Genomic DNA, 56,969 nt, shown 5'->3' on the forward strand with positions numbered 1-56,969 from the left:
GGCACCTGTAGCCCCCGTCCCACTTTAGCCAGGCCAGATGCGACAGGCAGCTGTCCGTGTCCGGGAATTTCTCCATAAAGTCGAAAAGGGACATGCTCTTGAATCTTTGCTCCATGTTCTTGATGTTTGTTTCCCCGAATTTACTACTTCTATCGTTATTGATTAAGTACCTAAGTCAATAGAATTATTTATGATTTTGAAATCAATGCCATTCTCTCTTTGTAAAAAGCAAGAGCATAGAAGAAAGCTTGTCAGAATTACGGGCAATTTTCCCATGTTACTTTTTGGTGATCTTTAAAGTTATCTCATTTTTAAGAATTAAAACTTTCAAAATCAGAAAATTCATCCAATTAAATGATAATCATTGAAAAAATCGAAAGTGACAAAACCATCCATTTAATAATTCACTACCTTTTAACTGCTAATTCAATAATCGACCAAAATGACTAAAAAACTATGTACGTTCATCATGTGCCTTTCATGTGCCATGGTGACATTTGCCCAGAAAAAGTATTCCAAGAAACAAATCGAGAAATTAAAATCGGAAGCCAATGCCTTGATCGAAACCGATAAAAAGTTGGCCCAGGTGATGGTGGACAAAATTTTCAGTTTTGCCGAATTGGGCTTTCAAGAGGAAGAGTCCTCAAAGTACCTAACAGGGGTATTGCAGGAAAATGGTTTTGAAATAGAGCATTCCCTCTCTGGAATACCAACCTCGTGGTTTGCCAAATGGAGCAACGGTGATGGCCCTGTGATCGCATTGGGAAGTGATGTGGACTGTATTCCAAAGGCATCGCAATACCCTGGAGTGGCCTTTCATAAACCTATCGTGGAAGGAGCACCCGGACATGGGGAAGGTCACAATGCTGGGATACCCCTTAATATCATGTCCGCTTTGGCCGTAAAGGAAATTATGGAAAAGGAGAATATTGGAGGAACCTTAATTCTTTGGCCCGGCATCGCAGAGGAACTCGTGGCCGCCAAGGCATGGTATGTTCGTGATGGTCTTTTTGACGATATAGACATGTGTATTTTCACCCATGTTGGTAATAATCTGGGAGTTTCCTACGGACCCACAAGGGGCACCGGACTCATATCAGTGGAGTATTCCTTTGATGGGGAGGCCGCACATTCCGCGGGATCGCCATGGCGGGGCAAAAGTGCCTTGGATGCCGCTGAATTGATGAATATTGCCTGGAACTATAAAAGAGAACATTTACACCCTCTTAAACGTTCCCATTCCATTTTTACGGATGCTGGCGACCAACCCAATGTAGTGCCTTCCAAAGCGGCGATTTGGTTTTACCTTAGGGATATAAAATATGAAGGTATCATGGAAATGTACGCGTTGGCCAACGATATGGCCAAAGGAGCTGCCTTGATGACGGGTACCACCATGACCTCCAAGGTATTGGGAACTGCATGGCCAAGACATTACAACAAGGTCATTGCGGAAACTATGTACGACAATATTACCAAGGTAGGACTTCCGGTATGGTCCGAAGCCGACCAGACCTTGGCCAAGGCCGTACAGACCGAAGTAGGTTCCGAAAAAATCGAGGGCTTACCTACAGAATTGTCCCCATTAGGTCTACCCGTTGAAGAGCCTGTTAGTGGGGGTTCCGACGATATCGGAGATATTTCCTGGAAGGTGCCTACGGTAACCATGCGTTTTCCTTCCAATATTCCCGGATTGCAGGGACACCACTGGAGCAATGCCATTGCTATGGCAACACCTATAGCACACAAAGGGGTTGTGGCCGGTGCCAAGGCCGAAGCCATGACCATATTGGATTTCTTAACGAAACCGGAACTTTTAGAGGGCGCATGGGACTATTTCAAAAATGTTCAGCAGAAGGAGACCACATATAAACCGATGATTTCGGATACGGATATGCCCCCCATCTATTTGAACACGGACAAGCAAGGTCAATTTAGGGAGGAATTGCAAAAGTATTATTACGATGAAACCAAATACGATAGCTATTTGGAGCAATTAGGGGTCGAATATCCCACTGTAAAGGAATAAGGAATTATAATTAAAATTTTTAAAACATCGGTCTGTAATTTAGACCGATGTTTTATATTTGGGGCATATCAAAGAATTGCCTATTTCTTAAATTTTAAAGTTTTGAACAAATCACCAGATAGTTGTCCCGTTACCTTGTGTATGGAGGAAATAGGTAGTAAATGGAAACCGATACTACTCTTTAAGGTCTCACAGGGCATCAACCGTTTTTCCATACTCCTAAAAAGCATAGAAGGTATTAACAAACAAATGTTGAGCAAGCAATTAAAGGAATTGGAAAGGTCCCAAATACTCGAACGCAAAACGTTCGCTGAAATTCCACCGCGTGTTGAATATTCCATAACGGCAAAGGGCAAATCCTTAATGCCCGTTGTACAAGCTATGAAAAAGTGGGGGCAAAATCCGGCGGAGAAACCCACGGTTAAAAAACCCGAAAGTAAGGGAGATCAACAGTTGCCCTTGTTCGGCTAGGCCTTGGGTTCATTTTGCAATAGGGCCATATAAAAGCCGTCAAATCCGCTTTTTGAAGCGTATATTTTCTTTTCGGTAACCATCGTGAATTTGCTTCCTTCTTCAGATGCTAAAAAGGATTTTATTTGATCTTTATTTTCTTGAGGCAGTATAGAACAAGTGGCATAGACCATTTTCCCACCTGGTTTAACCATCTTACTATAACTTCTAAGGATTTCCTGCTGGGTTTTGGTGATTTTATCCAAAAAGTCTGGCTGTAGTTTCCATTTGGTATCCGGGTTTCTACGGATAACCCCAAGCCCGGTGCAGGGGGCATCGATTAGAACCCTGTCCGCACTATCGTATAATTTCTTGAACACCTTGGTCGATGTTATCTCCCTTAGTTCAATATTATGCGCCCCGTTTCTTCTGGCGCGTCTTTTTAGTTCCTTTAATTTGCTTCCATAGATATCCATGGAGATAAGCTGGCCCTTGTTTTCCATTAAAGCGGCCAAATGAAGCGACTTGCCGCCTGCACCGGCGCAGGTGTCTACCACACGCTGACCAGGTTTCACATCCAAAAGTTCCGCTACCAATTGGGAGGAGGCATCCTGAACCTCAAAAAGTCCGTCCTTAAAGCTTTGGGTAACAAATACATTGGCCCGCTCGGGGAGTCTAAGAGCCAATGGATATCCTTTAATGGGTTCGGTAACGATACCTTCATCCAAAAGGGCTTTTCGAAGCTTTTCCTTGGTGGTTTTCAAGGTGTTCGTTCTTAGGATGACATCGGCAGGTTCATTGAGTTTGGCAATCTCCGCGGTCCATAACTTTTCGCCCAAGGCTTTTTCACAAAGGGTATCCATCCAATCTGGAATGGCTTCCCTATATTTTCTAATCTTGGATAACTCGTCAAAACGTCCCTTGATGCGTCTTTCCGGGGTGGGTTCAATTTGTTTCCAATCCGGCAGTTTAATTCCGCTCAGTACGGCCCAAACCGCCCACATTCGGAATAAATCGGGCCGACTAAAAGGGGCCTTTACTTCAGCAATTTCGGCATATAACCTTTTGTAACGAACCATTTCATAAGTGGTTTCGGCAATAAAACCGCGATCACGTGATCCCCAACGCTTGTCAAACTTTAGGACCTTTTGTACGACCTTGTCCGCATATTCACCTTCATTGAAAATCAAGTTCAAAGCATCAATCACCGCGAATACCAAGTTTCTATGCAACTTCATGAGAAAAAATTAAGGCTGCAAAGGTATTGTTTTAGAGTGGATTCCATTTATTTTTGAGAAACTTTGTACGTATGCGCCCATTATCATCTTTTTTATTCTTCCTTATAATTTTAGCTTCTTGTTCCAATAAAAATGAATTCAGGAAATTCTCAACAGTGGAAGTGGAGGATGTTCTTGTGGATTCCGTGAGTATTAGGGCCATTGAATTTTTGGATCAGAATACGCTGGCTTTTGCAGGTAGTAACGGCATGTATGGGACAGTGGATGTTCCATCCGGTAGGATTCGTACCAATATTATGATGTTTGACAGTTTAACCCCTTCCTTTAGGGCCGCAGGACATACGGCCACGGATTTTTTCATGCTCTCCATTGGAAGTCCGGCCTTGTTATATAAAACGGGGGAAAGTGGGAAAATGGAATTGGTATATACCGAAGTAGGTGAAACTGTTTTTTATGATGCCATGATGTTTTGGAACGACCGGGAAGGTTTGGCGGTGGGGGATACCGTAGACGGGTGTATGAGTATTATTATAACCAGGGATGGCGGACAGACTTGGAACAAGATTCCCTGTTCCCAACTTCCGGAGGGTATCGATGGAGAAGGTGCCTTTGCCGCGAGTAATACCAACATTGAAGTTATAGGGGAGCAGGCTTGGATAGCAACAACCACTGGTAAAATCTATCATACAATGGACAAAGGAAAAACATGGGAATCCACTGCTACCCCAATGAAAAATGATGTGGACACCCAAGGTATTTACTCCATTGATTTTGATGATGAAAATTTGGGAATAGCGATTGGTGGTGATTACACCCAACCCGAAGTAAATAGAGGAAATAAAATGAAAACTTTGGATGGTGGGGCCACTTGGAGCCTAATAGCAGATGGCCAGAATCCCGGGTATAAAAGTTGTATCCAATTTGTTCCAAATTCTGATGGAATGGGTATTATTGCTATTGGATTTACCGGTATTTCCTACTCGCCGGACGGGGGTGACCATTGGCGCCAACTAGGTGATGAGGGGTTTTACACTTTTCGTTTTTTAAATGATAGTACGGCCTACGCTGCGGGTAAAAATCGCATTTCCAAACTAACTTTTAAGAACTAAAAAAAGGAGCTATATAGCTCCTCTTTTTAAGTCATTTTTTAGGCATCAATTAGCGACCTCCCTTATTTTGACGGTACTGTTTGATCAACTGCCGTTTAAAATCCTCTTCTGAGCGCATCAATACCAAGGTCTTTTTCGCAGATATTACTTTACTTATCTCATTAAGGAAATTCTTTTCAAGTTCTTCTTCCTCTTCCTCTATTTTAAGATAGACGGACAAGAGATTTTGTGCTTCTTGCTCGTTTAGACTTCCTACGTCCTTTAATTTGCTTTTGATTTCGACCCATTGTCTATGTCTTAGTTCTTGCCTTTCTTTTTCGTACTCATTGTAAACGGGCCAAAAATCCTGTGCTTCCTCACTGCTAAGTTCAAGGTGCTCTGTTAAATAAGCTACCTTGAGAGCCTTAATCTTTTCCCTCGATTTGTCTTGGGCAAAAGTTACTGTCGTAAACAATATCAATACGGCTATGAGTAGTCTATTCATTGTCTTCTAAATTTAGTTCTTCAAAATTCTCTACATTCTCATTGAGATAATCCAGAAGGTTTTCCTCGGTCATCTCAGGTTTTACAAAATCATTGATTTCGTATCCGTCAATGGGCAAAACCTCGGCAATCTCGTCACTGGACAAGTCTATTTCAGTATCATTAAAATAGGCTTCAATTTCAGAATTGGCCAAATCCGTAAAACTCAAGGTATCGTCATTGTTCCAATTAATGCCAACGGCCAAAACCAAAAGGGCTGCAATCGAGGCGGCTATAACCAAAAACTTCTTAAAAGGATACAATGGGATAACTTTGGGAGACGATTTATCTTCTTCTACCATGGCCATCAATTGTGTCTGCAATTGCTCAAAATAAGAATCCGGAACACTGAAACCGTCGTTTTTAGGAATAGGTGATTCCTCCTTAAAGATTCTATCTTTAAGTTTGTCCTCAAAGCTATTAAAATAGCCTTTTGGGATATGGAACGGATTTTTATCTGAATTCTTCCTTTTCATCGTATTACTATGACTCCCAATTGTTTAAATGGTTTAATCTTCTTTGAGAAAACTTTCAATCTTTTTTACAGCCAAATGGTAGGAAGCTTTAAGTCCGCCCACCGATGTATCCAAGATTTCCGATATTTCTGCATACTTTAATTCTTCAAAATACTTCATATTGAAAATCAGTTTCTGTTTTTCTGGTAAGGTAGCAATGGCCTTTTGTAACTTTAACTGTATCTCGTCCCCTTCAAAATAAACATCGGACTGCAAGTTTTGTACCATGCGTTCTTGATACTCCCCATCCGTAACCCCCAGTTTGAGACTTTTTTGTTTTAGAAAACTTAGGGCTTCATTGGTCGCTATTCTGAACATCCAGGAAAACAACTTACTCTCGCCTTTAAATCCGTCAATATTGCGATATACCTTAATGAAGGTATTTTGCAACACATCGTCGGCATCATCATGGTTTAAGACTATTCTTCGGATGTGCCAATATAAACGCTCCTTGTAGTTGCTTACAAGCGTTTCAAAGGCGGTGGACTGCGTCTCCTTTGCCTTTAATTCCTTTATTAAGGTTTCTTCTGCAATCAACCGAATTTGTTTTGTTTGGTAATTGGACTACTAATTTATGAAAAGGTTTAGTTTGTTAGGAGTTAGGAGTTAGGGGTTAGGAGTTAGGGGTTAAGTGAAATAGAGAAATAGTGGGATAGTGTTTAATTGAAAAATGAAAAGTTAAAAATGTAGATTTTACCAACACCCAACACCCAACACCCCACAATTAACAGCCATTAACCCAGCGACTGCATTTCGACCAACTTATTATACGTCCCTTTTTTGCTTAATAACTGCTCATGGGTACCTTGCTCCACGATTTCTCCTTTGTTCAATACCACAATAGTGTTAGCATTCTGGATGGTTGAAAGTCGGTGTGCGATTACAATGGAAGTTCTGTTCTTCATCATTTTTTCCAAAGCGTCCTGTACCAAGCGTTCGCTCTCGGTATCCAAGGCGGATGTTGCCTCGTCCAAAATCATAATGGGCGGATTCTTCAATACGGCCCTGGCAATGGAAAGGCGTTGCTTTTGTCCACCACTCAATTTGTTACCACTGTCACCAATGTTTGTTTCGTATCCTTGGGGCAATTCCATGATAAAATCGTGGGCATTGGCGATTTTAGCCGCTTCCATAATTTCTTCCTCCGATGCATTTTCCTTTCCCAAGCCAATGTTATTTTTCACCGTATCATTAAATAGAATGGAATCTTGTGTAACGAGTCCCATCAACCCCCTCAACGATTTTTTGGACAAGTCCTTTATGTTGATGCCATCGATGGTAATATCCCCTTCGTTTACATCATAAAACCTGGTCACTAAATTGGCAATGGTACTTTTCCCACTTCCGGATTGTCCCACTAGGGCGACCGTGGAACCTTTGGGTACGGTAAGGTCAAAATTCTTCAATATATATTCGTCTTCGTATTTGAAGGATATATTTTTTAGTTCGATTTCTTGATTAAAATCGGTCTTAACAACCGGGTTTTCTATTTCAGAAATTGGATTCTCGGTTTCCAAAATTTCCAAGACACGCTCAGCTGCGGCATTACCTTTTTTGACGCCATAGGAAGCTTTGCTAATGGCTTTTGCTGGAGTAAGAATTTGATATGCAAGCCCCATATACGTAATAAACAGCTCTGGCTGCAATGATTGCTCAACTAATACCATCTGTCCGCCATACCAAAGTATTACCCCTATAGCGGCAATTCCAAAAAATTCACTGGTAGGAGAGGCCAAGTTTTGTCTGTTTAATAGGCTATTGGAAAAGGTGTAAAATCTTTTGGTGGAATTCTTGAATATAGAAATAAAACGAGTTTCGGCATTAAAGGCCTTTATGACACGTAAACCTCCAAGAGTTTCCTCTAATATTGAAAGAAATTGCCCTTGCTCCTTTTGGACCTTATCTGATTTTCGTTTTAAGGATTTACCAATTAATGAAATTAAAAAGCCCGAAAGCGGTAGGAATATAAAAACAAAAAGGGTCAGTTTTGGACTTATTGAGACCATTGCCAAGATTGTAAAAAGAATCGTTAGAGGTTCCCGAACGATTAGCTCCAATATGGACAAAAAGGAATGTTGAATTTCGAGTACATCCGTGGTAATTCTTGCTATAGTATCTCCTTTTCGCTTTTCCGAGTAATATGAAATGGGAAGTTCCACGGTCTTTTTATAAAGAGCATTTCTTAAATCCTTTAAGACTCCGTTTCGCAGAAAAGTTATGAAGTACATGGCCAGGTATCCAAAAACGTTTTTTAAGAAAAACATGGTAATCACCAAAACGACCATTAACATTAGTGCATTACCTTCACCGGCATCCTCACTTCTTAGTGTCACAAAGTAATTAAGATACTCCATTAGGTAATCCTTTGCTTGTGAAAATCCTTTCCAAATTGGTTTTTGGTAAACCGGTTCTGTTTGTTTAAAAAGAACGGCTAGCATTGGAAACAAAGAAATCATTGCCAATGTTGAAAAAAGCGCATAAAAGATATTCGAAAAAATGTTAAAATAAGCAAATAGTCTATAGGGCCTCGCAAAGCGAAGAATCTTTTTAAAATAATCCATTAACCTAAATTAAGCTCGCTTACAATGCTTTTGATTTTTGCATCCAACTGAGCGGAAACAGCTTTAAAGTTTTCTACTTTGTCCAACCTTGTATTCGTGCTGATATAAAATTTCACCTTGGGTTCCGTGCCACTGGGTCTTGCAGCGATGCGGGTACCATCTTCCGTTTCATATATCAATACGTTGGATTTAGGAATATCTATCGCTTTTTCCTCCCCGGTCAAAACATTTTTAGCAACGGATGTGTTATAGTCCTCTATCCATTTGACCTTGGATCCTGCAACGGATTCCACCGGATTTTCCTTAAAGTCTTTCAACATTTGCTTAATTTCCTCCGCGCCACTCATTCCTTTTTTGGTAAGGGATATTAGGTGTTCCTTGTAAAAACCATAATCTACGTAGCAATCGATCAGGTCCTTAAAAAAAGAACTGCCATTGGCTTTTGCTTGGGTTGCAATTTCACAGGCCAATAGGGTGGAAGTAACGGCATCCTTATCCCGCACAAAATCGCCCACCATGTAGCCAAAACTTTCTTCCCCACCGCCAAGAAATTCGGATTCTGGAAAATCCTTTATCATCTTACCGATCCATTTAAATCCGGTCAAGGAGGTCTTATATTCAACGCCATAGGCATCTGCCATGGCCTTTACCATGGGAGTGGAAACAATGGTTGTGGCCGTGAACTCATTTCCTTTAAAGCCTTGTTTCTTTCTATTCTCCAAGAGAAACTTGGTCATCATGACCATGGCCTGGTTTCCGTTAACGATTTGCATCTCACCGTCCAAATTACGAACCGCTATGCCCAATCTATCACTATCAGGGTCGGTACCTACCACCATGTCCGCACCAATTTCCTCAGCCTTTTTTATGGCCATGGATAATGCTTCAGGTTCTTCAGGGTTGGGTGATTTTACAGTAGGAAAGGAACCATCCGGTTTCGCTTGTTCCTCAATTATGGTTACGTTTTCATACCCAGCTCTTTTCAATACTTCCGGAATCGCTGTTATGGAAGTTCCATGAAGTGAGGTGAAGACAATTTTAAAATCATTTTTGCCTTTTGCGTTAACACTTCCATTTTTGACCGATGCTTCAAAAAAAGCTTCGTCCACTTCCTTGTCAATGACCTTGATAAGACTGTCGTTGGCCTTAAAGTTGATATCCTCAAAACTGAGACTGTTGATTTCAGCAATGATTTCACCATCCTGAGGGGGGACAATTTGTCCCCCGTCCGTCCAATATACCTTGTACCCATTGTATTCCGGGGGATTATGGGAAGCGGTGAGTACGATTCCTGCATGGCATTTTAGATGCCTTACTGCAAACGATAGTTCTGGCGTAGTGCGTAGTTCTGAAAATAGATTCACATGGATTCCGTTCGCGGAAAATACTTCGGCAACCGTTCTGGCCAATGTATCGCTGTTGTGTCGGCAGTCATACGCAATGACCACTTTAATGTCTTCACCGGCATAAACTTTTTTCAAATAATTACTAAGTCCCTGCGTGCTTTTCCCAAGTGTGTAATTATTGATGCGATTGGTTCCAACGCCCATTACGCCTCGCATACCTCCGGTTCCGAATTCCATATTTTTATAAAAACGGTCCTTTAGCTCCTCGGTGTCATTATCGATTAGGTGCTGTATTTCTTCCTTCACTTTGGGGTCAAAAAAGTCGGTCAGCCAACTTTTGGCGGTATCAAGGATTTTATCCATGTAGAATATTTTTAATTGTGATATCTAAATTTACAAAGAATATTGTGTTTGTTCCGTGTTCAAATTCAATTCTTCGGAAATATGGTAACGCGGTTCATTTCTTTTGGATCGTGTGATGATTTCCCCTATAAATCCGGCAAGGAACAACTGTGTGCCGATGACCATGGATACCAATGAAATATAGAATTCCGGCCTATCCGTAATCAATCGACCAAAGGGATTTAAAAAAAGTTTATCGATTCCTAAATACAGGGCGAAGCCAAAACCTATAATGAACATTAGAACCCCCAAGGCACCGAAGAGATGCATGGGGCGTTTGCCAAAACGTGAAACGAACCAAATGGTGATCAAATCCAAAAAGCCATTGATAAAACGTTCCATGCCAAATTTGGTCTTTCCGTATTTTCTGGCCTGGTGCTTTACTACTTTTTCGCCGATTTTATTGAACCCTGCATTTTTTGCCAAGACTGGGATGTATCGGTGCATTTCGCCCGATACTTCAATGTTTTTTATCACCGATTTGTTATAGGCCTTCAATCCGCAATTGAAATCATGTAGTTTTACCCCTGAAGTTTTTTTTGCGGCCCAGTTAAAAAGTTTCGAAGGCAGGTTTTTAAATATAAGGGAGTCGTATCGTTTCTTTTTCCATCCAGAGATTAAATCGTATTCCTTGGATTGAATAAGTTGGTATAATTCTGGAATTTCCTCTGGATTGTCCTGCAAATCTGCGTCCATGGTGATGACGACATCTCCTTTAGCCGCTTTAAATCCGGCATGCAAAGCTTGGGATTTTCCGAAATTCTTAAGGAAGCGAATTCCTTTTACATGGGGGTTGAGTTCTGAAAGCTTCGAAATGGTTTTCCAGGAATCGTCCGTGCTACCGTCGTCAACAAATAAAATTTCATAAGAAAAATGATTGGATTGCATTACAGATGCAATCCAATCATGAAGTTCTTTGAGGGATTCTTCCTCGTTCAGTAAGGGAATAACTATGGATAATTGCATTGATTACTTCAGGAATTCCCTTCAAAAATACAAATTAGTTCAGATCTTCCTGTTTTTTTAGAATGAGTCCGGAAATAAGGGAGATTATAAAACCAAAAAAGAGACTAAATACGAGTCCAAATACTATTTGCATGGTTGGCGTCGAGAATTTTTTCCCCATTTCGATTTGAGCGTCTATCTGTTCTGGAGTCATTGCTGTGGTCTCCATTAGTTGATTTTTTTGGAATTCCATGGCCTTGTTCATCATATCGGGATCAATTACATTGGCCATTAATTGATTAAAGATAATACCAATAATTCCGGCTATGAGGCTAACCCCAACACCTACTTTAAGGGCTTGAGCAAAGGACATAAAACCACCGTTTGCCTTTTTAAATTGAATCATGGCCAAGACTATTCCGGCAATTGAAAGGGCTAAGCTGATTAACATAACCGCGATCCCTCCTTGGTAATGCATATCCGCAGAATAAAGCATTATAGCAAAAACTATGCTTATTCCTCCGAGTATAGCACCATAAGTTAAAGCAAACTTCCCAGTTTTAGGTTTATTTTCTTCCATTGTTTTTAAGTTTTAAAAGTTGATTATTCTATTTGTGTATAGGAACTAGAAAATGTTACATAAAAGCTACAATTTATTTTCTGTTTTTTCTAATTAATAAATTGGCATTTCTAATAAATTGACTAAATTTGCACCCTTAAAATAAGTGCCCGTTGGAATGGGTACGGTAAAGATTTTAAAAATGAGAAAAGGAATACACCCAGAAAATTATAGATTGGTAGCCTTCAAGGACATGTCCAACGAAGATGTTTTCATTACCAAGTCTACAGCGGATACAAAAGAAACTTTAGAGGTTGATGGAGTAGAATATCCATTGATAAAATTGGAGATTTCAAGAACGTCGCATCCATTCTATACAGGAAAGGCCAAATTTTTGGATACGGCTGGTAGAATTGATAAGTTCAAGAACAAATACAAGAAATTCTCTAAATCTGAAACGAAAGAAGAGGAATAGGATTGCTGTTATTCTCAAGATAATCGACGCCTCCCAATTTTGGAGGCGTTTTTCGTTGGATACTATCTATTTTTTTGGCGTTTAGACCGGAATGGGATAGCTTGTCCTGGTCTATTGATTAATTTTGAAAAAAAATATCCATGAACTATATTCTTTTTGATGGTCCGGTCAGGGAACATCTTCTTCCTTTCACATTTACAAGACCTGTGGCCGAGGTGCGTTTGGGAATCATGACCATAAAGGAAAAATGGGAAGCGTATTTAAAAACCTCCGTTAGTTATAAAACAGAAGATTATCTAAGCGTGAAGTTTCCGATGGTCTTGAAGTCTGATAACGTGTTCCTCAATGGAAGTGTACTGCCAGATGCTTTTCTCCTTGATCAAGTTAAAGCACTTAAGGAGTCGGAAGTATTGCAAAAGGAAGACCTCATAATTGCGTACAGGTCCAATAAAGTGAATGAAAATAAAGACTGGGGTCAGTTCAATGTGGTGGAATATGAAAAGAACCTCTTTCAGATTAAGAACACCTGGGATATTTTTTCCCAAAATGAAAGGGCACTTCAAGAGGATTTTGACTTTTTGACCAAGGGAAGGGAAAGTCAGCCCATTTCAAAAACCAATAGTTTAATCTGTCCGGAACGGATATTTTTGGAAGAAGGGGCCAAGGTGGAGTATAGCATTTTAAACGCCACGGATGGACCCATTTATATTGGTAGGCATGCGGAAATCTGGGAAGGTAGCCTTATCCGTGGAGGATTAGCCCTCTGCGATCATGCTATTGTAAAGATGGGCGGCAAAATGTACGGGGCAACTACCATAGGACCTTATTCCAAGGTTTGTGGCGAGGTAAGCAATTCGGTTATTTTTGGATACTCGAGCAAAGGCCACGAAGGATATCTAGGAAATGCGGTACTTGGGGAATGGTGTAATATTGGGGCAGATTCCAATAACTCCAACCTTAAAAATAATTATGCCAAGGTTCGCTTATGGAACTATGCCACTGAAAAGTTTGAGCAGACCGGATTGCAGTTTTGCGGATTGATGATGGGGGACCACAGTAAAACGGCGATAAACACTATGTTTAATACGGGTACGGTCATCGGTGTGAATTCCAATATTTATGTTCCTGGTTTTCCAAGAAATTTTGTACCTAGTTTTAGTTGGGGAGGTGCATCGGGGTTTTCCTCCTATTTGCCCGCAAAGGCGTTTGAAGCTGCCAAGGTTATGATGGCCAGAAGAGGGGTGGCGTTTACCGATGCGGATGCCGATATTTTGAACCATGTCTTTGAAATCACCAAAAAGTGGCGCAATTATTAATTTTGAACTCGCAGGGATTGGAATTCTGATGTTATGAACAAAAAAGTCGCATTTTATACGTTGGGCTGTAAGCTTAATTTTTCCGAAACTTCTACTATTGCCAGAAGCTTGGTGAAAGAGGGTTTTGACAGGGTCGGTTTTGATGAAATGGCCGATATGTATGTTATCAACACCTGTTCCGTGACTGAAAATGCCGATAAAAAATTTAAAACCATCGTAAAGCAGGCGCAAAAATCCAACCCGCAGGCCTTCATTGCGGCCATTGGCTGTTATGCCCAATTAAAACCTGAAGAACTTATCGCCGTTGATGGTGTGGACCTGGTTCTAGGTGCCACTGAAAAATTCAATATAGCCGATTATGTAAATGACCTGACCAAGAACGACATGGGAGAAGTACATTCCTGTGAAATTCAAGAAGCCGACTTTTATGTGGGAAGTTATGCGATAGGGGACAGGACTAGGGCATTTTTAAAGGTACAGGATGGATGTGATTATAAATGTACCTATTGTACCATTCCCTTGGCCAGGGGAATTTCCAGAAGCGATTCGCTGGAAAATGTTTTGAAGAATGCCGAGGAAATTGCAGCACAGGATATTAAGGAAATCGTTTTGACGGGAGTTAATATTGGCGACTACGGTAAAGGGGAGTTCGGTAATAAAAGGCACGAACATACTTTCTTGGATCTGGTAAAGGCCTTGGATGCCGTAGACGGTATTCACAGGTTACGGATTTCTTCCATCGAACCGAATCTCTTGAAAAACGAAACGATTGATTTTGTAGCCCAAAGTGAGTGTTTCGTACCCCATTTTCATATTCCATTACAAAGTGGTAGCGATGCTTTGTTGAAGTTGATGAAGCGAAGGTATCTTACTGATTTGTACCTGGACCGCGTTCGGAAAATCAGGGAGGTGATTCCAAATTGTTGTATCGGTGTGGATGTGATTGTAGGTTTTCCTGGTGAAACCGACGAGCATTTTCTAGAAACCTATCATTTTTTGAATGAATTGGATATTTCCTATTTACATGTCTTCACCTATTCGGAGAGGGATAATACGGAGGCAGCAAATATGGATGGGGTTGTACCCAAAAAGGTCAGGAACAAACGCAGCAAAATGCTCAGGGCCTTATCGGTTAAAAAAAGAAGGGCCTTTTATGAAAGTCAATTGGGGTCAGAATTGGAGGTATTGTTCGAAGGGGAGAACAAGGAGGGCTATATCCATGGATTTACAGAAAACTATGTAAAAGTAAAAACCCCCTGGAATCCAACCTTGGTAAATACGTTACATAAAATAAAACTTAAGGAAATAGCAGAGGACGGAATTGTAACCATGGAATTTGTAAATACGCCCGTAATAGTATAAAAAAAGCTCCCGAAAGGAGCTTTTTAATTAGATTCTGATGCCAACCGGCAACATTTCCTTGTACTGTCTGTTCTTTCGTAAGAATCCCGCTATTTGGGGACTTGTAGGAACCACCCTTAAGTTTTGTTCTTGAATGTGGTGGAGAACGGATTTAATAAAGTCTTCCTTGAAACCTTCTAGGTCTATCTCTTCAGGAACTACTAGCTTTGTTAAAAAAACTTTTCTTTCTTGGGATGAGTACTCAATTTTAGCAAGTTGGCCGTTTACTGTTGCTTCAAATTGGCGCAAGAAAGCATTGTCCTTAATGATAACATTGTTCATATAGTTGAATTTAGTGTTTGGTTTGGGCAAAAAAATTACGACGTTCCCCAATCGTAATTCTATCATACTTGTTTATCTGTTGATGTCTTAAGTTATCAACAACAATTGTTCAAAACTAGCTAAAAATTCCCTAAATTCCTATTTTTATGCCATTTGCTTTTATGCAGGATACAAAGACCCATGTCTATTTTATGCCAGGAATGGCCGCAAGCCATTCCATTTTTGAATATATCAAACTACCGGAAGAAAAATTCCAAATGCATTTTCTGGATTGGTTTGTTCCTGAAAAAGGGCAGTCGCTGGAATCATATGCTAAGGAGGTGCTGCAGCGAATTGAGCATGTAAATCCCATCCTTTTAGGGGTTTCATTGGGCGGTATTCTAGTACAGGAGATGGCCAAGCACCTATCCGTAAAAAAAATAATCATCATTTCCAGTGTAAAATTGAAAAGTGAATTGCCCAAACGGATGCTATTTGCGAGATATACCCAGATACATAAACTACTGCCCACTGGTTTGGTGAACAATGTGGAACTTTTGGCAAAATATGCCTTTGGTGAAACCGTAGTGAAAAGATTGGAGCTTTATGAAAAATATCTCTCGATAAGGGACAAACAGTATATCGATTGGTGTATTCATCAAATGGTACATTGGAATCAAACGGAATACCCGGCTAATCTGGTGCATATCCATGGGGACAAAGATGCTGTTTTTCCAATAGCCAATATTAGTGATTGTAAAATAGTAAAAAACGGTACACATACTATAATTATCCATAGGGCAAAATGGTTTAATGAGCACCTGCCCACAATTATTTTGGATTAACCTAGTTGTATTAATACCTTTGATTACACATAAACGTTTTTTACATATGAAACTCTTAAAGAATATTTTGATGTTTTGCGGTGTCCTTTTTATTGTTGGCACCTTGATTTTTGCAACTACATCCACGGAACTGGTCAGCACGGATAATAAAACCACCATTGCCAACGATACCATTGAAAAAAATGTGGCTGCCGAGTATCGTATCTCATCCATTGATATTCCTTCTGATTTAAATTTTGCCGGAGAAGTGGTCCCACAAGAGGACCCAGAAATTATGGAGCGTGTAGACCGTGAATTTTTGGTAAATACATACTGGCAGTCCAATGCATTGCTTTTAATGAAAAGGGCCCATAAATATTTCCCGGTTATCGAGCCTATTTTGGCTAAAAATGGTATTCCCGATGATTTTAAATATTTGGCGGTTGCAGAAAGCGGACTTACCAACGTCGTTTCCCCTGCAGGTGCTACAGGATTCTGGCAGATTATGAGGGAAACCGGGCGGGAATATGGTCTTGAAGTCAACTCCAATGTAGATGAAAGATATCATTTGGAAAAGTCGACGGAAGTTGCCTGTAGATATCTTAACAAGTGGAAGGAAAAATATGGGAGTTGGTCTTTGACAGCTGCCGCTTACAACGCAGGACCTGGTTCCATTAATAAATTTATGGGGATTCAGCAAGTAGACAATTATTGGGACTTATTATTAGGGGATGAAACTGGGAGATATGTCTTCAGGATTTTAGCCATTAAAGAAATCCTGTCAAACCCTGAAAAATATGGATTCCACTTAGACGAGGAGGATTACTATACCGCTGTACCGACCTTTACCGTTGAAATTGATGAACCCGTTACAAGTTTTGCAGATTTTGCGCAGCAATACGAAATCAATTACAAAATCTTGAAACGCCACAATCCATGGCTTCGTGAACCGCACTTGAACAATAGCTCGGGTAAAAAGTATGCCATTGAAATTCCAAACAAAGGATATTATAGGGAAACCAAGTAACGAAGAAACTTTTTAGATTTTCTTCATTTGCTGCTGCATCATTTTTATCTGCTCCGTCAGCATATTGTTCTTATCTAGTTTTTTGGCTTCATTCAATAAGGTGGTGGCCTCCCTTTTTCTTCGCTTCTGCATGGATATTCCGGCCAAACTCAATTTGGCCATGGCCACATCGTAATCCATCGTCAATCCCAACTTAAGAGCTTTTCGAAAGTACTTTTCGGCCTGTGTAAGGTTGGTCTGCGAATATATGATACCGTGAAGATAATTATAGTAGCCCTGCTGTTTGGTTGTCAAGGCACTTTTTGGATTTTTGATTTTGGAGAGCCATTTTTCGGTTCCTGCCAAATCCTGTTTTCTCATTCTAAGAAAGGCCAGTAGGATAATTTCATTTCTAAAATATAGAAAGACGAAGATGAGGGACAAAAGGATTAGAAATATACCATTGCCTATATTTCCCTCTATGAACTGGTATATGGCATACGCTATGATAAGACCTGCAATGACGAGTTTTATGTTTTTGTTGAACATTGTTATTTTGATTAAAGTACGTTTAGGTTGCCTGTAAAATAAAATTTTTAAAGGCGGTTAACCCTTGGAATTTGGTTCGGGCAAAATTAGGGAAAACCTAGCTTTCGGAAAGAATGGATTTATTAAAATATTTTTTTGTTACTACTTGCCAAAGAAAAAACTCTTTGTATATTTGCACCCGGTTTTACCGATGCCTTAAACGGTACTTCAAAAAAGAAATTCATATAGATTTAAAATATAGGCGATGAGCAAGAGAACATTTCAACCATCTAAGAGAAAGAGAAAAAACAAACACGGTTTCCGTGAGCGTATGGCTTCGGTTAATGGAAGAAAGGTTCTTGCCAGAAGAAGGGCAAAAGGTAGAAAAAAGCTAACCGTTTCCTCTGAACCACGTCACAAAAAGTAATGACTTGTAGATAACTTTTAAAAAAAGGTGCTGCTTCTTTAAGTTCAGCACCTTTTTTTTGACCTAATTTTGAAATTTTAGATAACGAGAAACTAGTATTGGAATGCCTAAAAGAAAAGATTTAAATTCAATTTTGATTATTGGTTCCGGACCTATTATTATAGGTCAGGCTTGTGAATTCGATTATGCGGGAAGTCAGTCACTTCGTTCTTTGAGGGAGGACGGCATAGAGACTATTTTGATCAATAGTAACCCCGCCACGATTATGACAGACCCTTCCATGGCCGATCATGTCTACTTGAAGCCCCTCACTACGAAATCAATTATTGAAATCCTTAAGGCACATCCACAAATAGACGCCGTATTACCTACTATGGGCGGACAGACAGCTTTGAACCTTTGTATCGAAGCGGATAAAAAGGGCATATGGGAAGATTTTGGCGTAGAGCTTATCGGTGTGGATATCGATGCTATTAATATTACGGAAGACCGGGAGCAATTCCGTGAGCTGATGCTAAAAATAGGTATTGGGATGGCACCCCAGGCAACGGCCACTTCTTTTCTTAAGGGAAAGGAAATTGCACAGGAATTTGGTTTCCCCTTGGTAATAAGGGCTTCCTACACCTTAGGTGGGGCAGGGGCCTCCATTGTTTATAGACCAGAGGATTTTGATGCCTTATTAAGTCATGGACTCGAAATTTCTCCTATCCACGAGGTGATGATAGACAAGGCCTTAATGGGATGGAAGGAATACGAGTTGGAGCTGCTACGCGACAAAAATGATAACGTTGTAATAATCTGTACCATTGAAAATATGGACCCCATGGGCATCCATACCGGTGATTCCATTACCGTGGCACCTGCACTGACCCTTTCGGATAGAACTTTCCAAAGAATGCGGGACATGGCAATAAAAATGATGCGCAGTATCGGGGATTTCGAAGGAGGATGTAATGTACAGTTTGCAGTAAGTCCGGACGAAAAGGAAGATATTATTGCCATCGAAATCAATCCTAGGGTTTCTAGGTCTTCTGCCTTAGCTTCCAAAGCAACGGGATATCCCATTGCAAAGGTCGCCACGAAATTGGCCATTGGGTATAGTCTGGACGAGTTGGAAAATCAGATTACCAAATCAACATCGGCATTGTTCGAACCAACCTTGGATTATGTTATCGTGAAAATTCCAAGATGGAACTTTGATAAGTTCGAGGGGTCTGACCGCACCTTGGGGCTACAAATGAAATCGGTTGGTGAGGTCATGGGTATCGGTCGGTCGTTCCAAGAAGCGCTTCACAAGGCAACCCAATCTCTTGAAATCAAGAGAAATGGCTTAGGTGCAGATGGAAAGGGATATAAGGATTATGACCAGATTATCAGTAAATTGACCATTCCAAGTTGGGACAGGGTCTTTGTTATTTACGATGCTATACAAATGGGGATTCCTTTGAGCAGGATTCATGAAATCACCAAAATAGACATGTGGTTCCTGAAGCAATACGAGGAATTATATCAATTGGAAAAGGAAATTTCCAAATATACCATCGCCACCTTATCCAAGGAATTGTTATTGGAAGCCAAGCAAAAAGGTTTTGCCGATAGACAAATTGCCCATATGTTGGATTGTTATGAAAGTGAGGTTTACAATAAGCGGACCGAACTGAATGTAAACCGCGTCTATAAGTTGGTAGATACCTGTGCCGCGGAGTTTAAGGCGATGACACCTTATTATTATTCAACCTTTGAGGAAGAGATAGAAAAGCCGGATGGAACCAGATATGTGGAGAATGATAGTGTAGTTACCGATAGGAAAAAGATTGTTGTTTTGGGGTCTGGTCCTAACCGGATAGGGCAGGGGATAGAGTTCGATTATTGCTGCGTACATGGAGTTTTGGCCGCTGCCGAATGTGGCTATGAAACCATTATGATCAACTGTAACCCTGAGACAGTTTCAACCGATTTCGATACAGCTGATAAACTCTATTTTGAACCCGTATTCTGGGAACATATTTATGATATTATTCGACATGAAAACCCGGAAGGAGTTATTGTACAGTTGGGCGGACAGACCGCTTTAAAACTGGCTGAAAAATTATCCAAATACGGAATCAAGATTCTGGGAACGAGTTTCGAATCGCTGGATTTGGCAGAGGATCGTGGTAGTTTCTCAGACCTTCTAAAAAAGAACGGTATTCCATATCCAAGGTTCGGGGTTGCAGAAACAGCGGAAGAAGCCTTGACCTTGGCAGATGAATTGGATTTTCCTTTGTTGGTAAGGCCTTCTTATGTATTGGGCGGACAGGGAATGAAGATTGTCATTAACAAAGAGGAATTGGAAGCCCATGTGGTAGACCTCTTAAGAAAAATCCCGAACAACAAATTATTGTTGGACCATTATTTGGATGGAGCTATTGAGGCTGAAGCAGATGCTATCTGTGATGGTAAGGATGTATATATCATCGGTATTATGGAGCATATTGAACCTTGCGGAATTCACTCTGGGGATTCCAATGCTACCTTACCGCCGTTCAACCTTGGGGAATTTGTGATGCAGCAGATTAAGGACCACACCAAAAAGATTGCTTTGGCACTGAATACGGTTGGTCTTATAAACATACAATTTGCCATCAAGGACGATATCGTATATATCATCGAAGCGAATCCACGTGCTTCCAGAACGGTGCCGTTTATCGCAAAAGCCTACAAGGAACCGTATGTGAATTATGCAACCAAAGTGATGTTGGGTGAAAAGAAAATCAAGGATTTTGATTTTAAACCTCATTTGGAAGGTTACGCCATCAAACAACCCGTATTCTCTTTTAACAAGTTCCCGAATGTAAACAAAAACCTAGGACCGGAAATGAAAAGTACCGGGGAGAGCATTCTATTTATAGATAGTTTGAAGGATGACGAGTTCTATAATCTTTATGCACGTAGAAAAATGTACTTGAGTAAATAGAAAAACATTTCTATAAAAAGTAAAAAGCACCCGAATAGGGTGCTTTTTTGTTGGATATTAATTAAACCAAACCGCGTACTTCTTACGTCTAAGTTCCAAGGCAAGTGAGCGTTCCATTTTTAAGGCTTCTTGCCTGGTAACCAAAGGTTTTATATGATTATATAAACTACCTCGAAGATATAGGCCGTACTTTTTCACAATGCGGGAAGAAATGTCAACGCCTTTGTTACTTAAGACACCATTTTTGTGCTGTTCAAAGCGCTCTTTGGGTGTCTTGCTGGTCATACCTACATACAGACATTCCAAAACCCCATTGAACTGGGGGTTTGCTTCCCGAAACTTTCTGTTTTCCGTAAAAACCTTTTTATGAAGTTCAACTACGTAGATGCTGTAAGGCATATTCCACAAAGTGAATTACTCTTTTTCCCACTCCGTATGAAAAATACCCTCCCTATCCAAACGCTCATAGGTATGCGACCCAAAATAATCCCGTTGCGCCTGTATCAAGTTTAGGGGCAACCTGCTGGAGGTATAGGCATCAAAATAGGTAAGGGAATTTGAAAGTCCGGGCAAAGGAATGCCATTTTTTGCACCAAATGCGACCAACTCCCTCGCCGAATCCACGGTACCCTGTACCTTTTTAACGAAGGTTGGCGACACTAAAAGGTTGGGCAGGGATGCATCGGTTTCAAAAGCTTCCGTAATGTCGGCCAATAACCCGGCCCTTATAATACAGCCTGCTCGCCAAATTTTGGCAATTTCCGCGATATTCAAATCGTAACCGTACTCTTTGGAGGCATCCGCCAGTTGATGTAATCCCTGGGCATAGGTGATGATGAATGAAAAATACAATGCTTCTTCGGTCAACTTCTCCATAGCCGTCTTGTCCGTTTGCTGAACCGTTGGGCGGTCGTAAAGTTTATCGGCCTCGATACGCTCCTCCTTTAACGCGGAAATTTCGCGCATACTTACCGCAATATCTATCGAAGGCACAGGAATCCCCAAATCCATCGCATTCTGACTGGTCCATTTACCGGTGCCCTTCTGTTTTGCCTTGTCCAAAATTTTATCCACCAGTCTACCATCACTCAAATTGTCCTCCTGCAAGAAAATTTCGGAGGTGATTTCCACCAAAAAGGATTGTAGGCGCCCTTTGTTCCAGGAATCAAAGGTTTTGTAAAGTTCATCGTTGTTATAATCAGCACCTTTTTTCAGCACATCATATATTTCGGAAGTCAACTGCATCAATCCGTATTCAATACCGTTATGGACCATTTTCACGTAGTTTCCGGCCGATTTCGGTCCTAAGTAGGCCACACAGGGTTCGCCTTGATATTTTGCCGCAACGGCCTCAAAAATCGGTCTTACATGCTGATAAGCTTCCCTGTTTCCACCTGGCATGATGCTTGGTCCTTTTCTGGCCCCCTTGGCACCACCTGAAACGCCCGCACCAAAGAAATTAATGCCTTTTTTGGAGAGATAGGCTTCCCTTCGGTCCGTATCGGTATAAAATGAATTTCCTCCATCAATAATCAAATCACCTTCATCCAAATTGGGCAGAAGGGATTCAATGACCATATCCACGATCTTACCAGCGGGTACCAACAGCATTATTTTTCTGGGGGTTGAAAGTGCTTTCAGGAAAATTTCACTGTCCGTTGAGGCATTTACTTTTGTAGTATCACCGCCTTCTTCGATAAGGGCCTTTACTTTTTCTGGGTCCAAATCATTACCAAATGCCGTAAATCCATTATCAGCAACGTTCAAAATAAAATTACGTCCCATAACGCCTAGCCCCACCATTCCAAAATCATATTTCATATCCATAAAAATATTATTTCCTGATAACTCCTTTCTTTCAAAAGTAAGCGAAAAATATCTATAATTCCCTGCATCTTCCCATCAACTCATTGGTATTGGCCATAGTTTTCGATACTTTTAGGGAAACTAATTTTTGAGGAACATTTATGAGAAAAACTGAAAATCAAATGCTGGTCATTTTTGGGGCTTCGGGGGACTTAACCTCGAGAAAATTGGTTCCTGCACTTTATAATCTTTACAAAGCGGGTCAATTACCGAAGCATTTTGTAGTCCTTGGTACGAGCAGAAGTGATATGACCGATGCTGATTTTCGAAACCGTATAGTACTGGAAAGCGAGTATTTAAAGGATAAATTTAAAAATGCGAAGGACGATGAAATAACGGATTTCGCCAATAAGTTCTTTTATCAGGACCTAGGGGACTCCTACGATGTGGACTACGCTTCCTTACGAAAAAGGGTAGAGCAACTAAACAGTGATTATAAAACTGAGGGCAATATCATGTATTACCTTTCCACCCCTCCAAGACTTTACGAAACCATTGCCAAAAATTTAGCCGATGCTGGCCTTAATACCCAGAACAACGGTTGGAAGCGTTTGATCGTAGAAAAGCCCTTTGGCTATAGTTTAGAGACCGCCAAGGCCCTTAATGAGGGACTTCAACAACACTTTAAGGAATCCCAGATTTATCGGATAGACCATTACCTTGGCAAGGAAACGGTACAAAACTTGCTCGTGACCCGTTTTTCCAACAGTATCTTCGAACCCTTGTGGAACAGAAATTATATTAAACATATTGAGATTACGAATGCTGAAAGTGTAGGGGTCGAAAAACGCGGTGGATATTACGATAAGTCCGGGGCATTGAGGGATATGTTCCAAAATCATTTGCTACAAATAGTATCCCTAATCGTCATGGAACCTCCCATTGGCGACAAGGCGGAGGAAATTAGGGACGAGAAGGTAAAGGCCTTGAAATCACTACGGATCATGAGGGAAGAAAAGACTTTGCATGATCATACGATCCGTGCCCAATACATGGCTTCCGATATACAGGGAAAAAAGGTAAAGGGCTACAGGGAAGAAGGAGGTGTAGATCCTGAATCGACCACCGAAACCTATGCCGCCATTAAATTTTATGTAGATAATTGGCGTTGGAAGGATACCCCTTTTTACGTACGAACGGCCAAAAGAATGCCTACAAAGGTTACGGAAGTGGTCATACATTTTAAGTCACCACACCATGAAATATTTAAAGAATCGGGTATACATAATAAGGATAATAAGCTGATTATTAGGATTCAGCCCGATGAGGGAATCCTTTTAAAGTTTGGGGTAAAGGTCCCGGGCCAAGGCTTTAAAGTGGAACGCGCCAATATGGATTTCTACTATTCCAGTTTGATGGAAACCCAAGTAATGGAGGCCTACGAACGCTTGCTTCTGGATGCCATGCAAGGCGATGCTACCTTGTATGCCAGAGCCGATGAGGTGGAGGCCGCATGGGAATTCGTTGACCCTATTTTGGACTATTGGCAGCACGGTAAAGACGTACGTATGTATGGCTACCCTTCCGGTACTTGGGGACCAAAAAACTCCGATGACTTGATAGAAGGGGAAGGCTACTGGCGCAATCCAGGCGAAAACCTTACGGACGATGAAAATTATTGTGTGCTTTGCTAATCGATTGAAGTATGGAAATGAAGATTTATACCGACAAAAATGAAGTTGCCCTGGAATTCTCAAAATATTTGGCCAATTTCATCGGGCAACAAGATAAAGTACATATCGCCTTATCCGGGGGAAGTACACCCAAAATTGTGTTCGATGTATTGGCTTCCACCTTTAATGATAAAATCGATTGGGTGAAGGTTCATTTCTATTGGGGCGACGAACGTTGTTTGCCGCCAACGGATGCCGAGAGTAATTATAAGATGACCGAGGAGCATCTTTTGTCCAAAATTGATATCCCTGAGGGAAATATACATAGGATAAGGGGCGAGGACGATCCCAATACGGAAGCCCATCGCTACGCAGATTTGCTGGAAAAGAAACTCCCTTACATGGATGGGGTGCCGCAGTTTGATCTGGTTATTTTGGGCATGGGTGATGACGGACATACGGCCTCCATTTTTCCACATGAAATTCATCTTTGGGATTCAGATAGATTATGTGAGGTTGCGGTGCATCCGGATACCGGGCAGCGGCGTGTGACTATTACCGGAAGGATTATTAATCACGCAAAAGTAGTGGCCTTTTTGGTAACGGGCGGTGGAAAATCGGAAAAAGTCCGGATTATAACACAAAGGGAACCGGGGTTTGAAAAATATCCTGCATCGCTCGTAAGTCCAATTTCCAAAGAATTGGTATGGTTTTTAGACAGGGAAGCGGCCTCTGAAATTTCTTAGGAACCCAACACTACTTTACAGTTCTCGTTTTCCAGTTCCGCCAAGTATTTGTCCGCATTGAATTTATGGGATTCAAATTTGGTGTCGCGCTCTTTCGCTTCTAATTTTCGGTATTTGCTTCGGGCGAATCGTCTGACCCCTTGTTTGTCAGTAACGATCAATCCGGGCACGGGTACACTATTCCCGTTTTCGTCCTTGGCAACCATCGTAAAATAAGAGGAGTTGCAGTGCCTTTTTTCTCCAGTGGTAATATTTTCGGAATCGACCCGAACACCCACCACCATGGAGGTTTTTCCCGTATAATTGATGGAAGCCCTCAGGGTTACCAATTCCCCAACATCGATGGGATTTAAAAAATCCACCCGGTTGACCGATGCCGTCACACAATAACGTTGCGAGTGTTTGGATGCGCAGGCAAATGCAATTTGATCCATTAAATTCAGTATGTGGCCACCATGTACCTTTCCACCAAAATTGGAGTGGGAGGGCAGCATGAGCTCCGTAATGGATACCTGGGAGTCCTTTACACTTTTAAATTCTTGCATCACTTCCTAAAATGTGGAGACTGCTCCTGTTCAACATGGGTTATGAAGTATTTGGTATCGCCCAGCCAAAAGAAGGTGGCATAGCGTTCCGTATAATTAACTTTTACATACTGGCCTTGATAATCCTTCAATTTCGCTATCACTTCCTTATCCTTGTCCAATACGGAAAAAGCGAAAATCTGTGCCCCGGAAATTCCCTGACTAATTTCACCTTCCCATGTTTTTACAAGAACACCCTTATGACTTATTTTTATAAGTTCCCCGGAGCGCACACCCTCACTATATGGTACAAAGTAGATAAAGGCATAAATCATGGCGAGTAGCACCGCGCAACCACCAAGAAACAGGAATAATATTCTTTTCATGTATTACAATTTTAATTTGGGTTCTTCCTCCTCTTCGAAATCATCTTCCTGGGCCCTTTTGAGAATGGGGGCTGGAAGCGATTTTTTGGCCTTGGCGCCCATTTTTTTCAGTTTTTCAATACTGGTGATGATATTGCCACGACCCTCGAACAATTTGTTCATGGCACCCTTGTATTCAGATTTGGCCTCATCCATTTTCTTGCCCACTTTTGTAAGATCGTTCACAAATCCTTCAAACTTGTCATATAGAGCTCCTGCCTGTTTGGCAATCTCAATCGCGTTTCTTTGCTGTTTTTCATTGTTCCACATACTGTCAATGGTGCGTAAGGTAGCCAATAGGGTTGATGGGGTAACAATTACAATATTTTGTTCAAATGCCTTGTTGTACAAGGTGTTATCATTATTTATGGCAATAGCGAAGGCCGGTTCTATAGGTACGAACATCAGTACAAAATCCGGACTCTCCATTTCATATAAATCCTCATATTTCTTGGCGGACAACTGGTCCACATGCCTTCTCAACGAATTAATATGATCTTTTAGGAATTTTTCCTGAAACTCTTCATCGGCATTGATATAACGTTCATAGTCCGTTAAGGAAACCTTGGAATCGACAACCATCTTCTTGCCGTCCGGTAGGTTGATAATGACATCTGGCATGACGCGGGATCCGTCTTCTCGGGTAAAGCTCTGTTGTACACTATACTCGCGGTCCTTTTCAAGTCCGGATTTCTCCAAAACACGTTCTAGGACCAATTCGCCCCAGTTCCCTTGCATTTTACTGTCACCCTTGAGTGCTTTTGTAAGGTTCTCCGCTTCTTGGGTAATCTTTAGGTTTTGGGTCTGCAAGTTCAGCAATTGTTCTTTAAGCGCGGAATGTATGCTGATGTTCTCCTTCTGACTTTCCTCGACCTTTTTTTCGAAAAGTTGTATTTTTTCGTTCAGGGGACTTAATATGTTCCTGATGTTTTTCTCATTCCGTTCCGTAAATTTCAGGCTTTTTTCCTCTAGGATTTTATTTGCCAAATTTTCAAACTCCTTGGTGAATTTTTCCTGTAGTTTTTCTACTTCCTCCTTTTGTTCCGAATTCTTCAAACCCAGGTTTTCCAAATCAGCCTGATAGCGAACAATCTGATTGCCCAACCGCTCTTTTTCCGACCGGAGTTCCTCCCGCTCGTTCTCTAGGGTCAGGTTCTTATTTTCCAATTGCGTCCTGGCAAGCTCCAACTGTCTGTTTTCTTCCTCCATTTTGCTTTGATTGGACTTGGTCTTCAAATATTGGATATAGTGCCCTAAAAAGAACCCAATTGCCAAACAAAGCACGGATATGATGATATAAAGTAGCGTCTCGTTCATTTTAAAAACTCAGATTCTGACCAAAGGTAAATCAACTTTACTATTTAAAAACCAATAGCCTGGTTTTGTTAGGAGCTTTGGAGGATTTTATTATCCATTTTCAAGTAAAGATACAGGTTACTTCTGAATTCGAAAAGCACCTGTATTGGCATCAAATTGTACGGTATCTGAGGGAAATAATCGCTCAAACGAGGCACTTTCAATCAGTTTGCATGGCGCATTAAAAGGATTTGTGCAACCATCAAGAATTAAAATCTTATCACACATCTGTATGGCCATTTCAATCTCATGGGTGGTGAACAAAATGGTCTTTTGGGTGCTATGCGCTATCGATTTAAGGAGTTTCAAAATTGTAACCTTGTGAAAAAGATCTAAATGGGTCGTAGGTTCGTCGAGCAGAATGATATCAGTGTCCTGGGCCAAGGCCCTTGCGATCATTACCCTTTGTAATTGTCCGTCGCTCAATTCATGGCATTTTTTCCCCCTTAGGTCCTTGAGCTCGAGCAGCTCAATGGCTTCAGTTATTTTTTCCCTGTCAATGGGGTTTAAACTACCGATCCAATTGGTATAGGGTTGTCTTCCCAAGGCGACCAATTCTTGGACGGTCAAGTTTTTGGATGCTACTGTTTCGGTAAGGACAACACTGATTCTCCGGGCCAATTGATTGGGACTCATTTCCCACATGGAGGTCCCATCGATACATACGTCGCCCTCTAGTGGTGGTTGAAGATTACCAAGCGTTCTCAATAAGGTCGATTTTCCAATTCCATTTATCCCTACTATGGCCGTACATTCCCCTTTATCTACCAAGAAGGAAAGATTTTCACACACAACCTTTTTATGATAGCCTATGGACAGATCCCTCACTTCCAGAACCGGCTTCGCTTCGCTTATATTTTTCTTATCCTCCAATTCAAAAAATCATTTTTCTTTTTCGTATTAATAGCCAAATAACTACAGGTGCCCCTATAATACTGGTTATAGCATTAATAGGCAGAACCGCTGCCTGACCGGGTAATTGGGCTAGAACATCGCATAATAAGAGTATACAACTACCATAAATAAGTACGGCTGGAATCAAAATCCTGTGGTCCGTTGTATTGAAAATCTGACGGGTCAAATGCGGTACGGCCAACCCGATGAAAGCGATCGGACCCGTGAAAGCGGTAATACTTCCCGCCAATATTCCGGTGGCGACAATAATCATGTAGCGTGATGTTCTAAGGTTTATTCCTAAAGTTTGCGCGTAATTTTCGCCCAATAAATAACCGTTCAAGGATTTAATCGTACGTATGGATAAAAGTACGCCCACAAAAACCATCGTACTTAAAATGCCCAACTGTGACCATGAAAGTCCGCCCACACTCCCAAAAGTCCAAAAAACATACTGTTGCAACTTTTCTGAACTGGTGAAGTATGAAAGTACGCTTACCACAGCGGCAGTAATGCTTCCAAACATCAACCCTATGATCAACAAGGCCATAGTGTCCTTGACCCGTGATGCCATGCCAATGACCAGGAACAAGACTAAAAAACTTCCCAAGCTGGATGCAATGGCCAGGGTGATATCGTTTATAAGCGAGGCCGATAAAACTCCTCCCAACAGGGAAATTCCCATAATCAGTAGTGCGGCTCCCAGACTGGCCCCGGAACTAATCCCAAGAACAAAAGGTCCCGCCAGCGGATTTCTAAATAAGGTTTGCATGAGCAACCCGCTTAAGGCCAATCCTGCACCTGCCAAAAGAGCCGTTAGTGCCTTAGGAATCCTATAGCTCCAGATAATATACTCCCAAGAGGGATTTTTGAGTTCCATTCCAACAAGGGCTTTCAGGGTATCCCAAAAGGATATACTAACGGAACCTAGGCTTATATTCACCAAAAAACAAAGAAAAAGTATGGCAATCAATAGCGAAAAATGAAGCGTATATGTTCTTGTTTGACTCAATTTATTCCAAAGGGGTAAAGAAAAATAGTTCGTGATCTTGTAGTAAATGTGGATGAAAAATATGAATGAGGTCCTTGAGTACAAGGTCGGGTCTTTGAGGGGCCAGCTCATAATAAAGTACTCCCCCCGTGGCACCCTTGGTTTTTGAAAAGGTAAATATTTTCCGATTTTGTAGGGCATCGAACTGCGCGTAATGTTCACTGGCATTGGCTAATTCCATATAGCTTGTGTATTGGGCAGGGGCAATCCAGAAATCGGCATTTTTTCCTTTTTCCAAAACACTTTCCCAACTCAAGGAGAGGCTTCCAGTCTCCGGAGAATTAGCCCATAGATAATCGGCATTGGCATCCTGGATAAATTTTGCCGCCCAACTTTCCCCGCCAGGTAAATACCAAACATCCTTGAACATGGCCCCGCTTATAACAGAAGGAGCTGTTTCTACCGTTTTTGCAATCTTAACGGCATTATGGTAATCCTGTGCTATTTTTGAAAAAATTTGTTCGGCCTCCTGTTCCTTTCCAAAAAAGGGAGCAAAGAACTTGATCCATTCCGCTTTTCCCAACGGACTTTCTTCTGTCCAATCTCCATTGTAAACTACGGGTATATTGGCTTGTTGAAGGATATTGTAGGTTTTGTTTTGGGCATTTATACTGAAACCAACCACCAATTCAGGCCGAAGTGCCAGCACCATTTCGGTATTAAGGGATTCATTGTTGCCCAATTCCTGTATTTTCCCGGCATCTATGAGCTCTCTGGCATACTTTGATGATATATACTTCGTATCCGGAAAGCCGATAAGTCTATCTAGGACTCCCAAAGATTCCAGGGCAGGAATATGCGTGGTCGAGGTGACCACCACGTTTTCCACGGGGGTAGTAATGATGGCGTCATAAGCGTTTTTGTCCAATGTTATTGTTGAAAGCCGGTCCTTGGGAACCAAGGCGTATGTAAATCCGGATTCGGCATTTGGCCAAGGGGAGATAATTTTGAGCACTGTGATATCTCGGCCTGATTTTTCCAAGGTGAAGCCCTTCGCGTATTGAATGGAATCTACCACCGTATTCCTTGGGCCTTGCGCTGCTTTTGGAGTTTCCTTACAACCCCAAAAACATAACAGGGCAACACAATATACGATCTTAATGGATTTCAATGATAGGGTCATGACTTTTTAACCAAAATATCGCTGCAAGGTAACAAAAGTCACTTGCTATTTCTACCGAGAGTAGTAGCTTTGATGAAAAATCCACTCATGAGGGGATCTTCGAACACCATGATCTATGTAATTGCCGGTATTATTCTCTTGCATTTTATTATAGGTTTTATTTGGTTGGCGATTAAAATGGGAAAGAAAAACCGCAAATAAATAAATTAGTTTTACTTTCGTTCCGAATTTTGGTTCAATAATCCGTTTTTTGCGGATTATTGATTAAAAGGGAATCCGGTGTGAATCTGGAACTGTTCCCGCAACTGTAAGCTAGGCCGATACATTCGGTACGTTTCGAAATCTACAAACCACTGTAACAACTCGTGTTGGGACGGGAAGGTATTCAAAACGATGCAAGTCAGGAGACCTGCCAAATTCAAACAACTATTGTTAAACTTTCGGGATAAAGGTTTACGTATGGGGACAGACATACTATTCGCTCGAACAAGAGATTAAAAAATGTACAAAAATTTGGTAGGCTTTGGAGCCATGGCTTTGCTATGTTTCAAAGCGATTGCCCAAGAAGGGCATCCCCTTGGTTACAATCAAAGGGAAAAGGACTCCGTTCACATTGAGGAATTGGACGAAGTAGTGGTCAGTGACTCCCGTTTTTCACTAAAGCGGGAAAATTCCGGGAAAACGGTCATTAAAATTTCAGCAGCAGAACTGGAAAGAAATCAAGGTAGGTCAATAGCGGAAATCATCAATACAAAAAGTGGATTGGAAGTGAACGGCACCCGAAGTTTTGCCGGACAGAATCTTTCGGTTTTCGCTAGGGGCGGTAATAATAGGCAGGTGTTGGTGATCATTGATGGTATCCAGGTATCGGACCCTTCCAATGTAAATGCGGAATACGACCTGCGCTTGTTGAATCTTTCCCAGATCGAAAGTATTGAAATTGTAAAAGGTGCAGCTAGTACGCTTTACGGGAATTCAGCGGCCACGGCCGTCATCAATATTACCACAAAGCAATCGGATGAAGATGGAATGAGCCTGGAGGTCGTTTCCAATTGGGGAACGAATCAATCCCAAATGAATAGGAACAATAATCTTTCAGACATCTCCAACAATGTGGTCATTTCAGGGAAAAACATGGGACTTACGTTTTTGGCTTCTGGCGGACATCAATTTACCGATGGACTTTCGGCAGCGATTGGGGAAGAGGCCGATGCTTTATCCAGAATTGACGGAAATTTTAAGGTGGGCTACCAATTTTCAAGAAGACTAAAATCGGAGGCATCAGCTTTCTATAGCAAGCTGAAGTCCGATTTTGATAATGGTTTTCCGGTTGAAGATGCTGATTTTCATTTCAATAGCGAGCAATCCCGTTTTGGATTGGCTACTACGTACACCTATGCCAATGGAAGTCTACATTTGAATACCGCCTTCAATCAAATTACGAGGGAATTTCTATCGGATTTTCCCAATTCCTTCGATTCCGAATCCTTCGTACTGGATGTATTCAACAAGTATAAGTTCAACCAACGGTTTTATACCATCGTTGGCCTGAATTTGGTAGAAGGCAAAACAGCATTTTCAGAAACGGTATCCGCGAGAAACTTGGATCCCTATTTCAACCTTGTTTATATAAGCGATTTTGGTCTGAACGTGAACGCAGGTGCCCGATGGAACAATCACAACGAATATGGTTCGCATTGGATCTATAATCTGAATCCTTCCTATCGCGTAAAATGGGACGAGGGATATTTAAAATTATTGGCTTCGTATGCCACTTCATACATAGCGCCAAATCTTTCCCAGTTATACGGGCCATTTGGTCCCAATACAGATTTACGCCCTGAAGAAAACTCGACGTTAGAGGGCGGTATGGAAATAAGACTTTCAGAAAAGTTTAGATTCAATGCCGTTTATTTTAATCGGAATGAGAAATCTAGAATCGATTATGTTGTTATAGACCCCAATACTTTTGAAAGCCAGTACCAAAATTTGGAGGATTCCATTACTATAAATGGGGTGGAAGTAGAGTTGGTGGCCCATCCCCTGAATAACCTGCAAGTAAGCGCGAACTATACCTATACTGACTCCGATACCGGGTTGGCCTTGCGGATTCCCAAACAAAAGTGGAACGCGCAAATTAGCTACACTTTGCATGATGACACCTATTTTTCGGTAAACTATCAACACCTTTCAAATCGCCTGGATACCGATTTCAACTCCTTTGAAAATGTTGATTTGGAACCCTTTGGACTTTTGAATGTATATGTAAAACATCAAATAAATGACCAAATTAGCCTTATGGCCTCTATGGATAATGTGTTCAATGAAGATTATGTGGAAATTTTAAATTATACGACCAGAGGGCGTAATTTTAGAATAGGCTTGCGTTTGAATCTATAACCAAAAAAAGGCGACCAAAAGAAAAGGTCGCCTTTTTATATTGGAAAATTTTTTTAATTAAAGGATATCTCTAATTCATAAACTGTATCATCGATCGTTCTGTCCTTGAACGGACCGTACATTTTGGAACTGGATAATATCTCGATCGGGTTTTCTACCGTAAAATCCCTTTTACCTGTAGCTCCTGTAATTTCTTGGATGGCCCTGGCCAGAAGTGGCTCTTTGAGGTCGCCCAAAATGCCTAAATTACCGTAATCTTCCTTTAAGGGGATATCGGGAAACAATCCATCCGTATAGTCAAAGAATCCATCCGCATTCTCGTTTCTGCCCAAAAGCGGCTGAATGGCCCATTGATTGTCTGGGTTGATTTTATTTACCCTGGATGGTGTATAGAGATAGGAATTTTCGCGGTCATCCACCAAGGTTGTGGAGAATTCATTTTTTCCCCTTGTAACATCCCCTATAATCACCACATCAATATACGGTTCCAAACTATTTATTAGCAGCTCACTTGCCGATGCCGAACTTGCCGAGGTAAGTACATACAATTTATTTAGCCCGAGTGGCTCAATGGTGTTGCTCCCAACCTTATCCGTAAAATAGACTTCAAGTTGGTTTGCGGCTAACTGATCCTGTATTTTATCGTTATACCGCTTTCTAAGAAAGAGGTTGTCCGTATTGGTGTCGTAGATCATACTGGCCAAAATACGGGTGGTGTTTACCGATCCACCTGGATTATAGCGTAAATCCACGATAAGTTCCGTAATACCCAAGTTTTTTAGTCCCAAAATAGCGTCGTAGAGGTCATCGTCGTACTCATTGGTAAATTGATTGTACATAAGATAACCTATCGTGATACCATTGATTTCGAAGGATTTGGAAATGAAAACCGGATTTTCAGCAAGTGCAGCTTCCTTGGTAAGGCTCACCTCCCTATCATTCTGTACCACATCCCCGTTTGAAAAATCGGCCATGTTCAGCACATAGGTATTATTTTCCCTAAAGAGCAGGTCAGCAAAATTATTGATGGTTAAAGTGGTGCCATCAACTCCTGTAAACAGGTCCCCACGCTCAATATCCTTCGTTGCTGCATCGGAGTTTGGTATGATGTACCGAACATATCCAAAAACTTCCTCACTATTCGATTTTCTTACGAGTCCAAATTCCAGACCATTGCTTCTGGAAATACCGGCCAGTGAATTGGTCAATTCCCTAAAATCAGAATTATAAAAGCTGAACCTGTCCTGGATGAATAGTAGTTTGCTGTCAAAAAAGGCCCCGGGCTCCTCCACGGATTGTAAAAACTCGGTATAACTTTCAGAGTCCGTGAATCGGTTATCGCCCAAATCCGGAACATCTGCTTGCCAAAAGTACCAGAAATTCATGGCCTTCCACATAAAGTTCTGAACGGGTACATTGGCGTTGGGAAGTGGGTCTACCGTTTTTGGAACCGATAATTCATCATCCTTTGAACAGGACAACATCGTTACAACCAAAAAAAGGGAAAAAAGAAATTTAGTTTTCATACAATGTAGAACTGGAAATAGCTTATTTTATTTCCTTTAACAAGTTTTTAGAGCCAACGTTCAAACCATTTAATATAAGGGCCGTATTGCGATCATCATACAGTTTGGAGCTGGATACCAGGTTAACGGGCATGCTTACATCAAAACTTCTTTTCGCACCAATACCTGTAATTTCCTGAATGGCCCTGGCCAATAAGGGTTCGTTGACGTCACCCAAAGTACCTAAGTTGGTCACGTCCTCTTCCAATTCAATATCCGGAATCAATCCATCTGAATAATCGGAGAAACCAGCACTATTTTCAGATCTTGAAACAATGGGTTGTAATGCCCATTGATTTTCAGGATTTATTCTGTCTTCACGCTCAGGATCGTAAAAGTTTCCGTTTTCTGGATCGTCCACAAAAGTAATAGAACCTTCATTTTTACCCACCGTGGTAGTACCTATGTGTACAACGTTCATATACGGTTCCAAACCAACCATGACCAATTCGCTGGATGAGGCAGAGGCTCCCGTTGCAAGGACATAGACCGTATTAAGGTTTAACGTGTTCAATGCAGCATTTGAATTTCCATTGGCCGTACCTGTGGTTGCGACAAAATTGTTTTCCAGTTCCCCAGGCTCAAAAAGTGCCTGAATTTTAGCATTGTATCTATCCCTATAAAACAATTCTTCTGTGTTTGTACCGTAAATGAGACTGGAAAGAATTATTGCGGTACTTACTCTACCTCCAGAATTATATCTTAGGTCCAGGACCAGGTCGGTCACATTTTGTCCTTTAAATTCCGCAAAAACACTATTTAACGCTTCCCCAGAACCGGGGGTGAAGGAATTGTACATTAAATAGCCGATCCGTTTATCGCCAATATTAAATACATCTGTAATTAAAATTGGGTCTTCCACCAAACCTTCTTGTTTGGTCAAAGTAACTTCCTTTCCATTTGGGCTAATCGTATTATTTTCAATGGTCGCCATGTTGAGCGTATAGGTGTCGCTCTCCCCGAACAACAAGTCTATGTAGTTGTTTACATTTAGTTCAGTTCCGTTGACTCCAATAAAAACATCACCTCTTTTAATGTCCTTGGTAGAAGCATCTGAATCTTTGATTACATATTCTACAAATCCGAAGACATCATCTGAATTTCCAATTCTTGATAGTCCAAATTCCAGACCATTGCTTTTGGAAATCCCTGAAAGGAGATTAGTCAACTCCTTGTAGTCTTCACTGTAGAACGTAAACCGATCCCCTGAAAAAAGCAGTTCGTCCAACAAAAAGTTTTCGGGATTTGGATGGCTCTTTAAATACGTTTCATATTCAACAAAAGTAGCAAATCGGTTATCTGCCAAAACGGGAACATCGCCTTGCCAAAAATAATAAGCATTCAAGGTCTGCCACATGAAATCCTGTACCTGAATGTCAACTTCCTCTTCAACTACTTCTTCTTCAACCATTTCCTCCTGTTCTTCTTCTATGACCGGAGAGTCGTCATTTTTTTTACAGGATTCTGTAAGTATTCCAATAAACAGTAAAAACAAAATGTATTTTCTCATAACAGTTTTTTTAAAGGCGCAACAATTACTGTACCAAGGATGGTCAAGCAATGGACAAGCACAAAAGCAATTTTTAATATCAGTCTAAAGCCCCTAAATTTACTTACATAGGTGGGAAAAAAAAACTTATTGTAACAAAAATCGTTGAATATCGTCTTCCATATAGAAAGCCTTAACAAGGTATTTTGAACAACGAAACCAAAAATGAAACAAGCTGAATTTTTAAATGTGGTCATGCCCTTTAAGGATAAGTTGTACCGATTGGCAAAGCGCCTCTTGGTATCCAACGAAGAAGCAGAGGATGCCACCCAAGAGATTTTGCTGAAATTATGGTCCAAAAAGAAGTCCATGGAATCCTATAATAATGTAGAGGCATTTGCCATGACCATGACCAAGAATTTTTGTCTGGACCGATTAAAATCGAAACAGGCGAGCAATTTGAAACTGGTGCATAGCAATTATGGGGACGAAGGAAGTTCTTCACTTCAGAAGCAAGTAGAGGCCAGGGATAGTCTGAGTTGGGTAGAGAAAATTATGGATGAGCTCCCGGAGCAACAAAAAATGGTACTACAATTGAGGGACGTGGAACAATATGAATATGAGGAAATAGAGGAGCTTTTGGGAATGAAACCGACCGCAATTCGTGTTGCGCTTTCCAGGGCAAGAAAAACAGTTAGGGAAAAATTAATTCAAAAACATAGTTATGGAATTGGATAAAGTAGAAAATTTATTGGAAAAGTATTTCGACGGTGCCAGTACAGTAGCAGAGGAAGAGTCGCTAAGGGAATATTTTTCAAGGGAGAATATACCGGCACATTTAGAGCAATATGCTCCCATGTTCCAATATTTTACCGTTGCCAAGGAGGAACGTTATACCAAAAAACTTGCGTTGATCCAGAAACCCAAAGGCATGGTACGTAACCTTTACAAATGGGCATCCGTGGCGGCAGTGACCGTTTTCACGATTGGACTTTACTTTTATAATTCCACCTCGGAACCAGTTTCCCTGGCAGATGAATATACACCGGAGGAGATTGCTTCTGCCCAAGAGGCGCTGGCCCTCTTAGCGTTTAACTTTAATAAGGGTACGGAACAGTTGTACCACTTGGAAGAATTTGAAAGGAATACCAATAAATTTTTAACAAAAGAATAGAGATACTCAAATAAACCCAAATTTTAACCTTTTAGGTTAATTCTTAATTAATAAATGATAAAACAAAAAAATATGAAAAAGCTATTATTTATATGTGCCCTTGCCTTAGCGCCCTATGTCACCAGTGCCCAGGATATTTTTGACAAGTACGAGGACAATGATAAAGTGACTTTTGTAGCCATGCAACCCAAAATGTTCCAGATGTTGGGAAAAATGAGCGTAAACTCAGATGACCCGGAAGCTAAGGAATTTTTTGAATTGGTAAATTCCATTACGAGTTTTAAAGTAATCACAACGGACGACCCCGCAATTTCCAAAGATGTGGATAGCTGGGTGGCCAATAGGTTAAAAAGTTCCTCCTTTGAGGAGCTGATGCGCGTACGGGATGGTGATAGTAACGTGAAGTTTTATGTAAAGGAAGGTAAGGATGATGACCACGTAAAGGAGCTTTTGATGTTCGTTACCGGAATGAAGGATATGGATATAGACATCAATGGCAAAAAACTGGAAACGGTATTGCTTTCCTTAACAGGGGACATTAATCTAAAATCGGTATCAAAACTTACCGATAAAATGGACTTGCCAGGTGGAGACCAATTGGGCAAGGCCAGCAAAAAAAGTAATTAATCAAAAATCAATAACAATCAAAAACAACAGTCATGAGAAAATTAACAGTAGTATTATTAGTAGCCGTTTTGCCTTTATTAGGCTTTTCACAGTCCATCTTTGACAAGTATGAGGATATGGATAATGTAGGTTCGGTCATCGTTAACAAGGGAATGATCGATTTGGTTTCCAAAATTGGAGCATTGGATGACGATGCCGAAGCAAGGGAGTTTGTAGAAGTGGCCAAGGGATTGCAGGGCGTAAAGGTCTTCATGACCGAGGATCAAAATGTTTCCTTGGATATGTCCAAAACCGTTAAGCAATATTTAAAGAGTTCTAAACTTGAAGAGTTAATGCGTGTAAAGGACAAGGACGTAAACGTTAAGTTCTACGTGAAAAATGGTAAGAACGAAAACCATGTAACGGAATTGCTTATGTTCGTTTCCGGGATGGAGAATGTTGAAATTGGACACAATGGGCGAAAGCTGGAAACGGTATTGGTAAGTCTTACAGGGGATATCGACCTGAACAAAATAGGTTCCCTTACCAACAAAATGGACCTTCCAAAAGACTTGAAAAAGGCCGGTGGAAGTAAATAAAATAAACGAAAATCAGATAATCACAGGCGGACCATTTTTGGCCCGCCTATACTTCTTAAAGAAAGCCATATGAAACATATTAGAACTACTTTATTTATTCTACTGGTAGTGCTGTTGAGCTCATGTTCTTCTACACAGAGCCTACAGGAATATTATATCGATAATACGGAGAATCCCAATTTTCTACATTTGGATGTGCCAACCAGTATATTAAAGTTGGACGAGGCAAACCTTACGGAATCCCAAAAAACGGCTTTGTCCTCCCTAAAGAAATTAAATATTCTAGCTTTTAAAAAGACCGAAGAAAATACACCGCAATATATTGCGGAAAAGCAACAGGTCAAGGCCATTCTCTCCAATACCATTTATTCTGAGTTGATGAAGATGAATACTGAATTTGGTAGGGCCACTGTCAAGTATTTGGGGGATGATGATGCTATTGACGAGGTAATAATTTATGGTGACAATGACGAAAAGGGATTTGCCCTAATTAGGGTTTTGGGCAACGATATGAATCCTGCCCACTTTGTGCAGCTTTTGCAAGCGGTCCAAAAATCGGATTACAAAGGAGAGGGCCTTGGTGCCCTTGGCGATTTTTTAAAAGGATAAAGGTATCTTTTTATGGAACAAAGTCCCGTCTAGGCTTAGCCTAGACGGGACTTTTCATTTTTAATCCATTGCTTTCCAATAAATTAATTGTGACCTTCTGCGTATATTGGGGTCATAATAGAAGAAGAATATTAACCATTAAACCAGAATACAAGTATGGAAAATTTATCAATGGAAGCTATTATGGGTTATGTAGAGACCTATGGAGTTCCAATTCTCACAGCAATCTTAACGTTCATTATTGGATCTTGGATAATTAAACGAATAATCAAGGCGCTAAGTAAGGTAATGGCCAAAGGTACCTATGATGAATCTCTCCAGAAGTTTCTAATGAATTTAGTCTCCTGGGCACTGAAGATATTTTTAATTCTTTTAGTTATTTCCCAGTTGGGAGTAGATGTTACTACGTTTGCAGCAGTAATTGCAGCCGCCGGTTTAGCCGTTGGTCTTGCGTTACAGGGGTCCTTGTCAAATTTCGCAGGTGGTGTGCTTATCATGATTTTTAAACCTTATAAAATCGGAGATCTAATCGAAGCCCAAGGTGTGTTGGGTTCTGTGAAGGAAATTGAAATATTTACCACTAAACTCATAACTCCTCAAAATAAGTTGGCTATCGTTCCCAATGGGGCTATGGCCAATGGCAATATAATAAATTATACTGCCGAGGGTAAAATGCGTGTCGATACCGTAGTTGGGGTAGATTATGGATCGGACATTAAAAAGACCAAAGAGGTTTTATTGGAAATGTTGAAGGCGAATCCCAAAGTTTTAGAAGAACCCGCGCCATCAGTAAATGTGGAGGAATTGGCAGATAGTTCTGTAAATCTTGCAGTAAGGCCTTATTGCAAACCTGAAGATTATTGGGACGTGTATTTTGGGACTATTGAAGGTACAAAAGAAGCTCTTGATAAAGCCGGAATTGAAATTCCATATCCGCACGAAGTACAGATTAACAAATAACAAAAAAAAAGGGCCGATATCAATCGGCCCTTTTTTATATCCCCGTATAATTACTTGGGGTGATTTGTTTTAACTCCTCTTTAATTCCTGTCGAAACATCCAAAGTATCAATAAAAGAAGCTATGGATGCCTGATTGATCTTTTCATTGGTCCTTGTAAGTCCTTTAAGAGCTTCATAGGGATTTGGATACCCTTCCCTTCTTAGAATGGTCTGTATGGCCTCGGCGACAACGGCCCAATTATTTTCCAGGTCTTGCTCAAATTTCTCCTTGTTCAGCAATAATTTATTAAGACCTTTTAGAGTGGAAAGAAAGGCTATTATCGTATGCGCAAAGGGTACACCTACATTTCTTAGAACGGTACTATCCGTTAAATCACGCTGTAATCTGGATACTGGTAGTTTGGCGGATAAATGTTCAAAAAGTGCATTTGCAATGCCCAGGTTACCTTCGGAGTTCTCAAAGTCAATTGGATTTACTTTATGGGGCATGGCAGAGGAACCTACTTCCCCAGCTTTTATTTTTTGCTTGAAATAATCCATGGAAACGTAGGTCCAAAAGTCTCTGTCCAAATCCAGGATTATGGTATTGATGCGCTTTAAGGTATCGAACAATGCGGCCATATGGTCGTAGTGTTCAATCTGTGTGGTGGGGAAAGAATGATGGAGCCCCAATTTTTCTTGAACGAATTTTTCACCAAATGCTTTCCAGTCTATACTTGGATAGGCAACTTTATGTGCATTGTAATTGCCAGTTGCACCACCAAATTTAGCGGCACTGGGAATATCGTTCATCAAGTTGAACTGTTCCTTGAGTCTCACCACAAAAACCTCAATTTCTTTACCTAAACGGGTAGGGGAGGCAGGTTGGCCATGTGTTCTGGCCAACATGGGAATATCTTTCCATTCTTCGGCCAGGTCTTCCAACTTTTTTAGGACATTGAAATATTCGGGAACGTACACATCGTTCATGGCTTCTTTTATGGAGAGCGGAATAGCGGTGTTGTTTATGTCCTGTGAGGTAAGACCAAAGTGAATAAACTCCTTATATTCAGAGATGCCAAGTTGATCAAAGGCTTTTTTGATGAAATATTCTACCGCTTTAACATCATGGTTGGTGGTTTTTTCAATTTCCTTTATTCCCAACGCATCTTGCTCATTAAAATTTAAATAAATATTCCGAAGTACCGTAAAATTTGATGTATCGAACGATGCAAGCTGTGGCAACGGAATTTCACATAGCGCGATAAAATACTCGATTTCAACCCTGACCCTATATTTGATCAAAGCTTCCTCTGAAAAATAAGGAGCTAAATTTTCTACTTTTTTTCGGTATCGACCATCTATAGGGGAGATGGCATTCAGCACATTCAGGGCCATAATTATGTATCTTAAATGAAAATGGCAAAGATACCGAATAGTACTAGAGTTTAAAACAGTTCTTTCAACTAAAATTAGGGTCTTCATAGCTTTGATTTAGACCCCAGTCTTTTCATATTATTTTTTTAAGGACCATTCTGGCCCTTGCCTGATAAGCGGCACTTTCATTTGAATAATGCTGCTCTAGAACCAATTTCAGTTCGGGGTGGATCCACGGGTATTTTGTGCCCAATAAGTACAAACTGGTCATGGAATAGGCCTTTGCCGCCACTTTGTGTTCTCCTATCAGCCAATCAAAACATGCCGTGGTGACTTTTTCAAGGTGGGCTTCCGTAATTTGCTGTTGCATATAAATAACCTTTTTTGAAAAATATCTTTCCATTAAAAGTTCGCATACCTTGGCGACAGGCCGTACGGCGGAATCCAGTTCAACTTTACCAATGATTTCAGTAAATGAATCGAGATATGGAAGAATAACATTCAGTTTTTTACGCACAACCGCTTCTAAAATCCAACAGGCCTTGCAGGAGATTGGGTCTTTTGTTAGATTTATGATTTCCAATAAGGGCGGTATTAAATCTGGGTTCATGAGAACCTTTTTGGCCATTTCGGTTCGTTTGTCCCGAGTATGGTCAACGTACTGTAAAGATTCGTAAAGCTCTTGTTGGCTCATGGACACAAAAATTATAAATATATTTAACTTCAAATGAAAATCTTAAAAAAAATATTGATAGGCCTTTTGGTGGTTTTCATAGCCATTCAATTCTACAGACCGGAAAAGAATGTTTCGAATGAAAATGATACCGCTGCCTTTATGCAGGAAACGAACCCTCCCGAAGAAGTACGTACCATACTTAAAACTACCTGTTTTGACTGCCATAGCAACAATACGGTGTATCCATGGTATAATAATATCGCACCAATTTCATTTTGGTTGGCCGATCATATTGAGGAGGGAAAATCCGAATTGAATTTTTCCGAATGGGCAACTTATTCGGATAAAAAAAAGGATCATAAGCTAGAGGAGCTTTATGAAGAAACCGAAAAGCGGGCGATGCCGCTGAAGGAATATACCTGGACCCACGAGGAGGCAAGACTTACACAGGCCCAAATTGATGCCGTAGTAAAATGGGCGAAAGACACTAGGTCACTTTATGAATTAGGGAATCAACCAAAGTAGGAACACCTTCTACAGCTGTTTTGGGGATTATCTTGAGATTTTCAATCCGACCTTCTTGAATGGAAGGTCTGGGGTCGATAAAATAAATGTGAGTGCCAACATTGATAAAATTGATGAGGCTAGCTGCCGGATATACCTGCATGGATGTTCCTATAATAATCAAAATATCGGCGTTTTGTGTAATGTTGATGGCCATGTCCAATAGGGGAACCGCTTCCCCAAACCAAACAATGTGGGGTCTAAGCTGATATCCTTCTTCGCAAACATCTCCAAGTAAAATATCGTCCCTTCGTAATACGATATTGGACTCGTTACCTACACTTCTTGCTTTTAAAAGCTCTCCATGTAAATGCAATACATGGGCGCTTCCGGCCCTTTCATGCAGGTCGTCCACATTTTGGGTAACGATTTGTACGTGGTAATGTCCTTCTAATTTTACCAATGCCCTATGGGCGGCATTGGGTTCAACGGTCAATAATTGTCTTCTGCGCTGATTATAAAATTCCAAAACCAGTTCAGGGTTCCTCTCAAATGCTTGTGGAGTGGCCACTTCCATCACATCGTGTCCTTCCCACAATCCATCCGCATCCCTAAAGGTTTTTAATCCACTTTCGGCACTCATTCCGGCACCCGTTAAAACCACAACGTTCTTCATATACTTGCTTTGTTTCAAAAATATAGATTTTATTATCTTGGTTACATGGTAGATATGGAACTTTTAAACTATTTGGAAAATTTTATTTCCGAGGAAAGAAAGCAGCGATTTATATCGATTTTAGAAAGCCGGACGAACTTTATCACGGTGGCAATCGAAGATGTATATCAAATGCACAATACCAGTGCCGTAATTCGCAGTTGTGAATCTTTTGGGGTTCAAAAAGCCCATTTGATAGAGGGTAGGTTTGGTAAGCGTTTGGATAAAAAAATTGCCATGGGGGCACAGCAATGGGTCGATTTACATAGGTATTCCTCCTCTTCCGAGGCCATTTCCACATTAAGAAATCAAGGGTATAAAATCGTAGCGACCAGTCCACATGCAGAAGGTTCACTTTTGAACGATTTTCAAATGGATTCCCCTATTGCAGTGTTCTTTGGCACCGAAAAGGAAGGTCTAAGTAAGGAGGTCATGGATAAAGCCGATATGTTCTTGAAAATACCCATGGTAGGTTTTACCGAAAGTCTTAATATTTCGGTTTCGGCAGCGATAATTCTGCAAGATTTGACAACAAAACTTAGGAACAGCAATTTACCTTGGCGGTTGCCCGAAGAAGAAATTCTTGAAAAACGATTGGATTGGACCAAAAATTCCATAAAGAGTATCGAGGAAATTCTGATAAGATTTAACCTGCAAAAGTAGATTTTTTACTATTTTAGAATATCAACTAACTAATTGATTAACAAATGACTACTTTAATTTATTTCCTGGCCGCCATTATAGTCCTTATCATCTTTCTTGCGGTAATTGCACCAAAAACCTATGATGTTTCAAGAAGTATTGAAATCAATAGTTCGAAAGAAAAAATTTGGCCCTATCTAAAATTTTTGGAAAAACAACGGGAATGGTCACCATGGTCCAAAAAGGACCCAGGTATGGAAACCAAACTTTCCGGAACCGATGGGGAAGTTGGTGCCGTTAGTTATTGGAACGGAAACAAGGAAGTAGGGGAGGGAGAACAGGAAATCACCAAGATAGTGGAGGGAGAAAGAGCCGAAGGTCAGCTGAGATTTTTCAAACCCATGAAATCAGAATCCGATTGTTATCTTGTTCTTGAGGAAAACACCCCTGAAAAGAGTAAGGTTACTTGGGGCTTTAAAGGTAAAAGCGCATTTCCTTTTAGCATAATGCTGCTTTTTATGAGCATGGACAAAATGGTAGGAAAGGACTTTGAAGAGGGACTACAGATGTTAAAGACCAAAATGGAAACCTAGGCACTTTACTTATACAAGGAAAACGGATGCTTCTGCCCGTGCCCAAAACCTAATGGGTAAAATGGTGGTCCCGATTCCTTTCGACACATACATGGGAATATCACCCGTTTTGTACCATCCTTTGAGGTACCTCCCGCTCCCACCGGGTTTATAAAGCTCCTTTCCAAAAAATGTGATCTGACCGCCATGGGTGTGCCCGGACAGGATGCATTTTAAATTGATTTTGAATGATGCGTTTAGCTTTGCAATAGTATCACTGTATTCCGGACAATGGTTCAAAACGATGGTGTCGATATTTTTATCATCGATAGATGAAATGGCATGGACAAAATCTGCATTGCCACCAATAAAATCATCAATTCCCAAAAACTGTAAAGTCCTATCTCTTTTCCTTATCCCAAAACCTTCATTGATTAACAGCATACCGTTATGTTTAGCTATAACTTGTCTAAACCCATCCATGGGTACACGGCCACTGTGTTCCTTGTTACCGTAGATGAAGATTTTTAGTACGGAGTCATCAAAATGGTTTAAATATTCATCCAACAGGTCCAAACGTGTTTTTCTCGTAATGGTGTCTCCCGTAAATAAAATGGCATCTGGTTTTAGTTCATTAACTTTTTCCGCTATGGAGGTAAGACCGGAATGTAGATCTCTAAGATGTAAATCCGAAAGCTGTACCAATTTGATTTTTTCTTCATGGCCATTTGAAAGGTCAAATTCCGTCCAATGGATAATATATTTTTCAAACCAGAACGCATCTAGGGCAAATAGACCACCCAAACCCACTATCGAATTAAATAGCCTCTTTAAAAATGTCCTTCGCTTCATTAAAATCCTTCTACTAACCTTTCTGTTAGGACACTTATTCCCGCAATTCCAAGAGGGAAATGTCGTAGTTGTTGTCCAATACAACCTTGCCGTTTTCTACCGTTACCTCGGTTTGGGAGTAGGCATCGAACAGTTTTGTACCATCCCCAAAAAAACCTTTCACCCAAATGGATTTTTTACCGTCTGGCAAGTCCAGGGCAATGACCACCTTATCCTTTATATCCCCGTTCATATAGGTTCTTCCAAAGGTGTATGGCGATTTGGACAATCTGCGATGTCTACCAGTGCCAACCGCCAAGTGTTCCCTTCTAAATTTTCCAAGTTTTCTCCAATGGTCCAAAATATCTTTGGTCGACTCCTTATCCAAATCTTCCCAGTTCATAAAGGAACGCAACGTGGCATCACCTTGTGTACTGTCTATGACCAAACTCCTTGCCGTTTCATCACCGTAATAAATTTGGGAAGCCCCTGGGGTAAGCAAGAGCACATTGGCTGCTTTTTTAGGTTCCTTTCTATCCTTGTCAAATGGACTTCCGTCGTCATGGGAGGTTAGATAGTTGAGCGCGCTTTTACCCTTTAATTTAGTCCTCAAAAGTCTACTGTATTTTGAAAAAATGGAGTCATATTCCTTGGAGGCATCATTCTTTAATTCAAAATTGATAAGGCTTTTGAAACCATGGTCGAAATAGTCCACTTTTTTGTCGCCAAAATCATACTCCCTGCCTCCTGAAATACCATAGCCATAGACCTCGCCCACCATATAGAAAGGGCTATCATCCAAAACGGCATCGGGGTGTTTTCGTTTCCAGGTTTCAAAGGCATAAGATGCCTCCTTATATAATTCTGCCCATACATTTTCGTTCACATGTTTTACGGTATCTACCCTAAAACCATCTATGCCAAGTTCGTGGACGTAATCGGTCAGCCATTTTATGATATAAAATCTTGGGGACCTTGGATAACCCGTTCTTTCAAAAAACAATTGGAGCTCGTCCAGCTCAGTACTCAATCGTCCCTCTTTTTTCCATTTGGCCAAGAGATGGTCCGGTAATTCCACGGATTCATCGGAAAGTGTTCTTATGTCCGGTAAATTGTTGACCAAAGTACAATTGGTGGTGTTTTCATAATTGGTAAACTCACAGGTAGGTTCCGTAATAACCCATTCATCCGGCCATACGGGGTCTTCTTCCGTAATAGGTCCGGTGTGGTTGACCACTACATCCATTAAAACACGTATACCATGGTCGTGCGCTTTTTTTACCAAATCTGCCAAATCCTTTTTTGTTCCAAAATTGGGATCTAGGGCCGTCCAATCCTTGGCCCAATACCCATGATAGCCATAGGTATTTCCCGTACCTTCATCCGTATCGCCATGAATTTGTTCCACAACCGGGGTAAACCATATGGCGTTTACGCCCAGTTCGTCAAAATACCCTTCCTCTATTTTTTCAGATATACCTTGAATGTCCCCACCCATGAATCCTCTAAGCTTTCCGGTAGGATTGTTCCTATTGAAATTCACGTCATTATCTGGATTTGCATTGTTGAAACGATCGGTCAACAGGAAATAAATATTGGCCCCTTCCCAGGCAAAAGGAAGGTCCTTGTTTAAAACACTGTCCTTTTTAATTATGGGTTCCTTTGCAACTTCTTTTCGATCTACCTTGCATGAGAGACCAAGGAACAACAAAAAAAGTAGGATAAAACTGGAATATTTCATGTGCATTTTGCGTTTGGTTAAAGCTATAAAATGCAGATGGAAGGCTAAAATTTATTTTTTCCTATTTAGGACCTTGAATTCCTCGTAGCAACTACTAATGGCATCCAAGATCTGGAGATCGTTGGCGGTAGTAATAAAGGATTGCGAATAATTGCAATTGTTTAGGATGTCTTGGATATCCATTTTTTCGAGTTGAAGCAGTTCTACCAAGGTTTCCCTATCGAATTTGGAGGCCAACAGGTCCCTAATCTTATCATCCTCCTTCATCTGCCTTAGTTTTCGCATCTGATTGGGCCTCTTGCCGAAAAGGTTTCTGAGTAAATCAGCCGGATTTAAAATGGCGCCCAGAACTTTGGTTACCGCGCTGGGATTTTTATTTCCACCCTCGTATCCTACCGATAGACCGGATATACTATACTGATAGGCATTATTTATGGGAAGGTTTTTGACATCTATTTCCAAATAACCGGTAAGTTGATAGGGCCTAACGATGACCTCCTCTAGGGCATAAGCCAACTCCGTAAGGGCAATCTCCGTGTTCTCAAATTTGAACATATCGTTCGTTACCCTAATTTTTTGGGATTTAAAACCAAGGTAGGAAAAAAACAGGGTGTCATTGACAGCAGCGGAAATGGAGAATTCACCTTTTTCATTGGTAATGGTTCCAACCACCTGATTCAGGTTTACAACGTGTACGCTCTCCATGGGAAGATTTGATTGCGCGTTCTTAACGATAGCTTTTATGGTGCTGGTTTCAGAGTCCTCTTGGGCTAAACCAATCAGGCTAAAAAAACAGAATAGTCCTATAAAAAAAATGCGCATAAACCTGTCTCTTCAAATATGAAAGGTACAAACAAAATTAAAAAATACGCCGAAGCGTATTTTTTAATATACAATTAACTAAAAGAAATCACCTTTTCTTTTTTTACTTCTTCGCTTTCCGGAGTTGGGACTACTGGAACTTCCTCGATCTCTTCCTTTGCCTCGGCCTTTGTCGTCGCCCCTGAAACTATTTTTTCTTTTCCCCTTGTCTTTTCCTCCCTTACTTCGACGGTTGCCACCACCGCCACCGCCACCGCCGGGGTTTTTGGAAACTTCAACATTCACAAAACGGCCATCGACCTTAAATTCGGTAAATGTGCTAAGAATCTGTTCGGTAACCGCCGCTTCCGTATTAAAGAACGAAAAACTTTCCTTTACATCCACTTTATACACATCTTCCTTTCCTAAACCAACCGTATCACGGATGAAGTCCTTTAGGGACATCCAGTCATAACCATCCTTCTCACCAACGTTGATAAAATAACGAACCGAGCCATTACCGTTATCCGAGTAGGAAACCCTACCATCATCATTGGACCTGTCGGAGGATGAATTTAAATCTTTGGTTTTATTATAGTAATTGAAAAACCTGGTGAATTCTACGGAAACAATTTTTTTGATAAGATCTTCACGATCTATTCCTTTTAAAACATCATTGATAGCCGGTAAATAGCTGTCAATCTCAGGGTTTATTTTCGTATCCTTTATTTTATTGGCAAGGTGATATAATTGTATTTCACAAATTTCTATTCCTGTAGGGATATTTTTCTGGATAAAATCCTGTTTTATCTTATTTTCAATGGCCTTTATTTTGCGTAGCTCACTACGTGTGATGATGACCATGGAAATTCCCGATTTTCCAGCTCTGCCCGTCCTGCCACTTCTATGGGTATAGGTCTCTATTTCATCTGGTAATTGATAGTTGATAACATGGGTGATATCATCCACATCGATACCCCTGGCGGCCACATCGGTGGCGACCAACATTTGGATCTGTTTTTTCCTAAAAGCGTTCATGACCAAATCACGCTGATTTTGGCTCAGGTCCCCATGCAAAGCACCGGCGTTGTAACCATCCTCGATCAATTTTTCCGCCACTTTTTGGGTATCCCTTTTGGTGCGGCAGAAAACTACCGAAAATATATCGGGATTGGTATCTGCCAATCTTTTTAAGGCTGGATATCGATCCCTACCGCTTACCACATAATATTCGTGCTGCACGGTGGTCGCGCCAGAGTTTTTTGTGCCCACCGTTATTTCCTGTGGGGAATGCATAAACTTTTTGGCAATGATAGCTACCTCCTTAGGCATGGTTGCAGAGAACAGCCAGGTGGATTTATCGTTGGGTGTATTTGAAAGAATATCCTGAATATCTTCAAAAAAGCCCATGTTGAGCATTTCATCTGCCTCGTCCAGAATGCAATAATCGATTTTTGTGATATCTACTAGACCCCTACTGATCATGTCCTTCATCCTACCTGGGGTGGCCACTACAATTTGGGCACCTCTTTTGATCTGTCTTGCCTGTTCCGTAATACTGGCACCACCATAAATGGCAACTACGCTTATATTCCGTTCGTACTTGGAGTAAAGTTGCAGTTCGTTGGTAATCTGCAAGCAAAGTTCCCTTGTAGGGGAGAGAATCAACCCTTGGGTCGTACGGCTGTTTCCATCAATTTTTTGAATTAGGGGAAACCCAAAAGCAGCGGTTTTTCCTGTACCCGTTTGCGCCAAGGCTACCAGGTCCGTATCACTTTCCAATAAAATGGGGATTGCTTTTTCCTGTACTTCGGATGGGGTTTCAAAACCCAAATCCGCGACAGCATCCAATAAGGACTTATCAAGTCCTAATGCTTCAAATTTTGTCATAATATGTTATATACTTAATCGCAAATAAGAATGCTGCTTAGAGGGATTATCCTATATAACCTATTTAGACTCGGCGCAACAAATGCTATACTAGCGGCGTTATTTAAAGCGGCAAAGGTACTGCTAATTAATGAGATGGTACAATAAATCTTTTTCCCTGTTTATGGTGCCAGACTATATCCGTAAATTGATAGCAAAATGCCAATGATACCGGTAACTATCATACAAAGGATGAAGGTCTTTTGTAGCAGTGGATTGTCATAAATGATAATACAGACAGCACCCAATACGATACTTATTTGGAAGAAAAGCATGCCCAAATCGAATTTTTTGGTGGCAAAGTCGTATTCTTCGGCAAGGGCCTCCCATTCGTTGATGCCAACAATCTTCCCCATTTCCCCGTCCAGGTCTTGGGCCCACGCATCTTTGGGAATGTTTGAAGATCCTACTAAGATTTCCGTTTTTTCGGATTCATACTTTTTTATTTGGTTTTGTACGTTTGTTATTTTGGCTTGTATGCTACCCATTTTTTCTTGTTGTACAACGCCTGTTTCCATCAAGGCCTGTAAATAGTCCAACTCACTCTCTTTAAGACTTTCCTTGATGCTTTTGGACTGGTACCAGCTGGAGTAGTTCACAACTTTGTTATGGGCAATCATCATTTCCTCTTCCAGTTCTCCGTTTATCATTTGGGATATGGCCATCAGGGCCGCAAAAAAGGCAATTAGGACGCCGCCAACGGCTTCCGCTCTTTCTGATGCGACCGAAACTTCAACCGTATCCGTATTTTTTTTAGTTTGTAGCATGGTGTGTGTTTAAATGGGTGATTAGTTTGGAAAAGGCCTTGCCCCGGTGGCCTATTTTGTTCTTTATTTCTAGTGGAAGTTCTGCAAACGTTTCCTTATATCCTTCTGGTCTAAATATGGGGTCGTAGCCAAATCCCTTATCGCCTTTTTTAGAAGTAATTATTTCCCCTGTAACAATGCCTTCAAAAAATAGTGTTTTCCCTGTTAGATTTAAGGAGATTACGGTTTTGAAATGTGCGGAACGATTCTCTTTGTCCGCTAGGTTTTTCAATAGTTTGTCCATATTGGCGTGGGCATCGTTCCGTGTTCCTGCGTATCTTGCGGAATAGACACCCGGCTCGCCGTTGAGAGCGTCCACTAACAGGCCTGTATCATCCGCGAAACAGGGTAAATTGTAGTTTTTGTAAACGTAATCCGACTTCAGTTTTGCATTGCCCTCCAAGGTGTTGGCAGTTTCGGGAATGACTTCGGTAATACCCAAATCGTTCAGTGAAACCAATTCTATACCACTAGGTAGTAATTGTTGTACCTCCCTTACTTTGTTTTGGTTGTGCGTGGCAAAGACAAGTTTCATTTTGGAACTATTTAATCATTTGAATTATGGGGCAATGAGCGTCAAAAATAGTAATTTTATGCAATGGAGTTAAAAGTGCCCCCTGTACTGGTTTTTTTGAGTTTTGCGATTGTGATGTATCTGGTAAGTTTGTTTTTACCAGTGGGCTTTTTTGATTTCTTCGGACGTTTTATTTTGGCAAACATACTACTGTTTTGCGCCGTGCTCATAGGTTTGGTTTCCCTCTTCCAGTTTTTTAGAAATAAGACCACTGTGGATCCCATGCATCCTGAAAAAGTAAACCAACTGGTGACCTCCGGACTTTATAAATATTCCAGAAACCCAATGTACTTGGCCCTGTTGATGGTTTTGCTCGCTTTGGGCCTTTACCTGGGTAATGCCTTCAATACCCTTATTGCCGCCGGTTTTGTTGGGTATATGAATCGGTTTCAGATCATCCCTGAAGAAAGAATTCTCCTGGCACGGTTTGGAAAGGACTTTAAGTCCTACCAAATTGCTACGCGAAGGTGGTTTTAATGGTGTTTGAAATTATCGGAATAATTAATATCCAAAAATATTATCTATTTAGCTTATAAATTAATATATTAGCTTTTTAAATAATACATTATGATAGCGATAATCACTGGAGATATCATAAACTCAGAAGGGCATCATTCTTCTGAATGGGTCGATATCTTAAAAGGATACTTTGCGCGTTTTGGTCCCTCGCCCATGAACTGGGAAATTTATAGGGGGGACGAGTTTCAATTAAAGGTGACCAAGGATAACGCCTTATTAACGGCTATAAGCATAAAGGCCCTCATAAAATCCGTTAAGGATTTGGATGTGCGCATGGGAATTGGAATAGGTCTGGAAACGTATATAGGTTCCGGGGTAAGTGAATCCAACGGTCCGGCCTATCAGCGTTCGGGGCGTAAACTGGAATCCATCAAAGATGGAAAGGTGAACCTCAGTATCGCCACCGGAAATGAATTTTATGACCGCACCCTAAATTTAATGCTCCAATTGTCCTTGGATTTTATGGATGATTGGAGTGTTGTATCGGCAGAGATTATGGCACTGGTCTTGGATAACCAAACGGCATCCCAAAAGGAAATAGCCAAAAAACTGGGCATAAAACAATCTGCGGTAAGCCAAAGATTAAAAAGAGCCCGATTACATTTGGTTATGGACTTGTTGGAGTATTATCAAAAGGTAATAAAGGAAATTTGACCATGCAGCTATTCGTAAAATTGTTATTGGCACATTTTATAGGAGATTTTATACTGCAACCTACCAAGTGGGTCATTCATAAAGAAGCCAACAAAGCAGGCTCCAAATACCTGTATCTGCACGCACTTGTTCATTTTGGTTTATATATGCTCGTGCTTTGGGATATACAAAAGTGGTGGCTTGCCCTTATTTTAACCATTAGCCATCTTTTTATTGATATGGCCAAACTTTATGTAAACCCAATGTTCAAAAACAAAAGCATCCCATTTTTCCTGGATCAAGTTTTGCACCTGGTGGCCATATATATTTGTGTGTATTACCCACAACTGTATGAACACACCTTAAGCCTGATTACCGGGTTGGATTGGCCACTTGTTTTGGCTATCGTATTTGTAACCTCCCCATCGGCGATTATAATGGGCAAGCTCTTGGAAGGTATGTCCACCCAAATAAATACCGACCATAAATCGCTTCCAAATGCCGGTAAATACATTGGCATTATAGAAAGATTGTTCGTTTTGACCTTTATAATTTTAGGGAGGTGGGAAGCTATAGGCCTTTTGATTACGGCAAAATCCGTCTTTAGATTTAATGACCTCAAGGAAAGCAATAGTAGAAAACTGACGGAGTATATTTTAATTGGAACCTTGGTAAGCTTTGGACTGGCTATTTTGACGGGGCTTTTGTACTTAAACATCAAATAGTTCAAAATGAAAAATGCAGCCTTCCTCATTATCATATTTTTTGTCTCTAATTCCTTATTGACCGCACAGAGTAACTATTTCACGTCTTTTGATGGAACCAAGATCAGTTATTCCGATGAAGGTTTTGGGGAGGCCGTACTTTTATTGCATGGATTTTTAAGCTCTGGAAAATCATGGGACAATACCCAGGTAAAAAAAGACTTGTTATCCAAGGGATATAGGGTAGTTATTCCCGATCTAAGGGGCTGCGGGCAATCCGATAAACCCCAGGAGAAAAGGTTTTATCAGCACAATGCTGAGGTACAGGATTTAAAACTCCTGATGGACCATTTAAAAATACAGGACTACGCTGCAATTGGCTATTCTAGAGGGAGTATTATTCTAGCGGAGCTTCTTATGGAAGACGCAAGAATCAGTAAGGCCGTATTAGGGGGAATGGGAATCGATTTTACAAACCCCAATTGGGAAAGGAGAGTGGCCTTCGCGAACGCCTTTAAAGGGGAAGTTGCTGAAATGACCCAAGGAGCGGTAGATTACGCAAAATCGATAGATGCCGATTTTAGGTCACTCCATTTGCAACAAAAGTACCAGCCTTCCACGAGCAAGGCAGCACTTGGAAGAATAAAGACCGAAATTTTGGTGATAGCAGGGGATACCGATTTTGACAATGGAAATCCAGAAGCCCTAAAAATGGTATTTAAAAAATCGGAACTGGTAATAGTTCCGGGTGACCATAATGGTACCTGGAAAACACGGGAATTTTCAGATGAAATACTCAAGTTTTTATAATAGTGCCAGTCCGGCATACAAAGAGGTGTTTTTATAATTAATTCAATCCAGCTTCTTTTTGTTGAAATTTTCATCGGGCTATACAAACGTCCGATTTAATTTTTACTTTTGCCACTTGATTTTGAATACTCCTTTATAGCTTATAAAGCTTCTCAAAATGGTTGCATCGGGTAGAAAATATGTTTTTGATTTTGACAGTACCTTAACGAGGGTCGAGGCACTGGACGTCCTTGCGGAAATGACCTTGGAAGGTAAATCCAATAGGGAAGAAATTGTAAGCGAGATTCAACGGATTACCAATTTGGGCATTGACGGGGATATTTCCTTTACGGAATCCCTGGAGCGCCGTTTAAAGCTTTTGGACGCAAATAAGGAGGATCTTGAAAGACTGGTGGCCGAGTTGCGGCAAAAAATTTCAAAGTCCATAGCGGCCAATAAGGAGTTTTTTGAAAAATATGCCGAGGATATCTATGTGATTTCCTGCGGATTCAAGGAGTTTATAGATCCCATTGTCAAGGAATACAATATACCATCGAACCGGGTGTATGCCAATACCTTTAAGTTTGATGAGCAAGGAAATATCGTTGGGTTCGATGAGAAAAATGTGCTCTCACAACACAACGGAAAAATAGAATGCCTAAAACAAATGGACTTGGACGGTGAAGTCCAGGTCATTGGTGATGGCTATAGTGATTACGTAATGCGGGAAGCTGGCATTGCACATAAATTTTTCGCGTACACGGAAAACGTGCACCGAGAAAAAGCGGCAAGGAATGCGGACCACGTTGCACCTAACTTAGATGAATTTTTATTTGTGAACGATTTGCCAAGAAATATTTCTTACCCAAAGAACAGAATTAAGATCCTTTTATTGGAAAATGTGCATACCAATGCTTTCGATAGCCTTTCAAGCGAAGGGTTTTCGGTAGAACTGTTAAAGCATAGCCTATCGGAGGAAGAACTCATGGAGAAAATTAAGGATGTCCATGTATTGGGTATCCGTTCAAAGACCCAAGTTACACAAAAGGTATTGGACGCCGCCGAAAAGTTATTGGTAGTTGGTGCATTTTGTATCGGCACTACTCAAATAGACTTGGAGTATGCCAAGAAAAAGGGTGTCGTAGTTTTCAATGCCCCTTATAGCAATACACGGTCTGTGGTAGAATTGGCCATTGGAGAAATAATCATGTTAATGCGTAGTGTTTTTGCAAGAAGTGCAGAACTTCACAGGGGGGAATGGCAAAAAACAGCCGCAGGTTCTAGGGAAGTCCGTGGTAAGAACCTAGGTATTGTTGGTTACGGTAATATTGGTAAGCAGCTCTCCGTTTTGGCGGAAGCTATGGGTATGAAAGTGTATTATTACGATGTAAACGACCAATTGGCCTTAGGAAATGCCATTAAATGCAGCACCTTGGAGGATTTGTTGAATGTTTCCGATGTAATCACACTTCACGTAGATGATAACAAGGCCAACAAAAATTTCATCGGGGAACGTGAAATCAACCAGATGAAGAAAGGGGCCATGCTTATAAATCTTTCTAGAGGTTTTGTGGTGGATATCGATGCTTTGGCGGATGGACTTGAAAGTGGTAAAATTGGAGGTGCTGCAGTGGATGTATATCCAGAAGAACCCAGTGGTAATGGTGACTTTAAAACCAGACTTCAAGGCTTTCCAAATGTCATTTTAACCCCCCATGTTGGTGGTAGTACGGAAGAGGCCCAAATGGATATTGCAGACTTTGTACCCAACAAGATCATGGACTACATCAATTCTGGGAATACTGTGGATGCCGTGAACTTTCCAAATATTAGACTTCCAAAACAAAATAACGCACACAGGTTCCTGCATATCCATAAGAACGTTCCCGGTATCATGGCCAAGATCAATAAAGTATTGGCCAAGTACGAGCTCAACATTTCCAGTCAATACCTTTCTACGGATAGTGAAGTGGGCTATGTGATTACCGATTTGGATAAGGAATATAACAAGGATGTTATAAAGGCTTTGAAAAAGGTAGAAAACACCATTAAATTCCGGGTTCTTTATTAAGGTTTTGTTTTTAGACTATTGATGGTGGTACGGTTCGTTCCTTAGTATGGTAAAGGCCCTGTAAAGTTGTTTTATAAAGAATAATCGCACCATTTGATGGGAAAAGGTCATTTTGGAGAGACTTACCTTCCCCAATGCTTTTTTGTGTATTTCTTCGCTGAACCCGTACGGACCGCCTATCAAAAACACTAGCTGCTTTAGACCGGAGTTCATTTTCTTCTGTAAATAATTGGAAAACTCTATTGATGAATGCTGTTTGCCATTTTCATCCAATAGAATCAGCACGTCTGTACTGGAAAGTGATTTAAGAATCAGATCGCCTTCCTTGGTTTTTTGTTGCTCCTCGGATAGACTTTTGGTCTTTTTTAGGTCAGGGATAATTTCCAGTTCAAACTTAATGTAATGGTTTAGACGTTGGTGATAGATGGAAATTAGCTTTTGCAATTCTTTGCTATCTGTTTTTCCTATGGCCAGAAGTTTAATAGTCATATTTCAAAAGTAAATCAATTTCCCAAAATGGATTCGTATTTTAGCAGGAAGCAATAAATATATGATTTCACAAGTGCAGTTCGAAAAGGAGTTGGAAGGTATAATTACCAATGCAATCAAGGAGGATGTGGGCGATGGCGACCATAGTTCCTTGGCATGTATTCCGGCCGATGCCCAAGGCAGGGCTAAATTATTGGTCAAGGACGAAGGGATTATCGCCGGGATAGATTTTGCAAAGATGGTCTTTAAGTATGTGGACATGGACATGGTATTTGAAAAGAATATGGAAGATGGGGCAAAAGTAAAATATGGCGATATTGCCTTTTACGTAGAAGGAAGTTCACGTAGTATATTGATGGCGGAGCGTCTCGTTTTGAATGCGATGCAGCGTATGAGTGCCATTGCCACCAAGACAAGGTCCTTTGTAGATCTATTGGAAGGTACAAAGACCAAAATTCTGGATACCCGAAAAACAACTCCAGGCATTAGGGCTTTGGAGAAGTGGGCGGTTAAAATTGGAGGAGGGGAAAATCATCGTTTCGCTCTCTATGATATGATTATGCTTAAAGACAATCATATTGACTTCGCAGGTGGAATTTCCAAGGCAATTGATAAGACCAAAGCCTATTTGCAGGAGACAGGAAGGGATTTAAAAATAATCGTGGAAGCGCGGGATTTGAATGAAATAAGGGAAATTTTAAAATCGGACGGGGTATACCGCATACTTATAGACAATTTTAATTATG

At 40.8% G+C, this 56,969-nt stretch carries 58 protein-coding genes and 1 riboswitch (1 of these 59 running past the window's edge); of the genes, 28 read left to right on the forward strand and 30 right to left on the reverse strand.

The genetic code is table 11. The features are described from left to right. Positions 1-442: 442 nt before the first annotated feature. The gene (locus BFP75_RS16490; protein ID WP_099546456.1) at positions 443-2,029 is read left to right on the forward strand and encodes an amidohydrolase; all 1,587 of its coding nucleotides are present in this window, start codon (positions 443-445) and stop codon (positions 2,027-2,029) included. A 102-nt stretch (positions 2,030-2,131) separates the two neighbouring features. After that, the gene (locus tag BFP75_RS16495; protein ID WP_206073560.1) at positions 2,132-2,500 is read left to right on the forward strand and encodes a winged helix-turn-helix transcriptional regulator; all 369 of its coding nucleotides are present in this window, start codon (positions 2,132-2,134) and stop codon (positions 2,498-2,500) included. On the opposite strand, the gene BFP75_RS16500 is transcribed toward BFP75_RS16495, so the two are convergent. Beyond that, positions 2,497-3,717, reverse strand: a complete 1,221-nt coding sequence (locus BFP75_RS16500) for an RsmB/NOP family class I SAM-dependent RNA methyltransferase (RefSeq protein WP_099546458.1) — start codon at positions 3,715-3,717, stop codon at positions 2,497-2,499. The genes BFP75_RS16495 and BFP75_RS16500 overlap by 4 nt on opposite strands. 71 nt (positions 3,718-3,788) lie before the next feature. Between BFP75_RS16500 and BFP75_RS16505 the strand changes: the two genes are divergently transcribed. Beyond that, a complete protein-coding gene (locus tag BFP75_RS16505; protein ID WP_099546459.1) occupies positions 3,789-4,826 on the forward strand; it encodes a WD40/YVTN/BNR-like repeat-containing protein in 1,038 nt (345 codons plus the stop codon). 49 nt (positions 4,827-4,875) lie between these two features. On the opposite strand, the gene BFP75_RS16510 is transcribed toward BFP75_RS16505, so the two are convergent. The 7 genes from BFP75_RS16510 to BFP75_RS16540 all read right to left on the reverse strand — a co-directional run bounded on the left by BFP75_RS16510 (position 4,876) and on the right by BFP75_RS16540 (position 11,697). Continuing rightward, the gene (locus BFP75_RS16510) at positions 4,876-5,310 is read right to left on the reverse strand and encodes a hypothetical protein (RefSeq protein ID WP_099546460.1); all 435 of its coding nucleotides are present in this window, start codon (positions 5,308-5,310) and stop codon (positions 4,876-4,878) included. Beyond that, the gene (locus BFP75_RS16515) at positions 5,303-5,824 is read right to left on the reverse strand and encodes a hypothetical protein (RefSeq protein ID WP_099546461.1); all 522 of its coding nucleotides are present in this window, start codon (positions 5,822-5,824) and stop codon (positions 5,303-5,305) included. Before BFP75_RS16515 ends, BFP75_RS16510 begins: the two co-directional genes overlap by 8 nt. Before the next feature lie 33 nt (positions 5,825-5,857). Beyond that, positions 5,858-6,400, reverse strand: a complete 543-nt coding sequence (locus BFP75_RS16520; RefSeq protein ID WP_099546462.1) for an RNA polymerase sigma factor — start codon at positions 6,398-6,400, stop codon at positions 5,858-5,860. 197 nt (positions 6,401-6,597) lie between these two features. Continuing rightward, on the reverse strand, positions 6,598-8,424 hold the full coding sequence (locus tag BFP75_RS16525; protein ID WP_099546463.1) for an ABC transporter ATP-binding protein: 1,827 nt from the start codon (positions 8,422-8,424) through the stop codon (positions 6,598-6,600). Next, positions 8,424-10,133, reverse strand: a complete 1,710-nt coding sequence (locus BFP75_RS16530; RefSeq protein ID WP_099546464.1) for a phospho-sugar mutase — start codon at positions 10,131-10,133, stop codon at positions 8,424-8,426. Before BFP75_RS16530 ends, BFP75_RS16525 begins: the two co-directional genes overlap by 1 nt. 30 nt (positions 10,134-10,163) lie before the next feature. After that, positions 10,164-11,138: a glycosyltransferase family 2 protein gene (locus BFP75_RS16535; protein WP_099546465.1), complete on the reverse strand. Its 975-nt coding sequence runs from the start codon at positions 11,136-11,138 to the stop codon at positions 10,164-10,166. 34 nt (positions 11,139-11,172) lie between these two features. Then, positions 11,173-11,697, reverse strand: coding sequence for a DUF4199 domain-containing protein (locus BFP75_RS16540; protein ID WP_099546466.1), 525 nt, complete (start codon positions 11,695-11,697; stop codon positions 11,173-11,175). A gap of 181 nt (positions 11,698-11,878) precedes the next feature. Here BFP75_RS16540 and BFP75_RS16545 point away from each other — a divergent pair, with 181 nt between their 5' ends. From BFP75_RS16545 to mtaB, 3 genes are all read left to right on the forward strand, one after another. Further along, positions 11,879-12,151, forward strand: coding sequence for a type B 50S ribosomal protein L31 (locus tag BFP75_RS16545; protein WP_099546529.1), 273 nt, complete (start codon positions 11,879-11,881; stop codon positions 12,149-12,151). A gap of 140 nt (positions 12,152-12,291) precedes the next feature. After that, positions 12,292-13,467: a GlmU family protein gene (locus BFP75_RS16550; RefSeq protein WP_099546467.1), complete on the forward strand. Its 1,176-nt coding sequence runs from the start codon at positions 12,292-12,294 to the stop codon at positions 13,465-13,467. Positions 13,468-13,500: 33 nt separating this feature from the next. After that, positions 13,501-14,829, forward strand: a complete 1,329-nt coding sequence (gene mtaB / locus BFP75_RS16555) for a tRNA (N(6)-L-threonylcarbamoyladenosine(37)-C(2))-methylthiotransferase MtaB (protein ID WP_099546468.1) — start codon at positions 13,501-13,503, stop codon at positions 14,827-14,829. Between the two features lie 27 nt (positions 14,830-14,856). Here mtaB and BFP75_RS16560 read toward each other — a convergent pair whose 3' ends face one another. Next, the gene (locus BFP75_RS16560) at positions 14,857-15,150 is read right to left on the reverse strand and encodes a GNAT family N-acetyltransferase (protein ID WP_099546469.1); all 294 of its coding nucleotides are present in this window, start codon (positions 15,148-15,150) and stop codon (positions 14,857-14,859) included. A gap of 161 nt (positions 15,151-15,311) precedes the next feature. Between BFP75_RS16560 and BFP75_RS16565 the strand changes: the two genes are divergently transcribed. Next, entirely contained in the window at positions 15,312-15,974 is a 663-nt protein-coding gene (locus BFP75_RS16565) for an alpha/beta fold hydrolase (RefSeq protein WP_099546470.1), read from the forward strand. Between the two features lie 46 nt (positions 15,975-16,020). Beyond that, positions 16,021-16,980, forward strand: a complete 960-nt coding sequence (locus tag BFP75_RS16570) for a lytic transglycosylase domain-containing protein (RefSeq protein ID WP_099546471.1) — start codon at positions 16,021-16,023, stop codon at positions 16,978-16,980. 12 nt (positions 16,981-16,992) lie between these two features. Here the strand turns inward: BFP75_RS16570 and BFP75_RS16575 are convergent, their stop codons facing one another. After that, positions 16,993-17,508, reverse strand: coding sequence for a hypothetical protein (locus BFP75_RS16575; RefSeq protein WP_099546472.1), 516 nt, complete (start codon positions 17,506-17,508; stop codon positions 16,993-16,995). A 244-nt stretch (positions 17,509-17,752) separates the two neighbouring features. Here BFP75_RS16575 and rpmH point away from each other — a divergent pair, with 244 nt between their 5' ends. Then, a complete protein-coding gene (rpmH, locus tag BFP75_RS16580) occupies positions 17,753-17,914 on the forward strand; it encodes a 50S ribosomal protein L34 (RefSeq protein ID WP_084696363.1) in 162 nt (53 codons plus the stop codon). A 103-nt stretch (positions 17,915-18,017) separates the two neighbouring features. Further along, positions 18,018-20,870 (forward strand): carbamoyl-phosphate synthase large subunit, encoded by a 2,853-nt coding sequence (gene carB / locus BFP75_RS16585; protein ID WP_099546473.1) that lies wholly within the window; start codon positions 18,018-18,020, stop codon positions 20,868-20,870. A gap of 57 nt (positions 20,871-20,927) precedes the next feature. Here the strand turns inward: carB and BFP75_RS16590 are convergent, their stop codons facing one another. Beyond that, the gene (locus BFP75_RS16590; protein ID WP_099546474.1) at positions 20,928-21,269 is read right to left on the reverse strand and encodes a ribose-5-phosphate isomerase; all 342 of its coding nucleotides are present in this window, start codon (positions 21,267-21,269) and stop codon (positions 20,928-20,930) included. A gap of 15 nt (positions 21,270-21,284) precedes the next feature. Then, positions 21,285-22,697 carry an NADP-dependent phosphogluconate dehydrogenase gene (gndA, locus tag BFP75_RS16595; RefSeq protein WP_099546475.1) on the reverse strand — a complete coding sequence of 471 codons (1,413 nt, stop codon included), beginning with the start codon at positions 22,695-22,697 and terminating at the stop codon, positions 21,285-21,287. A gap of 140 nt (positions 22,698-22,837) precedes the next feature. Between gndA and zwf the strand changes: the two genes are divergently transcribed. After that, entirely contained in the window at positions 22,838-24,370 is a 1,533-nt protein-coding gene (gene zwf, locus BFP75_RS16600; RefSeq protein WP_099546476.1) for a glucose-6-phosphate dehydrogenase, read from the forward strand. An 11-nt stretch (positions 24,371-24,381) separates the two neighbouring features. Beyond that, positions 24,382-25,095 carry a 6-phosphogluconolactonase gene (pgl, locus tag BFP75_RS16605; protein WP_099546477.1) on the forward strand — a complete coding sequence of 238 codons (714 nt, stop codon included), beginning with the start codon at positions 24,382-24,384 and terminating at the stop codon, positions 25,093-25,095. Here pgl and BFP75_RS16610 read toward each other — a convergent pair. The 6 genes from BFP75_RS16610 to BFP75_RS16635 form a co-directional block, all read right to left on the reverse strand. Next, complete coding sequence (locus BFP75_RS16610; protein ID WP_206073561.1) at positions 25,092-25,640, reverse strand: acyl-CoA thioesterase; 549 nt, start codon at positions 25,638-25,640, stop codon at positions 25,092-25,094. The two genes, pgl and BFP75_RS16610, sit on opposite strands and share 4 nt — an antisense overlap. Beyond that, positions 25,640-26,005, reverse strand: coding sequence for a 6-phosphogluconate dehydrogenase (locus BFP75_RS16615; protein WP_099546479.1), 366 nt, complete (start codon positions 26,003-26,005; stop codon positions 25,640-25,642). The genes BFP75_RS16610 and BFP75_RS16615 overlap by 1 nt, the downstream gene beginning before the upstream one ends. Positions 26,006-26,008: 3 nt before the next feature. After that, complete coding sequence (rmuC, locus tag BFP75_RS16620) at positions 26,009-27,361, reverse strand: DNA recombination protein RmuC (RefSeq protein ID WP_099546480.1); 1,353 nt, start codon at positions 27,359-27,361, stop codon at positions 26,009-26,011. A gap of 117 nt (positions 27,362-27,478) precedes the next feature. Then, on the reverse strand, positions 27,479-28,273 hold the full coding sequence (locus tag BFP75_RS16625) for an ABC transporter ATP-binding protein (protein WP_099546481.1): 795 nt from the start codon (positions 28,271-28,273) through the stop codon (positions 27,479-27,481). 1 nt (position 28,274) lies between these two features. Continuing rightward, the gene (locus BFP75_RS16630) at positions 28,275-29,306 is read right to left on the reverse strand and encodes a FecCD family ABC transporter permease (RefSeq protein WP_099546482.1); all 1,032 of its coding nucleotides are present in this window, start codon (positions 29,304-29,306) and stop codon (positions 28,275-28,277) included. Position 29,307: 1 nt separating this feature from the next. Then, positions 29,308-30,468, reverse strand: coding sequence for an ABC transporter substrate-binding protein (locus tag BFP75_RS16635; RefSeq protein WP_099546483.1), 1,161 nt, complete (start codon positions 30,466-30,468; stop codon positions 29,308-29,310). A gap of 214 nt (positions 30,469-30,682) precedes the next feature. Then, a riboswitch (cobalamin riboswitch) is annotated at positions 30,683-30,900 on the forward strand. A 69-nt stretch (positions 30,901-30,969) separates the two neighbouring features. On the opposite strand from BFP75_RS16635, the gene BFP75_RS16640 reads away from it, so the two are divergent. Continuing rightward, positions 30,970-32,868: a TonB-dependent receptor plug domain-containing protein gene (locus tag BFP75_RS16640; RefSeq protein WP_099546484.1), complete on the forward strand. Its 1,899-nt coding sequence runs from the start codon at positions 30,970-30,972 to the stop codon at positions 32,866-32,868. A gap of 53 nt (positions 32,869-32,921) precedes the next feature. On the opposite strand, the gene BFP75_RS16645 is transcribed toward BFP75_RS16640, so the two are convergent. Both BFP75_RS16645 and BFP75_RS16650 read right to left on the reverse strand, forming a co-directional pair. After that, the gene (locus tag BFP75_RS16645; RefSeq protein WP_099546485.1) at positions 32,922-34,394 is read right to left on the reverse strand and encodes a S41 family peptidase; all 1,473 of its coding nucleotides are present in this window, start codon (positions 34,392-34,394) and stop codon (positions 32,922-32,924) included. Positions 34,395-34,416: 22 nt separating this feature from the next. After that, positions 34,417-35,943 carry a S41 family peptidase gene (locus BFP75_RS16650; protein WP_099546486.1) on the reverse strand — a complete coding sequence of 509 codons (1,527 nt, stop codon included), beginning with the start codon at positions 35,941-35,943 and terminating at the stop codon, positions 34,417-34,419. A 204-nt stretch (positions 35,944-36,147) separates the two neighbouring features. Here BFP75_RS16650 and BFP75_RS16660 point away from each other — a divergent pair, with 204 nt between their 5' ends. From BFP75_RS16660 to BFP75_RS16685, 6 genes are all read left to right on the forward strand, one after another. Continuing rightward, positions 36,148-36,660 carry an RNA polymerase sigma factor gene (locus BFP75_RS16660; RefSeq protein ID WP_099546488.1) on the forward strand — a complete coding sequence of 171 codons (513 nt, stop codon included), beginning with the start codon at positions 36,148-36,150 and terminating at the stop codon, positions 36,658-36,660. Continuing rightward, positions 36,647-37,096, forward strand: a complete 450-nt coding sequence (locus BFP75_RS16665; RefSeq protein ID WP_099546489.1) for a hypothetical protein — start codon at positions 36,647-36,649, stop codon at positions 37,094-37,096. The genes BFP75_RS16660 and BFP75_RS16665 overlap by 14 nt, the downstream gene beginning before the upstream one ends. 72 nt (positions 37,097-37,168) lie before the next feature. Next, the gene (locus BFP75_RS16670; RefSeq protein ID WP_099546530.1) at positions 37,169-37,723 is read left to right on the forward strand and encodes a DUF4252 domain-containing protein; all 555 of its coding nucleotides are present in this window, start codon (positions 37,169-37,171) and stop codon (positions 37,721-37,723) included. Between the two features lie 32 nt (positions 37,724-37,755). Beyond that, positions 37,756-38,301: a DUF4252 domain-containing protein gene (locus BFP75_RS16675; RefSeq protein WP_099546490.1), complete on the forward strand. Its 546-nt coding sequence runs from the start codon at positions 37,756-37,758 to the stop codon at positions 38,299-38,301. A gap of 69 nt (positions 38,302-38,370) precedes the next feature. Continuing rightward, positions 38,371-38,910 carry a DUF4252 domain-containing protein gene (locus BFP75_RS16680; protein ID WP_099546491.1) on the forward strand — a complete coding sequence of 180 codons (540 nt, stop codon included), beginning with the start codon at positions 38,371-38,373 and terminating at the stop codon, positions 38,908-38,910. Positions 38,911-39,066: 156 nt separating this feature from the next. Further along, on the forward strand, positions 39,067-39,870 hold the full coding sequence (locus BFP75_RS16685) for a mechanosensitive ion channel family protein (RefSeq protein WP_099546492.1): 804 nt from the start codon (positions 39,067-39,069) through the stop codon (positions 39,868-39,870). Between the two features lie 34 nt (positions 39,871-39,904). Here the strand turns inward: BFP75_RS16685 and purB are convergent, their stop codons facing one another. Together purB and BFP75_RS16695 are read right to left on the reverse strand one after the other, a co-directional pair. After that, positions 39,905-41,248 carry an adenylosuccinate lyase gene (gene purB, locus BFP75_RS16690; protein WP_099546493.1) on the reverse strand — a complete coding sequence of 448 codons (1,344 nt, stop codon included), beginning with the start codon at positions 41,246-41,248 and terminating at the stop codon, positions 39,905-39,907. 112 nt (positions 41,249-41,360) lie between these two features. Beyond that, positions 41,361-41,921, reverse strand: coding sequence for an adenylosuccinate lyase (locus BFP75_RS16695; protein ID WP_099546494.1), 561 nt, complete (start codon positions 41,919-41,921; stop codon positions 41,361-41,363). A gap of 33 nt (positions 41,922-41,954) precedes the next feature. Between BFP75_RS16695 and BFP75_RS16700 the strand changes: the two genes are divergently transcribed. After that, positions 41,955-42,428, forward strand: a complete 474-nt coding sequence (locus tag BFP75_RS16700; RefSeq protein ID WP_099546495.1) for a heme-binding domain-containing protein — start codon at positions 41,955-41,957, stop codon at positions 42,426-42,428. Here BFP75_RS16700 and BFP75_RS16705 read toward each other — a convergent pair. Then, positions 42,391-43,083: an SIR2 family NAD-dependent protein deacylase gene (locus BFP75_RS16705; protein ID WP_099546496.1), complete on the reverse strand. Its 693-nt coding sequence runs from the start codon at positions 43,081-43,083 to the stop codon at positions 42,391-42,393. The two genes, BFP75_RS16700 and BFP75_RS16705, sit on opposite strands and share 38 nt — an antisense overlap. 45 nt (positions 43,084-43,128) lie before the next feature. Between BFP75_RS16705 and BFP75_RS16710 the strand changes: the two genes are divergently transcribed. Continuing rightward, positions 43,129-43,785: a TrmH family RNA methyltransferase gene (locus BFP75_RS16710; RefSeq protein WP_099546497.1), complete on the forward strand. Its 657-nt coding sequence runs from the start codon at positions 43,129-43,131 to the stop codon at positions 43,783-43,785. A 44-nt stretch (positions 43,786-43,829) separates the two neighbouring features. Beyond that, a complete protein-coding gene (locus BFP75_RS16715; RefSeq protein ID WP_099546498.1) occupies positions 43,830-44,357 on the forward strand; it encodes an SRPBCC family protein in 528 nt (175 codons plus the stop codon). A gap of 9 nt (positions 44,358-44,366) precedes the next feature. Here BFP75_RS16715 and BFP75_RS16720 read toward each other — a convergent pair whose 3' ends face one another. From BFP75_RS16720 to BFP75_RS16745, 6 genes are all read right to left on the reverse strand, one after another. Beyond that, entirely contained in the window at positions 44,367-45,188 is an 822-nt protein-coding gene (locus BFP75_RS16720) for a metallophosphoesterase (protein ID WP_099546499.1), read from the reverse strand. Between the two features lie 34 nt (positions 45,189-45,222). Further along, positions 45,223-46,908, reverse strand: coding sequence for an alpha-amylase family glycosyl hydrolase (locus BFP75_RS16725; protein ID WP_099546500.1), 1,686 nt, complete (start codon positions 46,906-46,908; stop codon positions 45,223-45,225). Between the two features lie 51 nt (positions 46,909-46,959). After that, a complete protein-coding gene (locus BFP75_RS16730) occupies positions 46,960-47,730 on the reverse strand; it encodes a carboxypeptidase-like regulatory domain-containing protein (RefSeq protein ID WP_099546501.1) in 771 nt (256 codons plus the stop codon). Positions 47,731-47,808: 78 nt separating this feature from the next. Continuing rightward, entirely contained in the window at positions 47,809-49,599 is a 1,791-nt protein-coding gene (locus BFP75_RS16735) for a DEAD/DEAH box helicase (protein WP_099546502.1), read from the reverse strand. Between the two features lie 161 nt (positions 49,600-49,760). After that, complete coding sequence (locus BFP75_RS16740) at positions 49,761-50,405, reverse strand: DUF4337 domain-containing protein (RefSeq protein WP_099546503.1); 645 nt, start codon at positions 50,403-50,405, stop codon at positions 49,761-49,763. Then, entirely contained in the window at positions 50,392-50,979 is a 588-nt protein-coding gene (locus BFP75_RS16745) for a non-canonical purine NTP diphosphatase (RefSeq protein WP_099546504.1), read from the reverse strand. Before BFP75_RS16745 ends, BFP75_RS16740 begins: the two co-directional genes overlap by 14 nt. A 63-nt stretch (positions 50,980-51,042) precedes the next feature. Here BFP75_RS16745 and BFP75_RS16750 point away from each other — a divergent pair, with 63 nt between their 5' ends. The 5 genes from BFP75_RS16750 (at position 51,043) to serA (ending at position 55,734) form a co-directional block, all read left to right on the forward strand. Continuing rightward, positions 51,043-51,495, forward strand: a complete 453-nt coding sequence (locus BFP75_RS16750; protein ID WP_099546505.1) for a methyltransferase family protein — start codon at positions 51,043-51,045, stop codon at positions 51,493-51,495. A gap of 90 nt (positions 51,496-51,585) precedes the next feature. Then, positions 51,586-52,191, forward strand: a complete 606-nt coding sequence (locus BFP75_RS16755; RefSeq protein ID WP_099546506.1) for a SatD family protein — start codon at positions 51,586-51,588, stop codon at positions 52,189-52,191. Positions 52,192-52,193: 2 nt separating this feature from the next. Then, positions 52,194-52,895 (forward strand): DUF3307 domain-containing protein, encoded by a 702-nt coding sequence (locus BFP75_RS16760; RefSeq protein WP_099546507.1) that lies wholly within the window; start codon positions 52,194-52,196, stop codon positions 52,893-52,895. Positions 52,896-52,901: 6 nt separating this feature from the next. Beyond that, on the forward strand, positions 52,902-53,684 hold the full coding sequence (locus tag BFP75_RS16765; RefSeq protein ID WP_099546508.1) for an alpha/beta fold hydrolase: 783 nt from the start codon (positions 52,902-52,904) through the stop codon (positions 53,682-53,684). Positions 53,685-53,841: 157 nt separating this feature from the next. Next, on the forward strand, positions 53,842-55,734 hold the full coding sequence (gene serA / locus BFP75_RS16770) for a phosphoglycerate dehydrogenase (RefSeq protein ID WP_099546509.1): 1,893 nt from the start codon (positions 53,842-53,844) through the stop codon (positions 55,732-55,734). A 15-nt stretch (positions 55,735-55,749) separates the two neighbouring features. Here serA and rlmH read toward each other — a convergent pair whose 3' ends face one another. Then, complete coding sequence (gene rlmH, locus BFP75_RS16775) at positions 55,750-56,223, reverse strand: 23S rRNA (pseudouridine(1915)-N(3))-methyltransferase RlmH (RefSeq protein ID WP_099546510.1); 474 nt, start codon at positions 56,221-56,223, stop codon at positions 55,750-55,752. A gap of 61 nt (positions 56,224-56,284) precedes the next feature. On the opposite strand from rlmH, the gene nadC reads away from it, so the two are divergent. Beyond that, a protein-coding gene (nadC, locus tag BFP75_RS16780) for a carboxylating nicotinate-nucleotide diphosphorylase (protein WP_099546511.1) crosses the window boundary here: on the forward strand, positions 56,285-56,969 show its 5' portion. 173 nt of this gene lie beyond the right edge of the window; 685 of the gene's 858 nt are visible here — the first part of the coding sequence; its start codon is at positions 56,285-56,287; its stop codon lies beyond the right edge, outside the window.

Origin of the sequence: Maribacter sp. 4G9 (assembly GCF_002742265.1) — a bacterium.
Lineage (GTDB): Bacteria > Bacteroidota > Bacteroidia > Flavobacteriales > Flavobacteriaceae > Maribacter.

Coding starts and splice junctions, on each gene's coding strand:
- BFP75_RS16490 (WP_099546456.1), top strand. CDS start 443: ATGACTAAAAAACTATGTACGTTCATCATGTGCCTTTCATGTGCCATG.
- BFP75_RS16500 (WP_099546458.1), bottom strand. CDS start 3,717: ATGAAGTTGCATAGAAACTTGGTATTCGCGGTGATTGATGCTTTGAAC.
- BFP75_RS16505 (WP_099546459.1), top strand. CDS start 3,789: ATGCGCCCATTATCATCTTTTTTATTCTTCCTTATAATTTTAGCTTCT.
- BFP75_RS16510 (WP_099546460.1), bottom strand. CDS start 5,310: ATGAATAGACTACTCATAGCCGTATTGATATTGTTTACGACAGTAACT.
- BFP75_RS16515 (WP_099546461.1), bottom strand. CDS start 5,824: ATGAAAAGGAAGAATTCAGATAAAAATCCGTTCCATATCCCAAAAGGC.
- BFP75_RS16525 (WP_099546463.1), bottom strand. CDS start 8,424: ATGGATTATTTTAAAAAGATTCTTCGCTTTGCGAGGCCCTATAGACTA.
- BFP75_RS16530 (WP_099546464.1), bottom strand. CDS start 10,133: ATGGATAAAATCCTTGATACCGCCAAAAGTTGGCTGACCGACTTTTTT.
- BFP75_RS16535 (WP_099546465.1), bottom strand. CDS start 11,138: ATGCAATTATCCATAGTTATTCCCTTACTGAACGAGGAAGAATCCCTC.
- BFP75_RS16540 (WP_099546466.1), bottom strand. CDS start 11,697: ATGGAAGAAAATAAACCTAAAACTGGGAAGTTTGCTTTAACTTATGGT.
- BFP75_RS16545 (WP_099546529.1), top strand. CDS start 11,879: ATGAGAAAAGGAATACACCCAGAAAATTATAGATTGGTAGCCTTCAAG.
- BFP75_RS16550 (WP_099546467.1), top strand. CDS start 12,292: ATGAACTATATTCTTTTTGATGGTCCGGTCAGGGAACATCTTCTTCCT.
- mtaB (WP_099546468.1), top strand. CDS start 13,501: ATGAACAAAAAAGTCGCATTTTATACGTTGGGCTGTAAGCTTAATTTT.
- BFP75_RS16560 (WP_099546469.1), bottom strand. CDS start 15,150: ATGAACAATGTTATCATTAAGGACAATGCTTTCTTGCGCCAATTTGAA.
- BFP75_RS16565 (WP_099546470.1), top strand. CDS start 15,312: ATGCAGGATACAAAGACCCATGTCTATTTTATGCCAGGAATGGCCGCA.
- BFP75_RS16570 (WP_099546471.1), top strand. CDS start 16,021: ATGAAACTCTTAAAGAATATTTTGATGTTTTGCGGTGTCCTTTTTATT.
- BFP75_RS16575 (WP_099546472.1), bottom strand. CDS start 17,508: ATGTTCAACAAAAACATAAAACTCGTCATTGCAGGTCTTATCATAGCG.
- rpmH (WP_084696363.1), top strand. CDS start 17,753: ATGAGCAAGAGAACATTTCAACCATCTAAGAGAAAGAGAAAAAACAAA.
- carB (WP_099546473.1), top strand. CDS start 18,018: ATGCCTAAAAGAAAAGATTTAAATTCAATTTTGATTATTGGTTCCGGA.
- BFP75_RS16590 (WP_099546474.1), bottom strand. CDS start 21,269: ATGCCTTACAGCATCTACGTAGTTGAACTTCATAAAAAGGTTTTTACG.
- gndA (WP_099546475.1), bottom strand. CDS start 22,697: ATGGATATGAAATATGATTTTGGAATGGTGGGGCTAGGCGTTATGGGA.
- zwf (WP_099546476.1), top strand. CDS start 22,838: ATGAGAAAAACTGAAAATCAAATGCTGGTCATTTTTGGGGCTTCGGGG.
- pgl (WP_099546477.1), top strand. CDS start 24,382: ATGGAAATGAAGATTTATACCGACAAAAATGAAGTTGCCCTGGAATTC.
- BFP75_RS16610 (WP_206073561.1), bottom strand. CDS start 25,640: ATGCAAGAATTTAAAAGTGTAAAGGACTCCCAGGTATCCATTACGGAG.
- BFP75_RS16615 (WP_099546479.1), bottom strand. CDS start 26,005: ATGAAAAGAATATTATTCCTGTTTCTTGGTGGTTGCGCGGTGCTACTC.
- rmuC (WP_099546480.1), bottom strand. CDS start 27,361: ATGAACGAGACGCTACTTTATATCATCATATCCGTGCTTTGTTTGGCA.
- BFP75_RS16635 (WP_099546483.1), bottom strand. CDS start 30,468: ATGACCCTATCATTGAAATCCATTAAGATCGTATATTGTGTTGCCCTG.
- BFP75_RS16640 (WP_099546484.1), top strand. CDS start 30,970: ATGTACAAAAATTTGGTAGGCTTTGGAGCCATGGCTTTGCTATGTTTC.
- BFP75_RS16645 (WP_099546485.1), bottom strand. CDS start 34,394: ATGAAAACTAAATTTCTTTTTTCCCTTTTTTTGGTTGTAACGATGTTG.
- BFP75_RS16650 (WP_099546486.1), bottom strand. CDS start 35,943: ATGAGAAAATACATTTTGTTTTTACTGTTTATTGGAATACTTACAGAA.
- BFP75_RS16660 (WP_099546488.1), top strand. CDS start 36,148: ATGAAACAAGCTGAATTTTTAAATGTGGTCATGCCCTTTAAGGATAAG.
- BFP75_RS16665 (WP_099546489.1), top strand. CDS start 36,647: ATGGAATTGGATAAAGTAGAAAATTTATTGGAAAAGTATTTCGACGGT.
- BFP75_RS16670 (WP_099546530.1), top strand. CDS start 37,169: ATGAAAAAGCTATTATTTATATGTGCCCTTGCCTTAGCGCCCTATGTC.
- BFP75_RS16675 (WP_099546490.1), top strand. CDS start 37,756: ATGAGAAAATTAACAGTAGTATTATTAGTAGCCGTTTTGCCTTTATTA.
- BFP75_RS16680 (WP_099546491.1), top strand. CDS start 38,371: ATGAAACATATTAGAACTACTTTATTTATTCTACTGGTAGTGCTGTTG.
- BFP75_RS16685 (WP_099546492.1), top strand. CDS start 39,067: ATGGAAAATTTATCAATGGAAGCTATTATGGGTTATGTAGAGACCTAT.
- purB (WP_099546493.1), bottom strand. CDS start 41,248: ATGGCCCTGAATGTGCTGAATGCCATCTCCCCTATAGATGGTCGATAC.
- BFP75_RS16695 (WP_099546494.1), bottom strand. CDS start 41,921: ATGAGCCAACAAGAGCTTTACGAATCTTTACAGTACGTTGACCATACT.
- BFP75_RS16700 (WP_099546495.1), top strand. CDS start 41,955: ATGAAAATCTTAAAAAAAATATTGATAGGCCTTTTGGTGGTTTTCATA.
- BFP75_RS16705 (WP_099546496.1), bottom strand. CDS start 43,083: ATGAAGAACGTTGTGGTTTTAACGGGTGCCGGAATGAGTGCCGAAAGT.
- BFP75_RS16710 (WP_099546497.1), top strand. CDS start 43,129: ATGGTAGATATGGAACTTTTAAACTATTTGGAAAATTTTATTTCCGAG.
- BFP75_RS16715 (WP_099546498.1), top strand. CDS start 43,830: ATGACTACTTTAATTTATTTCCTGGCCGCCATTATAGTCCTTATCATC.
- BFP75_RS16720 (WP_099546499.1), bottom strand. CDS start 45,188: ATGAAGCGAAGGACATTTTTAAAGAGGCTATTTAATTCGATAGTGGGT.
- BFP75_RS16725 (WP_099546500.1), bottom strand. CDS start 46,908: ATGAAATATTCCAGTTTTATCCTACTTTTTTTGTTGTTCCTTGGTCTC.
- BFP75_RS16730 (WP_099546501.1), bottom strand. CDS start 47,730: ATGCGCATTTTTTTTATAGGACTATTCTGTTTTTTTAGCCTGATTGGT.
- BFP75_RS16735 (WP_099546502.1), bottom strand. CDS start 49,599: ATGACAAAATTTGAAGCATTAGGACTTGATAAGTCCTTATTGGATGCT.
- BFP75_RS16740 (WP_099546503.1), bottom strand. CDS start 50,405: ATGCTACAAACTAAAAAAAATACGGATACGGTTGAAGTTTCGGTCGCA.
- BFP75_RS16745 (WP_099546504.1), bottom strand. CDS start 50,979: ATGAAACTTGTCTTTGCCACGCACAACCAAAACAAAGTAAGGGAGGTA.
- BFP75_RS16750 (WP_099546505.1), top strand. CDS start 51,043: ATGGAGTTAAAAGTGCCCCCTGTACTGGTTTTTTTGAGTTTTGCGATT.
- BFP75_RS16755 (WP_099546506.1), top strand. CDS start 51,586: ATGATAGCGATAATCACTGGAGATATCATAAACTCAGAAGGGCATCAT.
- BFP75_RS16760 (WP_099546507.1), top strand. CDS start 52,194: ATGCAGCTATTCGTAAAATTGTTATTGGCACATTTTATAGGAGATTTT.
- BFP75_RS16765 (WP_099546508.1), top strand. CDS start 52,902: ATGAAAAATGCAGCCTTCCTCATTATCATATTTTTTGTCTCTAATTCC.
- serA (WP_099546509.1), top strand. CDS start 53,842: ATGGTTGCATCGGGTAGAAAATATGTTTTTGATTTTGACAGTACCTTA.
- rlmH (WP_099546510.1), bottom strand. CDS start 56,223: ATGACTATTAAACTTCTGGCCATAGGAAAAACAGATAGCAAAGAATTG.